The sequence below is a fragment of the Citricoccus parietis genome, from assembly GCF_042433045.1.
Classification (GTDB): Bacteria; Actinomycetota; Actinomycetes; order Actinomycetales; family Micrococcaceae; genus Citricoccus; species Citricoccus parietis.
On the sequence record NZ_JBHLWH010000043.1, the window covers coordinates 1 to 57,671 of the forward strand.

Genomic DNA, 57,671 nt, shown 5'->3' on the forward strand with positions numbered 1-57,671 from the left:
CGAACTCAGCGCCTGAAACCCCCAACGAAGGATCAGGCCGTTACACCACTACTCGGGACTTGACCTCGCCACTGCCGAAACTGCCGGACCCCACACACCGTTTATCGGACAGTCTCGACAATCAGTCAAAGCAAATAATGCTTCTTGAGACAGTTCGGACGAAGTGAATGCCGGCACGCTCGAACATCACAGGAGAATGCTCGGGCGGGGCCGTCGCAAAATTACGGTTTCCGCAATCTGCTGAGTCGTGTCGGAAAAGGATCCGTCTTGGGCACCCCTGGACCTCTCTACGTGTGGAAATAACCCGCTACTCTTCGGGCATGTCCCGATTTGCCAAAGGCGTCATGATCTTCTGGGTGATCTACGCGCTGCTCGCGGTGATCGGCGGGGTGACGGAAGTAATCGATGGCCTTCTTGCCGTCCTATTTCATACCTCGGCTGCCTGCGGAATCTTCGTGCAGATTTCCCTTGCACGCGCGAAGACACGGACGCACGATCGCGGGAAGGGTGACTGACTTCCGCGATCGACGAGAACGGTCTCTCGCACGTTCCCGTCAGCCATCCCCGACCGGACGCGTCTTGTTGAATGGGGGAATGAATATTCGCCCCTGCACTGACGCGGACCTGAGCGTGCTGTGCGCGCTATGGAGGACGCCCGGCGGCGTCCACGAGAGGCACTACGACCGCCAGCGGGCCGGCCAGACCACCTACCTGGTCGCGTGGCAGGATCAGGAGCCACTGGGCTCCGGAGTCCTGCAGTGGGGTGGGTGCATCGGGTCCAACGCCCGGACCGCGTACCCACAGGCGGTGGAACTCAATCACCTGCAGGTCCGTGACCTGTACCGCGGACAAGGAGTGGGCAGCGCACTGATCGCCGTCGCCGAGGCCCTCGCATCGCGGGCCGGCCGGCACCAGATGGCGGTCGGCGTCGCCGAGGACAACCCGGAGGCGGAGCGCCTGTACCGCCGCCTGGGCTACCGCCCCACCGGGGTCGTCGATGTCAGCGAGTACGACTGGATCACCGCCGAGGGAGCGGCCCGTCATGAGACCGAGCGCGACCAGCTGCTGGTCAAGGACCTCAGCCCCACTAGTGAGCAGGGCCGGTGATGCTCGTCATCGAACCCGTTGTCGACCTGCTGACGGGTCACTCGGTGGTCGAGGCCGACGCTGACATCCAGGAACGTGATGACTGGCTGGTCTATCTCGTGGAGGCAAATCCGCAGGGAACTTCTACTGACCCGCGTCGAGCCCTGGCCCCGGTGCAGAGCCAGTCGCCCGGTAGCTGTGCGGGTCTGCCCCGGTGGCGGCCCCGGTCAGATGCTCGGCGTGGGACAGTGCCTCGGCCAGCAACCGGTGCACGTGTGCGTCGGTGGCCTGGTAGTACGCGAAGGTGCCCTCGCGCCGGCTGGAGACCAGCCCGGCCAGACGCAGCTTGGACAGGTGCTGGCTGACCACTGTTGAGGCCGCTCCCACCAGTTCGGCCAGCGCGTTCACACTGCACTCGCCCTGGAACAACGCCCACAGGATCTTCACCCGGGTCGGGTCCGAGAGCATTCGGAAGGTCTCGGCAGCCAGCCGGGCATGCTGGTCATCGGGAGAGGCGTGAACGGGGGTCTCATGCACGACATCAGCCTACCCATCACATTGCTACCTGCGCAGTTGCGCAGATACGCTTCCAGTGTGAAATCGACCCAGCGCTCCACCGCATCCAACACCCCCGAGACCGGACACCACCACTCCGGCCAGACGAACCCTGCCTCGGGGCGCGAGCACCACCATGACCATCACCACGACCATGGGCCCGAGCAGGGCCATGGTCATCAGCATGGTCATGAGCACTCTCATGGGTCCGGGTGGTGGAGGCGGGCCAAGCACGCCCTGGTCCCGCACAGTCACGACCCCACCGAGGCGATTCAGACCGCCGAGCAGGCCAGTGCCATCGGCATCCGCGCCGCCTGGATCAGCCTGGCCGGCATGGGCGCCACCGCCGTGTTGCAGATCGTCATCGTCTGGCTCTCCGGGTCGGTGGCCCTGCTGGCCGACACCCTGCACAACCTGGGTCACCTGGCCACCACGATCCCGCTGATCATCGCCTTCCGCCTGGGCCGCCGGGCCCCGACCCGGCGCTACAGTTACGGGTTCCGCCGGGCCGAGGACCTGGTCGGCCTGCTCATCGGGGCGGTCATCGCCCTCTCGGCCGGGCTGATCATCTGGGAATCGATCCGGGCATTGACCACCCAACGGGACATGACCCACCTGGGCTGGGTGCTGGCCGCCGCCATGGTCGGGGCCGCCGGCAACGAGATCGTGGCCCGGTATCGGATCCGCGCCGGACGGCGCATCGGCTCGGCGGCACTGATCGCCGAGGGCCAGCACGCCCGCACCGACGCGTTGACTTCCCTGGCCGTCGTCCTCGGCGTGCTCGGCGCCTGGTTGGGGCTGCACTGGGTGGACCCGGCCATCGGCCTGGTCATCGCCGCGGTGGTCATCGCTGTGCTCATCGGCTCTATGCGCACGGTGGTGCGTCGGCTCATGGACGGCGTCGACGCCGGCACACTCGACAGACTCGAGAGCACGGCCGCCGCCGTTCCCGGCGTGCTCTCCGTGGGCCAAGCCCGGGCTCGGTGGAGCGGGCACCGCCTCGAGGCGGACCTAGCCATCACCGTCGACAGGGCCCTGACCATCACCACCGGTCATGACATAGCCCAGGCTGTTGAGAACGCCCTGCGCCAACACGTACCCCACCTGCACCAGGCCACCGTGTCCCTCACCCCGACATTCGACGCCTCGGAGTGACCCCTTTGGCCAGCCGACACAGAAAACGTTCCCCTCCTGCGGAACGTTCGACAGCGTCTCGGTTGAGGAACCCCTACCGGACACACCCTCTGCTCACCTGGATAATCAGCAACGAGCCTTGCGGAGCGTGCCGTAGGACCCGCCCGGTGAAATGACCGGTCAGCGGGGCGCTATCTGGCACACGCGAGATCGACCCGACTGCATCGACTCACCTGTCCAGATCGTCAGGACTGGGCGCGGCGGACCACCAGGCGACCGAGCAGGCCCACGGCGAACACCGCGAGCATGATGACCACGGACATCGCCGGCAGGGTGAACGCCAAGATCAGGCAGAGCACGGCGCCGGTGAGATTCAACCAGCGGGGTGAACGCACCACGCGCTCGGTCAGGGTGAAGGCCGCCACGTTGGAGACGGCGTAGTACACCAGCACGCCGAAGGAGGAGAAGCCCACCACGGTCAGCACATCCGCCGTCAGCAGCAGGACGATCACCACCGCGGCGGCCGCCAGCTGTGCCACCCACGGGACCGAGGTGCGGGTGGACACCCGGGCCAGGGGCCGCGGCAGGTCGCCCTCGCGGGCCATGGCCAGCCCCGTGCGGGAGATCCCGGCCACGAGGTTGAGGAGGGAACCGAGGCTGGCGAGGGCCGCTCCGCCCACCGCGAGCCAGAGCCAGTCCGGGCCGAAGAGGAGACCCACGGCGTCCCGGACCGGTGCCTCTGAGGTCGCCAGCCCGTCCGAACCCAGGACGCGCGTCAGGCTCCAGGCCAACAGGACGTAGAGCACCAGCGTGAACGCCAGGGCACCCAGCACCGCGCGGCGGATCGTCCTCCGGGGATCGCGGACCTCCTCACCCATCGTCGCGATCCGGGCGTAGCCGGCGAAGGCGAAGAACAGCAGTCCCGAGGCCTGCAGCACTCCCAGGACCGAAGGCTCCACCGGTGCAGCCGAACCGACCGGGGGAGCGGGGGAGCCGGCGTCGGGCCCGTAGGCCAGACCCGCCACGATGACCAGGGCGAGGATCAGCACCACCGGGACCAGGATGGCCACGGTGGCCTGCACCGTCCGGGTGATGCCGAGCAGGTTCAGGCCGGTCAGGAGCACGACGGCGGCGATCGCCGCCCAGCGTGCCGCCCCATCGGTGCCCGGCACCACATAGAGGCCGACGGTGTAGGCCATGGCGGCGATGGACGCGGACTTCCCGGTGACGAAGCCCCAGCCGGCCAGGAAGCCGGCCCACTCTCCGAGCTGCCGCCGGCCGAAGGTGTAGGCGCCGCCGGACGTCGGGTGCACGGCCGCCAATTGAGCCGTGGAGATGGCATTGAGCCAGGCCGTCACCCCGGCCACCAGGAGTGCGGCCATCAGCAGGCCGCCGGCCTGCGCCGCGGCCAGGCCGAGGGCGGAGAAGACCCCGGCCCCAACCATGGAGCCGACACCGATGACCACGGCCCCGGGCAGCCCCAGGCGTCGTTGCAGACCTGCGTGATCGCCCATGCGCTCCACCTACTAGAATCAACCGGGAAATGTCACGGCAATGCCGGACGTGTATGTCACTACCACGCCAAGAAAACCTCCCGGTGAACCGGGACCGGAAGGACCATCAGTGCTGCGCACCCACCAGCTGGGCGAACTCAACGCCTCGCTCATCGGACAGACCGTCACCGTGACCGGATGGGTGGCACGCCGCCGTGACCACGGTGGGGTGGCCTTCGTGGACCTGCGCGATGCCTCCGGCTTCGCCCAGGTGGTGGTGCGGGACGAGAAGGACTTCGATCCGCTGCGCAACGAGTTCGTCCTGCAGGTCACCGGCACGGTGGAACGCCGCCCCGAGGGTAACGAGAACCCGGCTCTGCCCTCCGGCGAGATCGAGCTCATCGCGGACACCGTGACCGTGCTTAACGCCGCCGCTCCGCTGCCGTTCCAGATCGACGAGCACGTGGAGGTCGGTGAGGAGGCCCGGCTGCGCCACCGCTACCTGGACCTGCGCCGCCCGGAGCCGGCCCGCATCATGCGCCTGCGCTCCGAGGTCAACCGCACCGCCCGCAACCTGCTGCACGAGGAGGGGTTCATCGAGGTCGAGACCCCGACCCTGACCCGCTCCACCCCCGAGGGCGCCCGCGACTTCGTGGTCCCGGCCCGACTCTCGCCCGGCTCCTGGTACGCCCTGCCCCAGTCCCCGCAGCTGTTCAAGCAGCTGTTGCAGGTCGGCGGCATCGAGAAGTACTTCCAGATCGCCCGCTGCTACCGGGACGAGGACTTCCGCGCCGACCGCCAGCCGGAGTTCACGCAGCTGGACATCGAGGCCTCCTTCGTGGAGCAGGACGATGTGATCGCCCTCGGCGAGAAAATTGTGAAATCGGTCTGGTCACTGGTCGGAGTGGATGTGCCGACCCCGATCCGCCGCATGACCTACCGCGAGGTGATGGAGAAGTACGGCTCGGACAAGCCGGACTTGCGCTTCGGCCTCGAGCTGACGGACCTCACCGAGTACTTCGCGGACACCCCGTTCCGCGTGTTCAAAGCACCCTACGTGGGTGCCGTGGTCATGCCCGGCGGCGCCTCCCAGCCGCGCCGCACCCTGGACGCCTGGCAGGAATGGGCCAAGCAGCGCGGGGCTCGCGGCCTGGCCTACGTGCTCATCCAGGAGGACGGATCGCTGACCGGCCCGGTCTCCAAGAACATCTCCGAGGAGGAGAAGGCCGGCCTGGCCGCCGCCACCGGCGCCAACCCGGGGGACTGCATCTTCTTCGCCGCCGGTGAGACCACCCCCTCCCGTGCCATCCTCGGTGCCGCGCGCGTGGAGATCGGCCACCGCGTCGGCCTGATCAAGGACGCCGGCCCGGACGTGCCCGCCGCCGAGGCCGACTGGGCGTTCGTGTGGGTTGTGGACGCCCCCATGTTCGAGCCCGCCTCGGAGGCCGTGGCCTCCGGCGACGTCGCCGTGGGCTCCGGTGCCTGGACCGCGGTGCACCACGCCTTCACCTCGCCGAAGCCCGAGTTCATGGACACCTTTGACACGGATCCGGCCAGCGCCCTGTCCTACGCCTACGACATCGTGGTCAACGGCAACGAGGTGGGCGGCGGCTCCATCCGTATCCACCAGGGCGAGGTCCAGGAGCGGGTGTTCAAGCTCATGGGCCTGGACGAGGAGTCCGCGCAGTCCAAGTTCGGTTTCCTCCTGGAGGGCTTCAAGTACGGCGCCCCGCCGCACGGTGGCATCGCCTTCGGCTGGGACCGCATCGTTGCCCTGCTGGCCGGCACCGAGTCCATCCGGGATGTCATCGCCTTCCCGAAGACCGGCAATGGCTATGACCCCCTGACCGCCGCGCCGGCTCCCATCACGGACCAGCAGCGCAAGGAAGCCGGCGTGGACGCCACACCGGAGCCGAAGGAGGGCGCCCCGGGTCAGGAGGCGAAGGCCGCCCAGGACGCACCTGACACCACGGGGGCCTGACATGGCGCCCGAGGGCGGGCAGGATCAGCGCCGGGACAGTATCCCGCCGACGGCGGTGCGGCTGTTGCCGGTCCTGATCGTCACGTTCGCGCTGAACGTGCTGATCGACCAGTCCACGGAATGGCCGATGCTGCTGCGCTGGGGCATCGCCCTGGCCGGCGGCATCGCGGCACAGTTCGTCGTGGTGCGCCTCTGGGCTTCGCGCCAGCGGTGACCTCTACCCGGTGACGGCCACTGGGTGACCGCGGCGGATCAACCCCGCCGCGGACCCGCCAGGTTCTCCGTGTCCACCCACACCGTGAAGGGGCCCGAGTTGACCAGGGCGACGTCCATCATGGCTCCGAAGACCCCGCGCTCCACGGGCACGCTCAGCGCCTCCAGCGCGGTGATGAACTGCTCATACAGCGGCTCGGCCTGATCGCCCTTCGCGGACTGCGTCCACGAGGGCCGGCGTCCCTTCCGGACGTCCCCGTACAGGGTGAACTGGCTGACCACGAGGGCGGCGGCACCGGCCTCGACGAGGGATTCCTCGCCCTCGAGGATGCGCAGGTGCGCCACCTTCTCAGCCAGCTGCAGGGCCTCCGCCTCGGTGTCCTGGACGGAGACCCCCAGCAGCACCACGAGCCCGGGGGAGTCCAGGCGACCGGTCACCCGGCCCTCAACGGTCACGGACGCGGACGTTGCCCTCTGCAGCACAGCTCTCATGGCTCCATTCTCCCCGTATGCTCCCCGCCCCGGGCGCCCAGCCCGTCCGGGGCGGCGGCTAGGCTGGGCCGGTGAGTGATTTGTTCAGTGTGCTCGGCGGCGGGGACCATGACGGTGACGTGGAAGCGAATACCACGCACGACGACGGCGCCTCCTCGGGCGGTCGGGACCGCCCCAGTGCCCCTCTGGCCGTGCGCATGCGCCCGCGCACCGTCGACGAGGTCGTCGGCCAGCAGCACCTGCTCCACGTCGGTTCGCCGCTGCGCAAGCTGGCGGAGGGCGCGGCCGGCGGCCGGGGCGGCCGCGGTGCCGGGCCGTCGTCGCTCATCCTCTACGGACCGCCCGGCACCGGCAAGACCACCCTGGCGACCGTGATCGCCCGCGGTCCGGGCCGCAAGTTCGTGGAGCTGTCCGCCATCAACGCCGGCGTCAAGGACGTGCGGGCGGTCATGGACCAGGCGCTGAACGACCGGGACCTCTACGGCCGGACCACGGTGCTGTTCCTGGACGAGATCCACCGGTTCAACAAGGCCCAGCAGGACGCCCTGCTGCCCGGGGTGGAGAACCGGTGGGTGGTCCTGGTGGCCGCGACCACCGAGAACCCGTCCTTCTCCGTGGTGGCACCGCTGCTGTCCCGCTCCATCATGCTCACGCTCAAGCCGCTCACGGACGCGGACATCGGCGGCGTGCTGGACCGAGCGGTCGCTGACGAGCGGGGACTCAACGGCACGGTCGTGCTGGAGGACGAGGCCCGTGAGTACCTGGTGCGCATGGCCCAGGGCGATGCCCGCCGGGGGCTGACCACCCTGGAGGCCAGCGCCGGCGTGGCCCTGGACCGGTGGGAGGCCGCCGGCCTCGACGAAGCAGGCGAGCCCGACGAGTCCGAGCACCGGCCCGAACTGCCCTCGATCACCCTCCAGGACGCGGCCCAGGCCATGGACCGGGCGGTGCTGCGCTATGACAAAGCCGGTGACCAGCACTATGACGTCATCAGCGCGTTCATCAAATCGATCCGCGGTTCGGACGTGGACGCATCCCTGCACTACCTGGCACGGATGCTGGAGGCGGGGGAGGACCCGAGGTTCATCTCCCGGCGCCTGATCATCTCAGCCTCCGAGGACATCGGGATGGCTGATCCGACCGCGCTGCAGACCGCCGTCGCGGCGGCCCAGGCCGTGCAGCTCATCGGCATGCCGGAGGGGCGGCTGGTCCTGGCCGAAGCCACGGTGCACCTCGCCACCGCCCCCAAGTCCAACGCCTCCTACGCCGCCATCAACGAGGCCGTGGCGGACGTCCGCGCCGGCCTGTCCGGGGAGGTGCCGCCCCACCTGCGGGACGCCCACTACCCGGGAGCGGCCGGCCTGGGCCACGGCAAGGGGTACATCTACTCCCATGACGCCCCGCATTCGGTGGCCCGGCAGCAGTACCTGCCGGATTCGCTCCGCGGGAAGGACTACTACCGTCCCAAACAGAACGGCGTCGAGCGGAATCTGGGGGACCGGGTGCAGCACCTGCGGTCGATCATTCGGGGCACCCCGCCACGGGCCCCCGAACAGTCCGAATCCAGCGAGTAGGCCCCTAAGCTGGAGGTGTCCGTACCCGCTATGACCGCGGTTCGGCTTCGGGACCACCTTCGGGGGCCCACCGGCCGCGGAGATCGGAGCATCTGCCATGTCCTCTCCCGCGAACAATCCGGCCAGCCGGCTCGTGCCGAACACCGCCCAGGTCGACTACCGGATCCTCAAGTCGGTGGCCGCCTACGAACAGGCCCAGGAACTGGTGGACCGCCTCTCCGATGGCGGCTTCCCCGTGGAGAAGACCAGGATCGTCGGCACGGGCCTCCGGTCGGTCGAGCAGGTCACCGGCCGGATGACCACCGGCAAGGCCGCTGGGCAGGGAGCCCTCGGCGGCCTGTGGTTCGGCCTGATGATCGGCATCCTGTTCCTAATCCTCGCGCCCGGCAACTTCTTCCTGATCCTGCTTCTGGCGCTGGGCTTCGGTGCCGTGTGGGGCGCGATCTTCGGAGCGATCGGCCACGCGGCCACCCGGGGCCGCCGGGACTTCTCGTCCGTCCAGGTCATGGAGGCCGAGTCCTACGATGTGCTCGTGGAGGCCTCCCACATCAACCAGGCCGCCCAGGTGGCCAACGGACAGCCCATGCCGGAACAGGACCCAGAGGTCTAGTCCCGAGCAGTTGCCTCCGGACCGCGGGGCCAACGGACGCGGCGGCCGGGGGAGCGGTGCAGAACTGGTAGACTCTTCTGCTGTCTGGCAAGCGCCGCCAGTTCTCCCTGCCCCTTTCCGGCCTGCGCCGGTGGTGTGGGGAGGCCCCGTCCGGGTCCTGCGGCGCTGTAGCAATGACGGGCAGCGGCATGCCCCTCAGCTCTCCCGAAGGACGCACGGGAGGCCAGGTTCCGGTCCACCCTTGTCACACCGCGGGAGCCCCCGCCTCGTGTCAGGACCGGAGACAAACCAGAATCGTGCCGCCTGACAAGAAAGGTCCCTCGTGGCTTCCAATCTCCGTACCCGCCGCACCGTGCGCCACTCGCGCGCACTCGGCATTGCCCTGACTCCCAAGGCCGAGAAGTACATGGAGCGCCGTCCGTACGGTCCCGGCCAGCATGGCCGTGCCCGTCGCAAGGCCGACTCCGACTACTCGGTGCGCCTGAAGGAAAAGCAGCGTCTGCGCGCCCAGTACAACATCCGCGAGGCGCAGATGCGCCGCTACTTCGAAGAGGCCAAGCGCACCTCGGGCCTGACCGGTGAGAACCTGGTCGAGCTGCTCGAGATGCGCCTGGACGCCCTCGTGCTGCGCTCCGGCTTCGCCCGCACCATCCAGCAGGCCCGCCAGATGGTCGTGCACCGCCACATCATGGTGGACGGCGCCCGCGTGGACCGTCCGTCCTTCCGCGTGAAGGAGGGCCAGTTGATCCACGTGCACGAGCGTTCGGAGAAGATGGTCCCCTTCCAGATCTCCGCCACCGGCGCCCACCAGGACGTCCTGCCGGCCGTCCCGGGCTACCTGGACGTCGAGATCGACAAGCTGCAGGCCAAGCTGTCCCGCCGCCCGAAGCGCTCCGAGGTCCCCGTGACCTGCGAAGAGCAGCTCGTCGTCGAGTACTACGCACGCTGATCCCTTCCGGATCTGCTGCGGCGGAAACTGCCTGAGAACCCGGCGTCCCCTCGAGGGGACGCCGGGTTTCGGCTTTAAGGACGAACAGCGGGACTGGCCCCGACCCCGGGGCACCAGGGCCGGCGTCGGGCGCTGAAGTTCCACGCCGGGGCCGCGGCCCCGGTAGGGTGGACCAGGCACTGAAGCGAAAGGAAATCCCGTGATCAAGCGCGTAATGCTGGTGGGAGTGGGGGCAGCCGTCGGCTGGCTCGGACACACCGTCTTCAGCAAGGGACGTGACGCCGCAGCCCTGCGGGCCGAGGAGACGATCCGCCACACGCTGAACCCGGAGAGCATCGGGCGCAATGCCGGGCAGGCCGCGGCCACCGCCCTGGCCGCCAGCGCCCGTTCCTTCGCCTATCAGCTGCGCGAGGAGGTCCCGGCCTGGAAGACGATGTCATCCTCCCTGGCCGACCCCGCGCCGCAGCAGGAGCGGTCCCGGACCACGGCCGCTGCAGCCGCCCAGGATGTCCCGGACGCCGCGCACACCACCATCACGGGTACCGCCACGGAAGGCCCCGCGGACAGGTCCACACCCCGACCCACCGACCCCCGAAAGCAGTCGTAGAGCAGTCATGAAGTCCCAGGACATCGCCAGCCGCTGGCTGGATTTCTTCGCCAAGAAGGACCACTCCGTCGTTCCCTCGGCATCGTTGGTCTCCCCGGACCCGTCGTTGCTGTTCACGATCGCCGGCATGGTCCCCTTCATCCCGTACTTCCTGGGCCAGGAGACCCCGCCCTACCAGCGCGCCACCACCGTGCAGAAGTGCATCCGCACCGCGGACATCGAAGAGGTCGGCAAGACGGTCCGCCACGGCACCTTCTTCCAGATGTGCGGTAACTTCTCCTTCGGCGACTACTTCAAGGAGAAGGCCATCCCCTACGCCTGGGAGCTGCTGACGACGCCCCAGGACCAGGGCGGCTTCGGGCTGGACCCCGAGCGGCTGTGGGTCACGGTGTACGAGGAGGACGACGAGGCCGAGCGCATCTGGCGCGAGAAGGTCGGCTTCCCGGCCGAACGCATCCAGCGCCTGGGCAAGGAGGACAACTACTGGCACACCGGCCAGCCCGGCCCCGGTGGCCCGGACTCGGAGATCTTCTATGACCGGGGACCGGAGTACGGCCGCGAGGGCGGTCCGTCCGCGGATGAGAACCGCTACATGGAGATCTGGAACCTGGTCTTCATGCAGTACCAGCTCTCCGAGGTCAACTCGCAGACCGACTTCACCGTGACCGGCGAGCTGGACCACAAGAACATCGACACCGGACTGGGCCTCGAACGTCTCGCCATGATCCTGCAGGGCGTCGAGAACATGTACGAGACGGACCAGGTCCGCCCGGTCCTGGACCGCGCCGCCGCACTGGCCGGCAAGGAGTACTCCTCCACCGAGGACGCCACGGATCCGCGCTACACGGACGACGTGCGCCTGCGGATGATCGCCGACCACATCCGCTCCGCGTTGATGCTCATCACCGACGGCGTGGTGCCCGGCAACGAGGGCGGCGGCTACGTGCTGCGCCGCCTGATCCGCCGCGCCGTGCGGGCCATGCGCCTGATGGGCGTGACCGATCCGGTGCTGCCCGAGCTGCTGCCGGTCTCCCGCGACGCCATGAAGGGCACCTACCCGGAGGTCGAGCGGGACTTCGACCGCATCGCCCGGATCGCCTACAACGAGGAGAAGGCCTTCCTGCGGACCATCGCCGCCGGCACGGCCCGGATGGACTCGGCCGTCACGGCCGCGAAGTCCGCTGCGCACGCCAGCGCAGGCGAAGGTGCCACGGCAGGAATCTCCGGTGCCGACGCGTTCGAACTGCATGACACCTACGGGTTCCCCATCGACCTCACCCTCGAGATGGCCGAGGAGGCCGGGGTGGCCGTGGACCAGGCCGGTTTCCGCGAGCTCATGACCGAGCAGCGCAACCGTGCCCGCCAGGACGCCAAGTCCAAGAAGTCCGGTCACGTGGACTCCTCGGCCTACCGCCAGCTGCAGGCCGAGGGGGACACCGTCTTCACCGGCTACACCGAGCACACCACCGAGGCCCGCATCCGCGGCCTGCTGAGCGGCGGCCAGCAGGTCAGCTCGGCCACCGCCGGGCAGGAACTCGAACTGGTGCTGGACGCCACGCCCTTCTACGCCGAGTCCGGAGGCCAGGCCGCTGACACGGGTCTCATCACCGGTGACGGCTTCGTCCTCGAGGTGCTCGACGTCCAGTCCCCGATCCGCGGCCTGAGCGTGCACCAGGTGAAGGTCGTCGAGGGCGAGGTGCCCGCCGGGGCCACCGCCGTCGGTGCCATCGACCTGCAGCGGCGCCTGGACGCCCAGAAGGCCCACACCGGCACGCACCTGGTGCACGCCGCACTCCACCAGATCCTCGGCCCGGAGGCCACGCAGTCCGGCTCCTTCAACAAGGAGGGCTACCTGCGGTTCGACTTCCGCTGGGGCGAGGCCATGAGTGAGATGGCCCGGTCCGAGGTCGAAGAGGTCTCCAACCTGGCCATCCGGGACAACCACCCCGTGCTGACGCGGGAGATGGGCCTGGACGAGGCGCGCGAACTCGGGGCGATGAGCCTGTTCGGCGAGAAGTACGGAGACCGCGTGCGTGTGGTCGAGGTCAACGGCGCCTGGTCCCGCGAACTGTGCGGTGGCACCCACGTGGGCGCCACGGCGGAGATCGGTTCCCTGGCCCTGCTCGGCGAGCAGTCCGTGGGGTCGGGCAACCGCCGCGTCGAGGCCCTCGTGGGGCTGGACGCCTTCCGTCACCTGGCCACCGAGCGCACGCTCGTCAACGAGCTCACCGGCCTCCTCAAGGTACCGGCGGATCAGGTCAAGGACCGGGTTGCCGGCACTCTGGCCCGGCTCAAGGAGGTCGAGAAGGAACTCGCCGTCCTGCGCTCGGCCCAGCTGCAGGCCGAGGCCGGCCGGCTCGTCGAGAACGCCGTGGCGGTATCCGGTCCCGGCGCCACCGTCACGGTCCTGGCGCACGACGCCGGCCCGGTCGGCTCGGGCGACGAGCTGCGGACCCTCGTGTTGGACTTGCGTTCCCGGTTGGAGAACCAGTCCGGCAACGCCGCGGGCACCCCCGTGGTGGTGGCCATGGCGGGCACCGCCAAGGGACGTCCGCTCGTGGTGGTCGGCACCAACCAGGCCGCTCGCGAGTCCGGTCTGAAAGCCGGCGCCCTGGTCAAGACCGCCTGCGGAGTGCTCGGCGGAGGCGGCGGTGGCAAGGACGACGTGGCCCAGGGCGGCGGCCAGGACGCGGCCCGGATCGATGACGCCCTGGTGGCCGTGCGGACGGCGATCGAGTCGACGGTCGGGGCCGCAGGCGCGTGAGCGGTGCACTGCAGCGCGGGGTCCGGCTCGGAGTCGACGTCGGCAAGGCCCGCGTCGGCCTCGCCGCCTCGGACCCGGACGGCATCCTGGCCACCCCGGTGAAGACGCTCCGGCGGGACCTCAAGAAGGGTTTCGACCGGCGGCTGATCGTCCGGGAGGCCCTGGAACGGGCGGCCGTGGTGGTCTACGTCGGGTATCCGGTGAACATGCAGGGCCGGTCCACGGAATCCACCGAGGACGCCCACCGCTATGCCCAGGACCTGGCAGCGGAGCTGCTCGCCGCCGGAAGCCCGGCACGGGTGCACCTCGTGGACGAACGCCTCAGCACCGTCACGGCCCACCGGCAACTGCATGAGGCCGGCCGGGGGAGCCGGACGCACCGCGAGGTCGTGGACCAGGTGGCAGCCGTGCAGATACTCGAGCAGGCCCTGAATATGCAACAATCACTCCAGCGGGACGCCGGGCGCCCCGTGCTAGTTCCTGCGCCAGAAGGACCAGAGGGAGAGGACGGGACACGTGGCCGACCTGACTCCTGACGATCCGACTCCTGACGATCCCCGGAACCCGCAGTCCCCGCTGACCCGGCGCGAACTACGCCGCCGCGAAGAGGCACGCCGGTCAGAGCACGAGGCCGGCCTGGACGAGGACCGCCGCGAGTATCCGCAGGCCGAGTCCGCCGGGGGTCCTGCTGAGCGCCTCACCACGGACGGCACGCCCGTCATCGTCCGCCCGGCCGGACGCAAGGGGTACCAGACCGTCACCATCAACCGGGACCGCTCCCTGGACGCCGAACACCAGGTGAAGAAAGTGGCGCGCCGGAAGCGGCGCCGCCGCCGCAACATCGCCCTGACCTCGGCCTTCGCCGTGTTCGTGCTGCTGGTGGCGGGCCTGTCCTTCGCGCTGAAGGCCATCCTGCCGGATCCAGTGGCCGAGGACTACCCGGGCCCCGGCGGTGCGGAGGTGGTGTTCTCCGTCAATGAGGGTGAGGGCGCCATCGCCATCGGAAACCGCCTCGTGGACGAGGACATCGTGGCCAGCAGTGCCGCCTTCATCGAGGCCGTCAACCAGTCGCGGTCGGAAAACTCCATCCAGCCGGGGGAGTATCCGCTGAGGAAGCAGATGAAGGCCGCGGACGCCGCGGCCATCCTCCAGCGCGACGGTGAGGGCCAGGTCCACTACGTCGCGGTGAACCGTGGCATGCGCCTGGGTGAGGCCTTGAGTGCCGTCAGTGAGTCCACGGGCATCTCCGTCCAGGACCTGGAGGCGGCTGCGGCGGACCCCACTGACTTCGGGCTTCCCGCCGAGGCTCCCAGCCTGGAGGGTTACCTGGCTCCGGGGGAGTACCGCTTCCCGGTGGACGCCGAGCCGGCCGAGATCTTCGCCATGATGATCGAGCCGACCATGGCCGAGCTCGAGGAGCAGGGGATCACGGACGAGTCCGAGCAGTTCCGTACCGTCACGATCGCCTCCATCCTGGAGGCCGAGGCGTTGACGGACGACTACCCGATCGTCGCCGGCATCATCGAGAACCGCCTGAATCCGTCCAACGAGGAAACCGGCGGCTACCTGCAGATCGATGCCACGGTGATCTACGGGCTCGGCCAGCGCCAGCTGCAGTTCTCGGAGGAGGACAAGCAGGACGCCTCGAACGAGTACAACACCTATGCCCACCGCGGCCTGCCGCCCGGACCCATCGGCGCCCCGTCCACCCAGGCACTCGATGCGGCGGCGCACCCGGAAGACAACGACTACTACTACTGGGTGACCACCAACATCGAGACCGGCGAGACGAAGTTCGCAGAGGACTATGCCCAACACCGCATCTACCAGCAGGAGTACCGCGACTACTGCGCCGACAACGCGGAGATCTGTGGTTAGGCCGTCCGCCGGAGTCCTCGGCCATCCCATCTCGCACTCGAAGTCACCGGCTCTGCACCGGGCCGCCTACCGCGCCCTGGGCCTGGACGTCGCCTACGACGCCCACGACGTGACACCGGAGGTGCTGCCCGCCTTCATGTCCGGCCTGGACCGGAGTCCGGAGACGGGCTTCGACTGGCTCGGGTTCTCGGTCACCATGCCGCTGAAGTCCGCGATGATGCCGCTGGTGGACCGTTACTCGCCGCGGGCCGAGCGGCTCGGGTTCCTCAACACCGTCGTCTGGGACGGAGACGGGATCTCCACGGCCTACAACACGGACGTGGAGGGCATCGTCGAGTCGCTCGTGTTCGCGGGCTACCAGCGTGAGGTGACCGGCGGGCGGATGGGCATCCTCGGCGGGGGCGGGACCGCCGCGGCGGCCATCGCCGCCGCGGAGAAGCTGGGGCTGGCCGGCGTCGACCTTTTCGTCCGTACTCCGGCCAAGGCCGCCGAGCACGCCGACCTCGCGCGCGGCTTCGGCCTGGCCCCCCGCGTCCGCCTCCTGGAGGACTTCCCGACGGCGGCCGGCGGCTTCCGCGCCGTGGTCGCCACGCTGCCCCCGCGCGCCGCGGACCCGACCGCCGGGTCCCTGGCAGGCGCGTTGTCCGGAGCGCAGAATGGGGAAACAGTGGGGAGTTCAGAACCCGCACCGTTGCCCCCCCTGCTGGACGCCGCCTACGACCCGTGGCCGTCCGCGCTGGCGATGGCCTGGCAGCAACAGGGAGGCCAGGTGGTCAGCGGCCTGGAGATGCTGCTGTATCAGGCCGTCGAGCAGGTCCGCCTGTTCACGGAGCGCGTCCGCCCGGCCGGGACGGAACCCGACTGGCCCGCCGTCATCGCCGCGATGGCCGCCGCCATCGACCTTCCGGAGCGCTGAACCCGGTCATACGGTCCGGAACCCCGTGTGGACCATGAGAGAATCGAATCCATGGTGCGCTGGTTGACAGCGGGCGAATCACATGGGCCCGCACTCGTTGGAATCATTGAAGGGATGCCCGCGGGCATCCCCCTGACCACCTCTATGGTGCAGGACGCCCTGGCGCGCCGGCGTCTGGGCTACGGCCGTGGTGCCCGCATGAAGTTCGAGCAGGACCAGGTCACCCTCGTCGGTGGGGTCCGCCACGGTTCCACCCTGGGCTCCCCGGTCGCCATCGAGATCGCCAACACCGAATGGCCGAAGTGGGAGAAGGTCATGTCGGCCGATCCCGTGGACGCGGATGAACTCGACGGCTTGGCCCGCAACGCCGCCCTCACCCGTCCCCGTCCCGGTCACGCCGACCTGGCCGGCATGCAGAAGTACGGCTTCGATGAGGCCCGCCCCCTGCTGGAGCGCGCCTCCGCCCGCGAGACCGCGGCGCGCGTGGCCCTGGGCGCCGTGGCCTCCTCCTTCCTGGCGGAACTGGGCATCCGCACCGTCTCCCACACCACAGCTGTCGGCACGGTGTCCGTGCCGGAGGGCGCTGAGCTGCCCGCACCGGATGACGTGACCGCGCTGGACGCGGATCCGCTGCGGTGCTTCGAGAAGTCCACCTCAGACGCCATGGTCGCCGAGGTCGATGCCGCCCACAAGGAGGGCGAGACCCTCGGCGGTGTCGTCGAGGTCCTGGCCTACGGCGTGCCGGTCGGGCTGGGTAGCCATGTCCACTGGGACCGCCGCCTGGACTCGCTGCTCTCCGGTGCCCTCATGGGCATCCAGGCCATCAAGGGCGTCGAGGTCGGCGACGGCTTCACCACGGCCGCCCGCCGCGGCACCGCCGCCCACGACGAGATCGTCCGCGGCCCCGACGGGTATCCGATCCGCACGTCCAACCGGGCCGGCGGCATCGAGGGCGGCATGAGCACCGGGGGAGTGGTCCGCGTGCGTGCGGGCATGAAGCCGATTGCCACCGTCCCCAAGGCCCTGCGCACCGTGGACACGGCCACCGGCCAGGACACGAAGGCCCACCACCAGCGCTCGGACGTGTGCGCTGTGCCGGCGGCCGGCGTCGTGGCCGAGGCCATGGTCAGCCTCGTCCTCGCCCAGGCCGTCCTGCAGAAGTTCGGGGGAGACTCCGTGGCGGAGACGAAGCGGAACCTGGACTCCTTCGTGGCCTCGCTCGAACCGCTGCCGGCCTCGGATGAGGACGCGGCGGCCGAGCTGGCCGAGGCGCCCATGGGTGACCCGCTGCAGTGAGTTCTGCAACCGGCGGCGGCCCTGGTTGGTCACCGGACCGGCGGATCGTGCTCGTGGGGCCCATGGGGTCCGGCAAGTCGACCGTCGGACTCGTCCTGGGCCGCAGGCTCGGCCTGCAGCGCCTGGACGCCGATGACCTCTTCGTGACCCAGCACGGTGTCATCTCGGACTACTTCTCCCGCAACGGTGAACCGGCCTTCCGCCAGGCCGAGGAGGAGGTCATCGGCGAGGTCCTCTCCCGCGCCGAACCCTGCGTGCTGTCCCTGGGCGGGGGGGCGGTGCTCAGCGCCCAGACCCGCGACCGGCTGCGGCACGGATCCCATGTCGTCTACCTCACGGTGGCGGAGGACGCGGCTCTGGCACGGCTCAACGGCGGCCTCGGCCGGCCCGTCCTCGCAGGGGATCCCGGCCGCACCTGGCGCCGCATCCTCGCCGAACGCCACGCCTTGTACCGTGAGGTATCACAGTGGACGGTGGACACCACCGGCCGCTCGACCGAAGACCTGGCCACCCACATCATCCGCCTCGTCCGTCAGGCCGAGACCACCACCCCGACCACAGGAGCTGTCCATCCATGACTGAGCCGAACACCCCGTCCACCGAACCCGTCCCGGACGATGCCACCGTCATCCCCGTGGCCGGCGGATCGGGGTCAGCGGGCACCGGCGGCTACGACGTCGTGGTGGGCAAGGGCCTGCTGGGACGCCTGCCGGACATGCTCGGGCCCACAGTCCGCCGCGTCCTGGTCATCCACCCCCGGGCGTTGCGCGCCACCGGTGACGTGGTCAAGGCCGACCTGGAGACAGCCGGCTTCCAGGCCCTCACCGCGGAGATCCCGGATGCCGAGGAGGGCAAGCACATCCAGGTGGCCGCGTTCTGCTGGCAGGTCCTGGGCCAGAACGACTTCACCCGCTCGGACGCCGTGGTGTCCGTGGGCGGCGGCTCCGTCTCCGATGTCGCCGGATTCGTGGCTGCCACCTGGCTCCGCGGGGTCCGCGTGGTGCACTTCCCCACCACCCTCCTGGGCATGGTGGACGCCGCCGTGGGCGGCAAGGCCGGCATCAACACCGCCGAGGGCAAGAACCTGGTGGGTGCGTTCCACCCGCCTGCCGGAGTGCTCGCGGACCTGGACACGCTGCTGACCCTGCCCCCGAACGAACTGGTGTCCGGACTCGCGGAGGTCGTCAAGTGCGGCTTCATCGCGGACCCGGAGATCCTCACCATCATCGAGTCCTCCCCGGAACAGGCCCAGAACCCGCACTCGGCCCAGCTGCGCGAACTGATCGAGCGCTCGATCGCCGTCAAGGCGCAGGTGGTGTCCAGTGACCTGCGGGAGGCCGGCGCACGCGAGATGCTGAACTACGGCCACACCCTGGCGCACGCCATCGAACTGGCCGAGCGCTACCAGTGGCGTCACGGCGCCGCCGTGTCCGTCGGCCTGGTGTTCGCGGCCGAACTGGCGCGTTCCGTCGGGCGCCTCGACGATGCCACCGCCGATCGTCACCGCACGATCCTCGAGTCGCTCGGACTGCCGACGTCGTACTCCTCCGGCCGCTGGGAGACGCTGCTGGACGGCATCCGCCGGGACAAGAAGAACCGCGGCGACCAACTGCGGTTCGTACTCCTGGACGGCCTGGGCAAGCCGACCACCTATGACGTCCCGGACGCCTCGCTGCTGTTCGCGACCTACCAGGAGATAGCCGAGTGACCGCTGGGTGATCGCTGGATGAATCTTGCTTTGACCCGGGGCACCGGCCCCATCACCTAGAATGGTCGACTGGACTTCCAGCGAGACCCGCCGACGCCATCGACTGGCCCCTTACCGACAGACGGAGATTGACAGTGGCAACCAGCAACGACATCAAGAACGGCACCGTGCTGAAAATGGACGGCCACCTGTGGAACGTCATCGAGTTCCAGCACGTGAAGCCGGGCAAGGGCGGGGCGTTCGTCCGCACCAAGATCCGGAACATCACCACCGGCAAGCTGGTGGACAAGACCTTCAACGCCGGTGCCAAGATCGAGACCGCCACCGTGGACCGCTCGGACTACGAGTACCTGTACCAGGACGGCGAGGACTACATCTTCATGGACACGGACACCTACGACCAGATCCCGGTGAACCCGGCTGTCGTGGGCAACGCCGCCAACTTCATGCTGGAGAACCAGAAGGTCACCATCGCCATGAACGAGGGCACCCCGTTGTACCTCGACATGCCGCCGTCGGTGGTCCTGGAGATCACCTACACCGAGCCGGGCCTGCAGGGCGACCGGTCCTCCGCCGGCACCAAGCCCGCGACCCTCGAGACCGGCTACGAGATCCAGGTCCCGCTGTTCGTGGACCAGGGCACCAAGGTCAAGGTGGACACCCGCTCGGGTGACTACCTCGGCCGCGTGAACGACTGACGGGACCACTGACGAACTGTGAGCGCACGAGGCAAAGCCCGGAGGCGCGCGCTGGAGGTCCTCTTCGAGGCCGAACAGCGCGGGACCACTCCGGATGAGGGCATCACCTCCCGCAGGGCGTCCACGGCACAGGTGATCAACCCGTACACCGTGGAGATCGTCCAGGGCGTGGTGGCCGAACAGGAGCGGATCGACGAGATCCTGTCCTCCTACGCCCAGGGCTGGACCCTGGACCGCATGCCGGCAGTGGACCGCGCCATCCTGCGGATCGGTGCATGGGAACTGCTGTTCAACGACGACGTGCCGGACCGTGTGGCGGTGGCCGAGGCGGTCACGATGGCCAAGGAACTGTCCACGGACGATTCCCCGGACTACGTCAACGGCCTGCTCGGCCGGATCCAGCAACTCAAGCCGACGCTGCTGGACTGACCGGGCCGCTGGGCCTGATCGCGCCGAAGAGCTCCTGCCGCTGCCGGACCGTGTCCTGTAGCAGCCGGAGCTCTTCGGCGCTGTTGGCCTGCACATCGTGGCCCCGTTCGATCCGGTGCCGCAGGGCGGCCAGGCGCAAGGCGGTCCGCTCGAAGGCACGGTGCTGGCTCCGGACCCCGAGTCCGGCGGCCCACCGGCGGCCCTGCCGCCGTCCCGGGGCTGTGCCGAAGAGGGCGATCTCATCCGGCCACAGCCACCCCGCCGCTCCGTACCGACCCAGCATGCGCTGGGTCAGCCGTCGCTCGGCCCGCAACAACAGCACGACGGCGGCGACCGCCGCGATGAACAGCGGGACCTGCAGCAGCAGGTAGAACGTGAAGAAGTCGTCGAAGATCAAGGCGAGTCCGCCGTTCCACAGGAAGTGCCCGACCATGGCCGGGACCAGCCCCAGCAGGAACCAACCGATCCAGCCGACCCGGCCGAGCCGGCCGCTGGTGAACCGCCGATGCGCGGCCACCCCCAGGAAGAACCCGATCCACACGGTGAACAGCACGTGGGCGAAGGGCGAGAACAGTCCCCGCAGCACGAAGGTGAACGCCAGCTCGGTGCCCCATCCGGCCTCGGTGTAGGCCGTGCCGAAATACAGGATGTTCTCCGTGAACGCGAAACCGGCCGCCACCATGCCGGCGTAGACCACCCCGTCCACGGGACCGTCGAAGTGCCGGCGGGCCGCCAGGAAGATCACCACGAGGCCGGCGCCCTTCATGGTCTCCTCGATCACCGGGGCCTGCACCACCGCCCCGAAGGTGGCTGAGTCCAGCGAGGACAGCCCGCTGAAGGTCTCCATGAACACCTCGCCCAACGAGAGGGTGCCGAACACGGAGACCCCCGCGCCCCACAGGAAGGCGAAGACCAGCCAGCCGCGGGGCTCGGGATCCCACCGGTCGACCCACAGGAGGGCGGCCACCACGATACCGAGGGGGACCAGCGCCAGCAGCCCGACCACGAAGAGCGTCTCGGTGCCCAGGACGCCGACCAGGAACAGGACCACCAGGGCGCCGACGGCCGCGGCTGTCACGAGCAGGGCGATGCCCCAGGCGTTGGAGCGGCGGTTGCGCCGCGCGATCTGGTGCGCCGGGGGATAGGCCGCCGGAGACTGCCCGGTGGTCCCAGGATGGTCCCCAGGGTCGCCCGCAGGGGGCACCGGTCCGTGCCCGTGCGACCCGGACGGTGGGTGTGGTGCGGGAAGGTTCACCGGCTGCGTCATGGAACCATCCTGACACTAGGTCACCCCGCCGCGGTGATAGTGTTGACGCCGGACCAAACACACCCCACCCAGGGTTGCGTTTCCTTTAAGTTCCGTCCTGTGAGGCGGGGAAGGAGGCATGTGTGCAGGCTGAGAGCCGCGCTGTGCGCACCGTCCGGAATGTCCTTTCCGCGGCGGATATCGACCGGGCGCTGACCCGGATCGCCCACGAGATCCTCGAATCGAACCGTGGCCCGGACGGCCTGGTCATCCTGGGCATCCCCCGCCGCGGTGTCCCCCTGGCGGAGCGTCTGGCCCGCAAGCTCGCCCGGATCGAACCGGGCTTCGACGCCGCCACCTCGACCGGTGAACTGGACGTCACCCTCTACCGGGACGACCTGCGGCGCTCCACCTCCCGCACCCCCGCGCCGACCCGCCTGCCGGACGCCGGAATCGACGGAGCCACCGTGGTGCTCGTGGACGATGTGCTCTATTCCGGGCGGACCATCCGTGCCGCCCTGGACGCCCTCAACGACTTCGGCCGCCCGGCCGCCGTCCGCCTCGCCGTGCTCGTGGACCGTGGCCACCGTGAGCTGCCGATCCGGGCCGACTTCGTGGGCAAGAACCTGCCCACCTCCACCGCCGAGCGCGTCCAGGTCCGCCTCGTGGAGATCGACGGGCCGGATGGCACCGCCGAGGTCGCCGAGGACGCCGTCTCGATCACCGACCACGCGGAGGCCAGCGCCCGGGGTGAGGCCCGTTGAAGCACCTGCTGTCCACCCAGGACCTCTCCCACACCGACGCGCTGCGCATCCTCGACACCGCCGAGGAGATGGCCACGGTCTCCGGCCGCGAGGTCAAGAAGCTTCCCGCCCTGCGCGGCCGCACCGTCGTCAACCTCTTCCTCGAGGACTCCACCCGGACCCGGATCTCCTTCGAGGCCGCGGCCAAGCGCCTGAGCGCGGACGTCATCAACTTCTCCGGCAAGGGCACCTCCGTCTCCAAGGGCGAGTCCCTGAAGGACACCGTCCAGACCCTCGAAGCGATCGGTGCCGACGCGATCGTGATGCGCCACTGGGCCTCCGGAGCGGCAGCCCAGCTCGCCGACTCCGGTTGGATCCGGTCCTCCGTGGTCAACGCCGGGGACGGCACGCACGAGCACCCCACGCAGGCGTTGCTGGACGCCTTCACCCTGCGCCGCCATCTGGCGCTGCGCCACGGCACCGCGCCGCACGGCACGGACCTGGCCGGGATGAAGGTCGTCATCGTCGGGGACATCCTGCACTCCCGGGTGGCCCGCTCCAACCTGTGGCTGCTGACCACCCTCGGGGCGGAGGTCACCCTGGCCGCGCCGCCGACCCTGGTCCCGGTGGGCGTGGGGGCTTGGCCCTGCACCGTGACGTATTCGCTCGACGAGGCACTGGCAGGCGCGCCGGATGCCGTGATGATGCTGCGCGTCCAGTCCGAGCGCATGCATGACGCGTTCTTCCCCTCCGCCGCCGAGTACACCCGGTCCTGGGGACTGACGGATGAGCGGCTCGGGATGCTGGAGGCCAACGGCGTGGAGGACGCGGTCATCATGCACCCCGGCCCCATGAACCGTGGCCTGGAGATCTCCGCGGCCGCCGCGGACTCGGCGCGGAACACGGCCCTGGAACAGGTCGCCAACGGCGTCTCGGTCCGGATGGCGGTGCTGTACCTGCTCCTGTCGGCTTCTGACAGCCCTGAAACGTCCACCCGGACCGCACCGTCCGCACCGTCCGACCGGAAGGCCACCGCATGAGCGCCACGTATGACCACCGCAACCGGTACCTCATCTCCGGCGGCACCCTGCCGGACGGCACCACCGCGGATGTCCTCATCGAGGACGGCCTGCTGGCCGCCGTCGGGAAGGACGCCCGGACGCGCGGCGGCGCGACGCCCTCGGCTCAGGCGGCCGAGGTGATCGACGCCACCGGCCGCATCGTCCTCCCGGGGCTCGTGGACCTGCACACCCATCTGCGCCAGCCCGGCCGTGAGGACTCGGAGACCGTGGAGACGGGCACCCGTGCCGCGGCCCTCGGCGGCTTCACCTCGGTGCATGCCATGGCGAACTCCACACCGGTCGCAGACTCGGCGGGCGTCGTCGAGCAGGTCTGGCAGCTGGGCCGTGAGGCCGGCTGGTGCGACGTCCACCCCGTCGGCGCCGTCACCGTGGGCCTGGGCGGCGAACGCCTTGCGGAGCTCGGTGCCATGGCGCAGTCACGGGCGGAGGTCCGGGTGTTCTCCGATGACGGCATGTGCGTCTGGGACCCGGTGCTGATGCGCCGGGCGCTGGAGTACGTCAAGGCCTTCGATGGCGTGATCGCCCAGCACGCCCAGGAGCCGAAGCTCACCGACGGCGCTCAGATGAACGAGGGCGCCCTGTCCTCGGTCCTGGGCCTGGCCGGCTGGCCCGCCGTGGCGGAGGAGGCCATCATCGCCCGGGACGTGCTGCTGGCCCAGCACGTGGGCTCCCGGCTGCACGTCTGTCACGTCTCCACCGCCGGTTCCGTGGAGATCATCCGCTGGGCCAAGGAGCGCGGGGTCGAGGTCACCGCCGAGGCGACCCCGCACCACCTGCTGCTGACCGAGGAGCTCGTCCGCAGCTACAACCCGGTCTACAAGGTCAACCCGCCGCTGCGCCGCGAGCAGGATGTCATGGCGTTGCGCGAGGGACTGGCGGACGGCACGATCGACACGATCGGCACCGACCACGCACCGCACACCGCGGAGACCAAGGAATGCGAGTGGACGGTCGCGGCCATGGGCATGACCGGCCTGGAGACCGCGCTGCCGGTGCTCCAGCAGGCACTCGTGGACACCGGGCTGATGGACTGGGCGGGCATCTCCCGGATCCTCAGCTCGACGCCGGCCCGCATCGCCCGCCTGGCGGACCAGGGCCGGATCTCCCCGGAGGGTGTCTTCGAGATCGGTGCCCCCGCCAACCTCACCGTCTACGACCCCACGGTCACCCGGACCGTGGACCCGGAGTCACACGCCACCAAGTCCCGCAACAGCCCCTTCCGGGGGATGGAGCTGCCCGGCCAGGTCACCGACGTCTTCAATCACGGTCACCCGGTCGTCCGGGACCGCGCCCCGGCCACGCCCCGGACGCAGCACCAGCAGAACCAGCACCAGCAGCAGACAGGAAGCACCCAGCAGTGAACGATGATTTCAGCGCCGAGTACACCCTTATCGGAATCCTCACCGTCATCGGACTGGCCGTGGTTCTTCTGCTCATGTGGTGGGGATGGCGCAACCGCAAGCGACGCCAGCAGGACATCGCGGCCCCGGCGCCCGTGCCGGCCAAGGTCCTGGAGTCCGAGCCCCTCGCCGGAGCCGAAGGCATGTACGTCACCACGGTGCGCGGCCGGGACTACCTGGACCGGATCGCCGTCCATGACCTGGGCCTTCGTACCAACGCCCGCCTGGAGGTGCACCGCGCCGGCGTGGCACTGCTGCGGGAGGGCGGGTCCAACCTGTTCATCCCGCAGTCCGACCTCCGCGAGGTCCGCCTCGACTCCGGCATGAGTGGCAAGTTCGTGGAGAAGGGCGGCCTGCTGGTGATCTCATGGACACTGGGCGATCGCGAGGTCTCCACCGGGTTCCGGACCCGCGCCGCCGACGACCGTGATCCGCTGCTGACCGCCATCCAGGCCCTGATCGAGGGAGAGCCCCCGGCCACCCCGACGACCAGCGCAGTGGCCGCGCCGGATGCCTAGACGACCGATGCAGCAGACGCCGCACACCAGACCGAACGACTACCCCACACACCCGCAGACACACCCGCAGATGGAGAACAACTCGTGAGCCTCTTGAACCGCGAGCCGGCCGTACTGGTCCTGGCCGATGGAACCGTCCATCACGGCCAGGCCTACGGCCAGACCGGCACCACCCTGGGCGAGGCCGTCTTCACCACCGGCATGACCGGCTACCAGGAGACGCTGACCGATCCGTCCTACGCCCGCCAGATCATCGTGCAGACGTTCCCGCACATCGGCAACACCGGCGTCAACACCGAGGACGCCGAGTCCCGGGCCATTTTCGCCGCCGGCTACGTGGTCCGCGAGGCCGCCCGCGTCCCGTCGAACTGGCGCTCCCAGCGGAGCCTGGACGACGAGCTGGACGCCCAGGGCGTCGTCGGGATCCAGGGCGTGGACACCCGTGCGGTGACCCGGCACCTGCGCTCCGCCGGTTCCATGAAGGCCGGGATCTTCTCCGGCGGGGCCGCCCGGCGTCCGCTCGCCGACCTCGTCGCAGAGGTCCAGGCCCAGCCGTCCATGGCCGGTGCCCGCCTGGCGGATGAGGTGAGCACGGAGTCCGCCTACGTCGTCGAGCCCGCCGAGCACGGCTGGGAGGGCGAGCCGCTGCACACCGTGGTGGCCCTCGACCTCGGCCTGAAGGCCGCCACGCCACGGCACCTGGCCGCCCGCGGGATCCGGCTCCACGTCCTGCCCGCCACCTCCTCCTTCGAGGACATCACCGCCCTGGACCCGGACGGCGTGTTCCTCTCCAACGGCCCCGGCGACCCCGCCACCGCCGACGACCAGGTGGCCCTGCTCCGGCAGGTCCTCGACGCCGGGCTGCCGTTCTTCGGCATCTGCTTCGGCAACCAGGTCTTCGGCCGGGCCCTGGGCTTCGGCACCTACAAGCTGCCCTTCGGCCACCGCGGCCCGAACCAGCCCGTCATGGACAAGACCACCGGGCGCGTGGAGATCACCTCCCAGAACCACGGCTTCGCCGTGGACGCCCCGCTGGGCGAGCCCGTCATGGCACCCGAGGCCGCCTACGGCCGCGTCGAGGTCTCGCACTGGTCCCTGAACGACCAGGTGGTCGAGGGCCTGCGCCTGCTGGACCGCCCCGCCTTCTCCGTCCAGTTCCACCCCGAATCGGCCGCCGGCCCGCACGATTCGGCTCCCTTGTTCGACCGGTTCATCGCGATGATGACCGAGCAGTCCTCTACCTCCGAAGGAGCCTGAGCCCCGATGCCCAAGCGCACCGATCTGAAGTCCGTCCTGGTCATCGGCTCCGGCCCGATCGTCATCGGCCAGGCCGCCGAGTTCGACTACTCCGGCACCCAGGCGATCCGGGTCCTCAAGAACGAGGGCCTGCGCGTGGTGCTGGTCAACTCGAACCCGGCCACCATCATGACCGACCCCGAGCTGGCCGATGCCACCTACGTGGAGCCGATCACCCCCGAGGTCGTCGAGAAGATCATCGCCGTAGAACGCCCGGACGCCGTCCTGCCGACCCTCGGCGGCCAGACCGCCCTGAACACCGCGATCGCCCTGGACAAGAACGGGGTGCTCGAGAAGTACGGCGTCGAGTTGATCGGCGCCAACATCGAGGCCATCGAGCTCGGTGAGAACCGTGAGCTGTTCAAGGGCGTCGTGGAGCGCTGCGGCGCCGAATCCGCGAAGTCCGAGATCGTCCACTCCATGGACGAGGCCTTCGCCGCCGCGGAGAAGCTGGGCTACCCCATGGTGGTGCGCCCCTCCTTCACGATGGGCGGCCTGGGCTCCGGCCTGGCCTACAACGAGGAGGACCTGCGGCGGATCGCCGGCGCCGGCATCCAGTACAGCCCCACCTCCGAGGTCCTGCTCGAGGAGTCCATCCTCGGCTGGAAGGAGTACGAGCTGGAGATGATGCGGGACCGCAACGACAACGTCGTGGTGGTCTGCTCCATCGAGAACTTCGACCCGGTCGGCGTCCACACCGGCGATTCCATCACCGTGGCGCCTGCCATGACCCTGACCGACCGCGAGTACCAGGCGATGCGGGACATCTCGATCGCCGTGATCCGCGAGGTCGGTGTGGACACCGGCGGCTGCAACATCCAGTTCGCCGTGGACCCGGCCACCGGGCGCATCATCGTGATCGAGATGAACCCCCGCGTCTCCCGGTCCTCCGCCCTGGCCTCCAAGGCGACCGGGTTCGCCATCGCCAAGATCGCCACCAAGCTCGCGCTCGGCTACACCCTGGACGAGATCCCGAACGACATCACGCGGAAGACCCCGGCCTCCTTCGAGCCGGTGCTGGACTACGTGGTCGTCAAGGTGCCGCGCTTCGCCTTCGAGAAGTTCCCGGCGGCAGACCCCACCCTGACCACCACTATGAAATCCGTGGGCGAGGCCATGGCGATCGGCCGCAACTTCTCCGAGGCCCTGCAGAAGGCCCTGCGGTCCCTGGAGCAGAAGGGCGCCGAACTCTCCTTCGACATCCCGGACGCGGACGAGGTCGCCACCCTGATCGAGCAGTCCAGAATCCCGACGACGGACCGCCTCGCCCAGGTCCAGCGTGCCCTGCTGGGCGGCGCGAGCCTCGAACAGCTCTTCGAGGCCACCCAGATCGACCCCTGGTTCCTCGACCAGCTGGTGCTGATCAACGAGGTCGCCACGGACGTGGCCGCAGCCCCTGAGCTGGACGCCACCGTCCTGCAGCACGCCAAGCGCCACGGCTTCTCGGACACCCAGATCGGCCAGCTGCGTCACCTGGACCCGGCCGTGGTGCGCGGCGTCCGGCACGCCTTGGGCATCCGCCCCGTGTACAAGACCGTGGACACCTGTGCCGCCGAGTTCGAGGCCTACACCCCGTACCGGTACTCCAGTTATGACCTGGAGGACGAGGTCACGGACCATGCCAAGCCGTCCGTGATCATCCTCGGCTCCGGCCCGAACCGGATCGGCCAGGGCATCGAGTTCGACTACTCCTGCGTGCACGCCACCATGGCCCTGCGCGAGGCCGGTCACGAGACCGTGATGGTCAACTGCAACCCCGAGACCGTCTCCACGGACTATGACATCTCCGACCGTCTGTACTTCGAGCCGCTCACCCTGGAGGACGTGCTCGAGGTCATCGCGGCCGAGGAACGCAGCGGCGGCGTCCTGGGCGTGTTCGTCCAGCTCGGCGGCCAGACCCCGCTGAAGCTGGCCCAGGAGTTGGCGGACGCCGGCGTGCCGATCCTCGGCACCTCGCCGGCAGCGATCGATCTCGCCGAGCACCGTGGCGAGTTCGCCCGCGTCCTCGACGAGGCCGGGCTGGTGTCCCCGAAGAACGGCACCGCCGTCTCCTTCGCCGATGCCAAACGCGTGGCCGACGAGATCGGCTATCCCGTCCTGGTCCGTCCGTCCTACGTGCTCGGCGGCCGCGGCATGGAGATCGTGTATGACGAGGCATCCCTGCTGCGGTACATCACCAACGCCACGGAGATCACCGCGGACCACCCCGTGCTGGTGGACCGGTTCCTCGAGGACGCGATCGAGATCGACGTGGACGCCCTCTTCGACGGCACCGACCTGTACATCGGCGGCATCATGGAGCACATCGAGGAGGCCGGCATCCACTCCGGCGACTCCGCCTGCGTGCTCCCGCCGATCAACCTCGGCCCGGACACCCTGGCCCGCGTGCGCGAGGCCACCCGCGGCATCGCGGCCGGCGTGGGCGTGCGCGGACTGATCAACATCCAGTTCGCCCTGGCCTCGGACATCCTCTATGTCATCGAGGCCAACCCGCGCGCCTCGCGGACCGTGCCGTTCGTCTCCAAGGCCACCGGGGTCCAGCTGGCCAAGGCCGCCGCGCTGATCGGCACCGGCCGGTCCATCGCGGACCTCAAGGCCGAGGGCAGGCTACCCTCCGGTCATGACGGCTCGTCCCTGCCCCTCGACGCCCCCGTGGCCGTCAAGGAGGCCGTGCTGCCGTTCGCTCGCTTCCGCACCAGCGAGGGGCGCGTCGTCGATTCCCTGCTGGGGCCCGAGATGCGCTCCACCGGCGAGGTCATGGGGATCGACAAGTACTTCGACACCGCCTTCGCCAAGAGCCAGGCGGCAGCGAACAACCCGCTGCCGACGTCCGGACGGGTCTTCGTGTCCGTGGCGAACCGGGACAAGCGCGGACTCGTGATGCCCGTCAAGCGGCTGGTGGACCTCGGCTTCACCATCGTTTCGACCGGCGGCACCGCGGAGGTCCTGCGCCGCAACGGCATCCACGCGGACGTGGTGGACAAGATCGCCGACGCCGGCGCCGGCACGGACCCGGCGAACACCGGTGCCGGGACCATCCTGGAGCAGATCGAGGCCGGTGAGATCGCCCTGGTGGTCAACACGCCCTCCGGTGGTGACGCCCGCGGTGACGGCTATGAGATCCGCGCGGCGGCGACCTCGATGGGGATCCCCACGATCACCACGCTCGCCCTCTTCGGCGCCGCCATCCAGGCCATGGAGGCCCTGCGCGAGTACACCTGGGACGTCACCTCCCTGCAGGAGCACGACGCGCGGTTGGCCGCGGCCGTGGCACGCTCCGGTTCCGGCGCATGACGGCACCGGCGGCCGGATCCGGCGACGTCGGCCGGGCACCATGGGGTACCCGGCTGGCGGCCGCGATGGACGCGGCAGGTCCGCTGTGCCTGGGCATCGACCCGCACCCGCAGCTGCTCCACGACTGGGACCTTCCGGACACGCCCGTGGGCCTGGAGCGATTCTCGATGACGGCCCTGGAGGCCGCGGCGGGGGAGGGCGGGTCCTCCGCCGTCGCCGCCATCAAGCCGCAGATCGCACTGTATGAGCGTCATGGTTCGGCTGGCTTCGCCGTCCTGGAGCGGCTGCTGCGGGAGGCCCGCGCCGAAGAGGTGCTGACCATCGCCGACGCCAAGCGCGGGGACATCGGGTCCACGATGACCGGCTACGCCGAGGCGTGGCTCTCGGACGATTCACCGCTGGCCGCCGACGCCGTCACCCTCAGTCCCTATCTCGGCTATGACTCGTTGGCTCCGGCCCTCGAGTTGGCCGAGGCCACCGGGCGGGGCGTGTTCGTCCTGGCCCTGACCTCGAATCCCGAGGGCGCCTCGGTCCAGCACGCCGGCGGCCTGGAGGGATCCGTGGCCCGGTCCATCACCGCCTCGGCAGCCCGGGACAATGCGCGGGCGCTGGCCTCCAGTCACGTCACCGGCACCAGCGGCACGACCGGCGCCAACGAGGACTCCAGGGCCGGGACCGGGGGCGGCACCGCGGCCCGCCCCGCCATGGGGCCGGTCGGTCTCGTGGTCGGTGCCACCGTGGCCGGCGAGGCCGAGCGGCTGGGTCTGGACCTGGCCGGCGTCCGCGGCGCGCTGTTGGCTCCGGGATTCGGCGCCCAGGGTGCCTCGGGGGCCGGGATGCGTACCGGCTTCGGTTCGGCCTGGCCCTCCGTGCTGGCCACCTCCAGCCGCGCCATCCTGCGCCGGGGACCCTCCGTCGGCGGACTGCGCGAGGGCCTCCGGGAGGCGTTGGAGGATCTGGGCCGGTAGCGGTGCGCCTCCGGTGCGCGGTCTGGACGGCAGTGCCGTGACCTGACCGTGATCTACTGAGGCGTGCCGACGCCCCTGAGAGTGACCTGCATCACCGTTCGATAAACTTCAGCCCCTCGATGCTGGGCTGCAGACCTGACCGGGGTACATCGGGTACCTTACGTCCAAGTCACGGCGATATTGCCGTGACGGTTGAAACCTAGTCCCCGAGGTGGAACGTCATGGCCCTGAAGGAATTGTCTGCCGCAGAACGGGAAGCGGCGCGGAGCAAGGCCCTGCAGGCACGCACGGCGCGTGCGGACCTGAAGGAGTCCTTCCGGTCGGGCAAGTCCAGTCTCGAATCGGTCTTCGCAGCGGCGGACGAGGACGCCGCCATCGGGCGGATGCGCACGGTGGACCTGCTGCAGACCCTGCAGGGAGTGGGTGAGGTGCGGGCGGCGAAGATCATGGAGTCGTGTGGGATTTCCCCCAATCGGCGCCTCCGCGGCCTCGGCCGCCGGCAACGGGAGGCGTTGATCGCCTATATTGGCCGGTAGCCCTTTTCGGGGCCGCGCCAGTCCCACAGGAGGTTCATTGACCACCCCCGACGTCCCCGCCGCCCGGCCGGTCAGCCTCCGACCCGAACACCTGTCCGCTGCGGATGGAGAACGCCCGCGCGTCACGGTGCTTGCGGGACCGACCGCCGTCGGCAAGGGCACGGTCTCCCAGTTCATCCGGGAGCACTATCCCCAGGTGTGGCTCTCCGTCTCAGCCACGACGCGGAAGCCCCGGCCCACTGAACGGGAGGGGCAGCACTACTTCTTCGTGGAGCCTGAGCACTTCGATGAGCTGGTCTACCAGGACCAGATGCTGGAGTGGGCTGTGGTCCATGGCGTGAACCGCTATGGGACGCGCCGGGACACGGTCCAGCGGGCCCTCGACGACGGCCAGCACGTCCTGCTGGAGATCGACCTGCAGGGGGCGCGGCAGGTCAGGCAGGCGATGCCGGAGGCGACGTTCGTCTTCCTCTCGCCACCGAATTGGGACGAATTGGTGCATCGACTGGTCGGCCGCGGCACGGAATCTCCGGAGGAACAGCGCCGACGGCTGGAAACGGCTAGAATGGAACTCGCTGCCGAGCCGGAGTTCGATGCCGTGGTGGTCAATGACACCGTGGAACGCGCCGCACAGGAGTTGGTCCGCATCATGGGATTGGACCCTGACGACCACCTCTAGGCCGCTCGGCCGGACCGCAGCGCGAGGACCGTGAGCGGTCGTCGGCAGCGGCGCAGACAACGCATCAGCAACAGAATCACCAACCGTGGAGAACTAGTGACCGAACAGTACGAAGGCATCGTCAACCCGCCCATCGACACCCTGCTGGAGAAGGTTGACTCGAAGTACGCCCTGGTGCTTTTCGCCGCCAAGCGTGCCCGCCAGATCAACGCGTACTACTCGCAGCTCCATGAGGGCCTGTTCGAGTACGTCGGTCCGCTGGTGGACACCAAGCTCAACGAGAAGCCGCTGTCCATCTCCATGCGGGAGATCGAGGAGGACCTCCTGGAGGCCACCCCGATGACCGAGGAGCAGATCGCCGCCGAAGCCGAGGGCGACTTCGGCACCTTCGAGTTGCAGAGCTCGGCCGAGGCCGCCTTCTCCGACGACGCGTTCTCCGCAGAGGGCGTGGGCGCAGAGGCTGCGGTGGAGATCACCGAGATCGCTGACACCGAGACCACCGACGAGGACGAACAGCAGGCCTGACCTCGTTTTCGACTCCGGGAACGAGCCGACTAGGTTTGACCCATGAGGATCGTTCTCGGAGTCCCCGGCGGCATCGCCGCCTACAAGTCCGCACTGCTGTTGCGGCTCATGACCGAAGCCGGTCACCAGGTGGACGTGGTCCCCACGCCTGCCGCCCTGAATTTCGTGGGGCAGGCCACCTGGGAGGCGCTCTCGGGACGCCCCGTGCGGACGGACACCTTCGAGGCCGTCGAGACGGTCAACCACGTCAGGCTGGGCCGTGAGGCCGAGCTCGTGGTGGTGGCTCCCGCCACCGCCGATTCCCTCGCCCGCGCCGCCGCCGGCCTGGCCCCGGACCTGCTCGGCAACGTCCTGCTGACCGCCACCTGCCCGGTGCTGATGGTCCCGGCCATGCACACCGAGATGTGGACCCACCCGGCCACCGTCGCCAATGTCGACCTGCTTCGCTCCCGCGGCATCACCGTGCTCGATCCCGATTCCGGGCGGCTCACCGGCCAGGACACCGGCCCCGGGCGGTTCCCGGAGCCGGACCGCATCTGGGCCCAGGCGCAGGCCCTGATGGTTGACGGCCTGCGGACCAGCCGTCCCGCCGCCCAGCAGAACGGGGCGCTGTCCGGACGCGCCGTCGTCGTGACCGCCGGGGGCACCCGGGAGGCACTGGATCCGGTGCGCTATCTCGGCAATCGGTCCTCCGGCAAGCAGGGCGTGGCCGTGGCCGAGGCCGCCCTGGCCGCCGGTGCCCGCGTCACGTTCATCGGCGGCGCCATGAGCGTGGAGCCGCCCGCCGGTGCGGAGGTGGTCCGGGTGGAGTCCACCCAGGAGCTGCACGATGCGGTCATGGCCCACGCACCGGATGCCGATGCGCTGGTGATGGCAGCCGCCGTCGCCGATTTCCGCCCCGCGGAGTACATGGACTCCAAGATCAAGAAATCCGAGGACGGCTCCAACCCGGTCATCCGCCTCGAGCGCACCCCGGACATCCTCGCGGAGGCGGTGCAGGCCCGTGCCGCCGGGCAGCCGATGCCGGGCACCATCATCGGATTCGGTGCAGAGACCGGTGACGCCACCGCCTCCGTGCTGGAGTTCGGGGCCGCCAAGCTCACCCGCAAGGGTTGTGAGATGCTCGTGGTGAACCAGGTCGGCCGGGACAAGGTCTTCGGTCAGGACACCACCGAGGTCACCATGCTCTTCGCCGACGGGCGGGAGCCGGTGGCTGCCGCGGGGGACAAATCAGAAGTGGGCGTGGCGATTGTGACCGAGCTGGCGGGCCTGCTGGATAGGATGGATCAGTGACTGACGCAGCGAAGGCAGAAGATTCCGGTACCACCGGCTACGAGTCCTACCAGGGCATCGGGGGAGGCGAGCTCCGGCTGTTCACCTCCGAGTCGGTGACGAGCGGCCATCCGGACAAGATCTGTGACCAGATCTCGGACTCGATCCTGGACGCGATCCTCGCCCAGGACCCGAACGCCAAGGTGGCCGTCGAGACCCTGACCACCACGGGCCTCGTGCAGGTCGCCGGCGAGGTCAACACCTCTGCCTACGTGGAGATCCCGCGGATCGTCCGGGAGACGATCCTGGCGATCGGCTACGACTCCTCGTCCAACGGCTTCGACGGTGCCAACTGCGGCGTCAACATCTCGATCGGCCAGCAGTCCTCCGACATCTCGGATGGCGTGCTGACGTCGCTGGAGAACCGGGAGGGCTCCGTGGACAGCGTCGACCTGCAGGGCGCCGGGGACCAGGGCATCATGTTCGGGTACGCCTCGAACGAGACCCCGGTGTACATGCCGGCCCCGATCTACCTGGCGCACCGGCTCTCCGAGCGGCTCACTGCCGTGCGGCACCTGGAGCAGACGCCCATGCCGTACCTGCTGCCGGACGGCAAGACGCAGGTCACCGTCGGCTACGGGGAGGACGGTCTGCCGAAGACCGTGGAGACCGTGGTGGTCTCCACCCAGCACCTGGACGAGGTCACCCTCGACGAGTTGCGCCAGGACGTGGTGGAGCACGTCATCCGGCCCGTGCTGGCCCAGTCTGGGCTGGAGACCTCCGGCGCGACGTTCATCGTCAACCCCGGCGGAAAGTTCGTCATCGGGGGGCCGGTGGGCGACGCCGGCCTCACCGGGCGCAAGATCATCGTCGACACCTATGGGGGCATGGCCCGCCACGGCGGCGGTGCCTTCTCCGGCAAGGATCCGTCCAAGGTGGACCGCTCCGCTGCCTACGCCATGCGCTGGGTCGCCAAGAACGTGGTCGCCGCCGGCCTCGCCGACCGGGCTGAGTTCCAGGTCGCCTACGCGATCGGCAAGGCCCGGCCGGTCGGACTGTACGTGGACACGTTCGGGACCGAGAAGGTGGACCGGGCCACGATCATCGAGGCCGTCAACGAGGTGTTCGACCTGCGCCCGCTGGCCATCATCCGGGACCTCAACCTGCTCCGCCCGATCTACCGCAAGACGGCCGCCAACGGTCACTTCGGCCGCGAGGATCCCGACTTCACGTGGGAGCGGCTCGACCGCGTCGACGCCGTGCGCGCTGCCGTCGGTTGGTGACCGGCGAACCCCTCTTCGACCTGCCCGTACCCCCACCGGTCACGGGACTGCCGGAGGTGGCCGGCGGCTGGCCCGACGATCCCGTGGCTCGCGTGCTGCTGGACTCGGGTGTGCCGCACCTGGACCGGGAATTCGACTACCTGGTGCCCCGCTCCCTCGATGACGTGGCCCGTCCGGGCGTGCGCGTCCGCGTGCGCTTCGGCCATCAGGACGTCCTTGGCTGGCTGACCGCCCGCGGTTCCGAACCCTCCACCGGGGCGAAGCTGCTGCCGTTGCGCTCGGTGGTCTCCCCGGAGCCGGTGCTGACCCCGGAGATCCTGGACCTCGCCCGCGCCGTGGCGGCGCGCTACGCGGGGAACGTGGCCGACGTGCTGCGGGTGGCCGTGCCGCCGCGCGTGGCGAAGGTCGAGAAGGCCCTGAATGCCGAGGCGGAGGCGCCGGAGGCCACGGGTTCCCCGGCCCCCGCCCCCGCTTCGGTCAGTGCATCTGACGGCGCGCCCGACAATGCGCCGGACCCGGACACGAAGGGGAGGCCGGCTATCGGTGCGCTCTCCGGTGTAACTGCGGCCGAGGGCTTCGACTGGTCCCCGCTGATGGGGGCCGAGGCCTTCTTCCAGCAGATCCGGGCCGGGGACGGCCCCCGCGCAGCCCTCACGGTGCCGAGCGCCCACGGCGCGTGGGATACCGCCTCCCTCCTGGCAGATGCCGCCGCCCGGACCGCGGAGGCCGGCCGGGCCGCCGTCGTGGTGGTGCCCGATCAGCGCGACCTCGAACGGCTGTGCCGTGCCCTGGACCGGCGGGTGGGCCCGGAGGGTTATGCCCGCCTGACCGCCGACGACGGCCCCACCCCCCGGTACCGTGCGTTCCTGCAGCTGCGGCGCGGCATGCGCCGGATCGCGGTGGGTACCCGCTCAGCCATTTGGGCACCCGTGGAGCACCCCGGCCTGGTCGCGGTATGGAACGACGACGACTCCCTGCACGCCGAACAGCGGTCCCCGTATCAGCATGTGCGGGACGTCGCCCTGGTGCGGTCCGAGCGGGCCGGCGCCGGGCTCCTGCTGGCCTCGACCTCGCGCACCCCCGAGGTGCAGCGGATGGTGGAGTCCGGGTGGCTCGGGGAACTGGGGGTGGGCCGCGAGACGATCCACGCGGTCACCCCGCGCGTGGTGTCCACGGCGGACTCCTGGGAGACCGAACGTGATCCGCTGTTGGCCCGCGCCCGGCTGCCACAGGCGGCGTGGAAGGCCGCGCGAGAGGGACTGGAGGGCAAGCACGGCGCACCCGGGCCGGTCCTGGTTCAGGTCGGCCGGAGCGGCTTCATCCCCGCCCTGATCTGCCGGGATTGCGGGACCCCGGCCCGCTGCCGCCATTGCACCGGCCCGCTGGGGTTCCCGGACCGCACCGCCTCGGCCCGCAACGAGGCCGCCTGCCGGTGGTGCGGACGGCGCGAGCGGCACTTCGAGTGCCCGGAATGCGACTCCTCGCGGCTGCGGGCCGGTTCCCGCGGCGTGGACCGGACCGCCGAGGAACTCGGACGCGCGTTCCCGAACACCCCGGTGCTCTCCTCCTCCGGGGACCACATCCTCGCCACCGTAGACGACACTCCGGCCCTCGTGGTCGCCACGATCGGCGCTGAGCCCGTGGTGCCGGGCGGCTACGCCACGGCACTGCTGCTGGACGGAGACTCGCAGCTACAGCGCGAGGGGCTGCGCACCCCGGGACAGGTCCTGTCCCGCTGGTTCGCGGCGGCGGCCCTGGTGCGGTCACGCCAGGACGGGGGAGTGGTGGTGGTCACGGCCTCCCAGGAGGACATGGTGGGGGCTCTCGTCCGCATGGATCCCGCCGGGTATGCCTCGCGCCAGCTAGCCGAGCGTCGGGAGCTGCACCTGCCGCCCGCCGTCCGCATGGCCGAGGTCTCGGGGCCGGCGAACGCGGTGACGGCGTTCATGGACCTCGTGGAACTGCCGGGTGCCTCCAAGGACCTGCCGTGGATCGGACCGGTGCCGGTGGAGGACTGGACTGGCGGTGAGGGACGGGGCGGTGCTGGCGGCGGCTCCGGTCCCGCCGGCCATGCTGAACCGCTGCGTCACCGGGCACTGCTGTTCTTCCCCTACGGCGCGGCACGGAGCGTCGTCGAGGCACTCCGGGCAGCCCGCTCCGCCTCGAGCGCGCGGCGCCTGACCGAACCCGTCCGACTGCGGATCGATCCCTTCGACCTGCCGTAGGAAAGTGCGAGCCCGGACTCCTGCACAGGATGCCATGGGACGGTTCTCGTCCACATGTCCTGCGCGCAGGGCTTGGTGCGTCCGGGGATCTCTCTAGAGTAGTACGCATGTTCGAATCAATGGCAGGGACGGCCGCGTCGTCCGGGGTGCCCGGGTCGTCCGATACCGCCTGGATGAGGTCAGCGCCGGTGGACGCTGCGGGTTGCTCCGCCCTGGTGGATGTCCTGGCCCGCATGCCGGTGGCCGATGCCGAGGCTGAGGCAGTGGATCGCTTGCGGGCGCTCGAGGAATTGAAGGCGGCCTGTGCCGCGGCCCAGGCTCGGGAGACAGTCCGATTCCATCAGTTGCGGTGTGAGGCGGAAGCAGTGGCCGGCGTGCCGGCCCGGGAGCGGGGACGAGGCGTGGCCAGTGAAGTCGTCCTGGCCAGGAGTGGATCGCCTCAGTCCGGGTCCAGGGATGTGGGGCTGGCACGGGCACTGGTGGAGGAGATGCCACACACCATGGCTGCGCTGACCCGGGGTGGGATCTCGGAGTGGAAGGTCACGGTGGTGTGCAAGGAGACCGCGTGGTTGCCCGTCGAGGCCCGGCGGGAGGTGGATGCGGCTCTGGCAGGACGTCTTGAGAGTCTGGGTGTGACGCAGCTCGGCGGTGAGGCCCGGCGGCTGGCCCAGCATCTGGACCCGGCCTCTGCAGTGGCCCAGACAGATCGGTGTGAGCGAGAGCGCCGGGTCTCGGTGCGACCGGCCCCGGGAGGAATGTCGTATCTCACCGCGTTGCTGCCGATGCGCCAAGGTGTGGCCTGCCTGGCGGCACTGAAGAAGGCGGCGTCGACCGCGGTCGGGGTCGGAGCGGCTGCCGAACGCACCCAGGACCAGGTGATGGCCGACCTGTTGGTCGAACGGGTCACGGGACAGGCGGAGGCGGACGCGGTGCCGGTCGAGGTTCATCTGGTCATGACAGACATGGCTCTGTTCGGCTCCGTGCCAGGTGGCCGGAGCGCAGCGGACTCGACGGACTCTCCTTCTGCGGCTCATGGTGGCGTGGACGATCACACGGGGGTGGACACCGACGCCGACACCCCAACCCGGGCCGACCATCACGATCGCAACGGCGTGGTCATGGATGGCACCCAGACGCCGGCCTGGTTGGTCGGTCAGGGTCCGATGCCGGCCGGGACGGCCCGGGCGTGGTTGACGGGTTCAAAGGCCCCGGTGTTCCTGCGTCGGTTGTATACCGCACCGGAGACGGACCAACTGGTGTCGATGGATTCACGGAGGCGCGAGTTTCCCGGGTTGCTGCGCCGGATGGTGTTCCTGCGCGAGGACACCTGCCGGACGCCCTGGTGTGATGCGGCGGTGAAGCACATCGACCACGCAGTCCCGTACCGGGACGGCGGCCCGACGAGTTTCGCGAACGGGTCGGGATTGTGCGAGCGCTGCAACTACACCAAGGAATACCCTGACTGGTGCCATGAGGCCTCCACGGAGGGTCTGGTCGTGACGACGCCGACCGGACACCGCTATCGACAATCGACGCCACCACTGATGCCGGCGCCTGTTGCTCAGTTCGGGAGTCAGCCGGACCGGCCGAGCTCCGCCCGGAACGCCGAGATCAGCGCGGCCGCTTCAGGCGCGCGCTCGTAGTGGATGAGGTGACCCACGCCGTCGAGGATCTCCAGCTGGGCTCGGGGGGAGGCCCTGCCGATGCGGCGGGCGAGCTTCTTCTGTCCGCGGACGGAGCCCAGTTCGTCGTCAGCGCCGGCCACGAGCAGCACCGGGAGCCGCAACTGCTCGGCCACGTCCAGGACCGAACCCGTGGTGGAGGCCCGGTACGCCTCGACGAGCACCTGACGGTGGTCATAGGCGGAGAAGTAGTTCTGGTGCTGGTCGTGGAGGTAGGCCAGGGTGTGGCGGTCCGTGGTCTTGGCCATGACGGTCCCGGTGATCCAGACGACGAGCGGCGAGGACAGCAGGGCGCTCCCGAGCCGTTCGGGCAGGGCCGCCGAGGCCTCGTAGTAGCCCTCCGCGATGCGGGACATCAGGACCTTGGAGGTGGAGTCGTCCGCCGTCAGGGCGGGTTCACAGATGGGGTTGAGCAGCACCAGGCCGTCCCAGCGGTCCGGGTCGGCGGCCGCCAGCTGGGCGGCGATCACGGAACCGAAGGAGTGTCCTAGCAGCGTCGGGCGGGGCAGGCCGGCGGGCGGGGAGGCCGCGCGCCGGCCGGCGGAGGTTCTCGGTACCAGCTCGAGTGCCTCCACGGCGCTGCCGAGGACCGTCACATAGTGGGCGACGGTGTGCGGGGCGTCCGGGAAAGCCGGCGAATGGCCGAAGCCGGGCAGCTCGGGCAGGAAGATCTCCATGTCGGGCAGGCAGTCCGCCAGCAGGGCCAGTCCGTGGTGGTCCCCCCGGAACCCGTGGAGGGTCACGATCGGCGTCCGGTCCCCGCCGGGCGCGTCGCCGGCCGGAGACTCCACCGCGTAGTGCCACACCGCCAATGGCGTGGGCCGGCCGGACACCGGGTCCATGACCTCGACCATGATCCGTTCCGGGGTCCGCGCGGAGAACCCCGTGATGACCGAGGTGTCCCGGGGGGCCGGTGGGACCACCACGCGATCGCGGAGGCGGATGGGCAGGGGGCGTGCGGTGACCGGCGGTGGGGGAGTGCTCACCCCCTCAGGTTAACCAGCTTTTCGCCGGTGTCCTCTGCGCTGCTCCGCCGTTGCGCCCGGATCGGACGAGCGGGGGTGGATAGGCTTCCGACATGCAGCCAGCCAGCAGCGACGTCTCCACGGCCATGGCCTCGCGCCGTGCCGTCATCAGCATCGACCAGGGCACCACCTCGACGAGGGTGGTGGTCATGGCCGAGGACGGCTCCGTCCTGGCCAGCGCCCAGCGAGAACACCGCCAGTACTTTCCTCACCCCGGATGGGTGGAGCACGACCCGGTCGAGATCTGGGAGAACACCCGCGAACTCACTGGCCTCGCCCTCACCCGCGCCCGCCTGCGCACCTCGGATGTGGCCGCCGTCGGGATCACGAACCAGCGCGAGACGACGGTCCTGTGGGACGCGGTCACGGGGCGTCCGGTCCACCGGGCGCTCGTCTGGCAGGACACCCGGGCGGACGCGCTCATGGACCGGCTCAAGGCGGACGGGCACGAGGACGCCGTGCGCGCCCGGACCGGGCTGCCCCTGGCCTCCTACTTCTCGGCCGGCAAGATCAGCTGGATCCTGGAGAACGTGCCCGAGGCCGGGGAACTGGCACGGAGTGGCCGCCTGCGGGCCGGCACCATGGACAGCTGGCTGCTGTGGAACCTCACGGGCGGTCCTGACGGCGGCGTCCACGCCACAGACGTCACCAACGCCTCACGGACCCTGCTGATGGATCTGGAGACCCTGGACTGGGACGACGACCTCACCGGACTGTTCGGGATCGATCCTGAGCTCGCGGCGGGCATGCTGCCGCGGATCCACCCCTCCGTGGGGGAGTTCGGGACCATCATCGGCGCCGAACCCCTCAGCGGCCTCTCGGTGTGCGGCATCCTCGGCGACCAGCAGGCCGCGACCTTCGGCCAGTCGGCCTTCAACCGGGGAGACGTGAAGAACACCTACGGCACCGGCTGCTTCCTCCTCCAGAACATCGGCACGACGCCGGAGATCTCGGACCACGGCCTCGTCACCACGGTCGCGTACCAGCTGGAGGACGGGCCCGCCTACTACGCCTTGGAAGGCTCGGTGGCGGTCGCCGGCTCGCTGGTCCAGTGGCTGCGGGACAACCTCGGGATCATCCGGAGCTCGGCTGAGGTGGAGACCCTCGTCGCCTCGGTCAAGGACAACGGCGGGGTGTTCTTCGTGCCGGCCTTCTCCGGGCTGTACGCGCCGTACTGGCGGCCGGACGCCCGCGGGCTCATCGCCGGGCTCACCGGATTCGCGACGGCCGGGCACTTGGCCCGGGCGGCCCTGGAGGCCACCGCCTATCAGTCCCGGGACGTCCTCGAGGCCGTGGTGGCGGACGCCGGCCACCGGCCCGAGGAGCTGCGGGTGGACGGCGGCATGACCGTCAATGACCACCTCATGCAGTTCCAGGCGGATATCCTCGGCCTGCCCGTGGTGCGTCCGGAACTCGTGGAGACCACCGCGGTCGGGGCCGCGCATGCGGCCGGCCTGGCCTCCGGACTCTGGCGGGACCTCGACGAGGTGGCCGGGCTGTGGCGGGAGGACCGGCGGTGGGAGCCGGCCCTGTCCTCCGCGGAACGGGATCGCCTCCTGGGCCAGTGGGACAAGGCCGTCCAACGGTCCCTCGGATGGGCCGACCAGGGCTGATCGACGCCGGTCAGGCAGCGGCCCCGGATTCAGAAGGGAACGGCCCGCCGGAGTAGGATGGCTGGGCGCGTCGACCGCCCGGGGGACCGGGCCGGCGTCGTTCTCCGACCACCACACTTAAGGACAGGACTTCCGTGAGCCAGCCAGCGCAAGGTACTCCCCAGCAGGACGAGACCGAGGAGTACTCGTTCGCGGCGCTCGAGGAGCGCTGGGGCGGTTACTGGGAGCAGCACCGCACCTTCGCGCCGCTGGATGACGACTCCCGGGAGCGCCGCTACGTGCTGGACATGTTCCCGTACCCCTCGGGAGACCTGCACATGGGCCATGCCGAGGCGTTCGCCATGGGTGACGTGGTGGCCCGGTACTGGATGCAGCAGGGCTATGACGTCCTGCACCCCATCGGCTGGGACTCCTTCGGGCTGCCGGCCGAGAACGCCGCAATCAAGCGCAACGCGCACCCGGCGGAGTGGACCTACAAGAACATCGACACGCAGAAGTCCTCCTTCCAGCGGTATGGGATCTCGGCGGACTGGTCGCGCGAACTGCACACCTCGGACCCCGAGTACTACCGGTGGACCCAGTGGCTGTTCCAACAGTTCCACGCCAAGGGCCTGGCCTATCGCAAGGACTCGCCGGTCAACTGGTGCCCCAAGGACCAGACGGTGCTGGCCAACGAGCAGGTCGTCAACGGTGCCTGCGAACGCTGCGGCACCCCGGTCACGAAGAAATCCCTGAACCAGTGGTACTTCCGTATCACCGAGTACGCGGACCGTCTGCTGGAGGACATGCGGCAGCTCGAGGGCCACTGGCCCGAACGTGTGCTCGCCATGCAGCGGAACTGGATCGGCCGCTCCGAAGGGGCCCATGTGGACTTCCGGGTGGAGCCCACCGCCGCCACCGCGGGGCAGGACGGCCAGCCGGGCCGGGACATCACCGTCTTCACCACCCGTCCGGACACCCTGTTCGGCGCCACCTTCATGGTGGTCGCCGCGGACGCGGACCTGGCCCTGGAGCTCGTGGACGCCGAGCACCGCGAGGCGCTCGAGACGTACCGCGAGGAGCTCAAGAACGTCTCGGAGATCGAACGCCAGGCCACCGACCGCTCCAAGACCGGCGTCTTCCTGGGCCGTCACGCCGTCAACCCGCTCACCGGGGAGAGGTTGCCGATGTGGGCCTCGGACTATGTGCTGGCCGACTACGGCACCGGCGCCATCATGGCCGTCCCGGCGCACGATCAGCGTGACCTCGACTTCGCCCGCACCATGGGCCTGGACGTCCGCCGCGTCCTGGACACCGGTGAGGAGGATCCGGCGGTGACCGGGACGGCCACCACCGGGGACGGCACGCTGGTCAACTCCGGCGAGCTGGACGGACTGGCCAAGGCCGAGGCCATCTCGCGGGCGATCGAGATCCTGGACGAGCGCGGCACCGGCCGGGGCACCGTCAACTACCGGCTGCGTGACTGGCTGCTGTCCCGCCAGCGCTTCTGGGGCGCGCCCATCCCGATCGTGCACTGCCCCCACTGTGGCGAGGTGCCGGTCCCCGAGGACCAGCTGCCGATCCTGCTGCCGCAGGACGTCGCCGGCGAGCAACTCGCCCCGAAGGGCAAGTCTCCGCTGGCCGGCATCGAGTCCTGGGTCAACACCACCTGCCCCCGCTGCGGCGGGGCCGCCCGGCGGGATACCGACACCATGGACACCTTCGTGGACTCGTCCTGGTACTACATGCGCTTCGCCTCCCCCAACGACGACGACCAGGTGTTCGACCGTGCCGCCGTGGACCGGTGGCTGCCCGTCGAGCAGTACGTGGGCGGCGTGGAGCACGCCATCCTCCACCTGCTGTACTCGCGCTTCTTCACCAAGGCGCTGTATGACATGGACCTGATCTCCTTCACTGAGCCCTTCAAGGCGCTGCTCAACCAGGGCCAGGTGCTCAACGGCGGCAAGGCGATGTCCAAGTCCCTCGGCAACGGCGTGGACCTGGGCGAGCAGCTGGACACCTTCGGCGTGGATGCCGTCCGCCTGACCATGATCTTCGCCTCCCCGCCGGAGGACGATGTGGACTGGGCGGACGTCTCACCCGGTGGCTCGGCCAAGTTCCTGGCCCGCGCGTGGCGACTGGCCCAGGACGTGGAGTCCTCCGGTGCGGCTGCGGGCACGGATCCCGACGGCGGCGAGAGGTCCCTGCGCCAACTCACCCACCGCACGGTGGCAGACGCGGCCCGGCTGCTGGACGACCACAAGTTCAACGTGGTCGTGGCCCGCACCATGGAGCTCGTCAACGGCGTCCGCAAGGCGATCGACGGGACGGCCGGAGCACCCGGCCTGGGGGCCGGCGACCCGGCCGTCCGCGAGGCCGTGGAGGCCGTCGCCATCCTGCTGAGCCTGTTCGCGCCGTACACCGCCGAGGACATGTGGGCCAAACTCGGCCACGAACCATCGGTGGCGCGTGCGGGCTGGCCCGCCGTGGACGAGGCGCTGCTGGTGCAGGACACCGCCACCGCCGTCGTCCAGGTCAAGGGCAAGGTCCGCGACCGCCTCGAGGTCCCGGTGGACATCTCTGCCGCCGACCTCGAGCAGCTGGCGTTGGCCTCCGAGGCCGTGCAACGATCCCTGGACGGTGCCGAGATCCGCAAGGTGATCGTTCGCGAGCCGAAGCTCGTCAATATCGTCGTCTGAAGACAGCCGGCGGACCACGGGCCGGGCCTGGATGACCTGGGAGGTCCCGTCGGGACTGAGCGGGACGCAGTGGGACTGAGCGGGACCTAGCGGAAGGAGCGGGCATGGCCGATCTGGCCGAGTGGCAGGGCGCCATGCTCACGCACATCCGGCAGGTGCGCAGCACGCGGTCGGGCTGGGTCCGTTTCGGTCTGCCGCCCTCCCGCAAGGGCCGTACCGCGATCGTCACCGACTCCTCGGCCTCCATCCCCGCTGAACTGCTGACGCACCCTTTGGCCAGGGGACTGCGTCAGGTGCCCATGCCCGTCATGGTGGGCGAGCAGATCCACGCCGAGGGCACGGCAGAGCTGATGCGTGAGCTGCCCTTGGCGCTGGCAGCGGGCACCGCCGTCAGGACCTCCCGGCCCTCGCCCGGCTCCTTCAGCGCGGTGTATCAGGAACTGGCGGAGTCAGGCTTCGAGCAGGTCATCTCCGTCCACATCTCGGGGCAGCTGTCCGGCACCGTGGAGGCCGCCCGGCTCGCCGGGCGGGACGCGCTGATCCCCGTGACGGTGGTGGACTCCCACCTCAGCGGGTTCGCGCTCGGGACTGTGGTGCTGGACGCGGTGATCTCGGCAGGCTTCGGCATGGCGCCGGAGCAGCTGCTGGAGGACGTGGACGAGGCCACCCAGGAGGCGGGGGTCTTCTTCACCGTGCCCAATCTGGACCAACTGCGGCGCGGCGGGCGCATCGGTACCCTGGCCGGACTGCTGGGGACGCTGCTCCACGTCAAGCCGGTGCTGACCCTGGACAACGGGATCGTCTCCCTTGTGGACCGTCCGAGGACCTCCGCCCGAGCCACCGAGCGGCTCGTGGAGCTGACGCAGGAGTTCGTGTCCGGGTCGGAGGGCCGGGGCGAGCGGATCGCCGTCCACGGGTTCGGCAACGAACCCGCCGCCCACGAGCTCGCCGGACGTCTGCAGAGCCTCTCTGCCATGCCGGTTCCGGTCATCCGTCTCCCGGCCGTGCTGGCCGCCCACCTGGGCCTGGGTGCCCTGGGCGTCACGCTGAACCCGGTGGCTCCTGCACAGCGACCCCACCAGCCGCGAGCCGTCCCCAGCAGCTGACCCGGCCCCTGCCGCTCCCGCCCGCCGGCGGCCAGGGTGGAACCCATGGGACGCCACAACCACGCGCTCAGTGATCCGGACGAGGACGACTGGGAGGAACCACCGCCGCCGGCGCCCCTGTGGCGAACCCGCGTCGTCCGTTCGGCGGTGCTGCTCCTGGCCGTTGTCGCGGGAACGTGGTGGGCGGTCGGCTGGCTGACATCACCGGCCGGTCCGGGTGGTCCGGGTGCTCCCGTGGCCGCCTCCGTGGAGGACGCCCCGCCCGGCTCGGCTGACCCCGCTCCTCCCGGTCCGGCGGCAGGTGCTGCCAGTCCGGGCGCAACTGCCCCACCGTCGCCGGGGACCGAGGATCGCGCATCGTCGTCCGGGTCCGACGCCGGACCGGCCGGAACCGAGGAAACCGTCACCGTCCATGTGGCCGGGGAGGTCCAGGACCCCGGCCTCGTGACCCTGCCGGCTGGCGCCCGCGTCGACGATGCCCTGCAGGCCGCCGGGGGTCCCACGGGGGAGGCCGCGCTGGACCTGCTGAATCTGGCCGCCCCCGCCGTGGACGGCAGCCAGATCCTCGTGCCCGGTCCGGACGGTCTGGCCGGGGGAGCGGCCGGGGCGGACGGGGCGGACGTTCCTCTCTCCGAAGAGGGGGCGGACGGTGGTTCAGGCGTCGGTCCGGAGGCGGCGGGAGCCGTCAACCTGAACACGGCGGACGTCACGGCCCTGGAGCAGCTGCCCGGCATCGGCCCGGCCCTGGCTGGACGCATCGTCGAGCACCGGGACCAGGTGGGGCCGTTCGGCTCCCTGGAGGATCTGGACGCCGTGTCAGGGATCGGACCGGCCATGATGGAGCGCCTCGACGGCCTGGTCACCTGGTGACGGTCCAGGCCCGGGGCAGCGTTCCGGCGGCCGTCGACCTCCGGTTGGTCCCCGCCGTGGTGCTGACCCTCGCGGTCTGTCTGGCGATACCGCTGATTCCCTACGACGCCGCCTTCGTGGTGCCGTGGGTGCTGGCGTTCTTGGCGCTCGTGGCCACCGGCCTGATGATGTGGGCATCCTCTGGCCAGGGCCAGGCTCAGTTTCCGGGTCAGGCTCATAGGCCGCGGGAGTGCCCGGCCCGGCCCCTGGCCCGCCCCCTGGCCCGTCGCCGCGGCCGAACCACCGCCATCACGGCCCTGGCCGCCATCGCCCTGTGGATCGCGGCCGTCGCCGCCGTCCAGGCCGTAGGCGATCGTGCACCGGTCCGGGACTCGGGATGGGAGGATGCGGTGGCCGCCGAACGACCGTTGCGGCTGTCGGGCGAAGCCGCCGGGCCGGCGGTCCTGCGTACCGGGACGTTCGGCGACAGCTGGCACCTCACGGTGACCGTGCAGGCGTTCGGGCACCCATCCCGTGAGATTCCGGGCGGTGCGGAGGTGGTGGTGTCCGGCGGAAGTCACTGGGAGGGGTTGCAGTCTGGCGCGGCGGTCTGTTTCACCGCGTCGCCGGAGGTCGAGGGGGCCACGGTGTTCGCCCGGGCCTCCACCGCGCCGCAGACCGGATCCTGCTCCGGTGACACCGGGGAGCCAGGCCTGGACGGAGCGCCCACGGGACGGGATGTCGTCCGCGCGGCCGTGCATCAGGCCGCTGCCGGGACTGTCGGCACGGCGCCACAGCTGCTGCCCGGGCTGATCCTGGGCGACCGGTCCGCGCAGGACCCGGCGCTGGACGAGTCCATGAAGACGTCTGGACTCAGTCACTTGAGTGCCGTCAGCGGGGCGAATTGCACGCTGATCGCCGGCGCCGTCACCATGGCGTTGAGGTCGGTGCGGGTCCGCCGATCGGTCGTGCTCGGTGCGGTCCTCGGGGTGCTGGTCGTCTTCGTGATCGTCGTGGGCCCCGAGCCTTCGGTGATCCGGGCCGCCGTGATGGGCGCCCTCGGGGCGTGGGCCGTGTTCTTCGGCAGGGGCCGCCAGGCGCTGCCCCTGTTGTGCCTGGCGGCCTGCGTGCTGCTGTGCTGGCAACCGGGACTCGCCCGGGAACCGGCCTTCCAGCTCTCCCTGGCGGCCACGGCCGGCATCGTGTTGGCGGCCCGGCCCGTGGAGCAGTGGCTCACCGCCGTCCTGCGCCGCGCGCTGCCGGGTCCCGTGGCCGGGATCCTGGGCGCCGCCCTCGCCGTGACCGTCACCGCACAGGTCGCCTGCCAGCCCATCCTCGTCGGGATGACCGGCGAGTTCAGTGCCTACTCGGTGCCGGCTAACCTGCTGGCGGCGCCCCTCGTCCCGTTCGTCACCGTGCCCGGCACCTTCGCCGCTGTCCTGGCGGTGCCGTGGCCCGGACTCGCCGCCGCGGTCTTCTGGGTGGTGGGCTGGCCGGCCGCCGGGATCGGCTGGATCGCCTCCGAAGTCTCCGGCTGGCCGGGCGCCCTCCATGCGTGGCCGGAGGGGCCCCTGGGCGCAGGCCTGGTGGTGATGCACGTGGCCGCCGCCCTCGCCCTCCTGTGGCTGCTGATGCGGTGGGAGCGCAGTCGTCCGGCCCGGGTCCGGCGCCTCGGCATGCACGGCAGGCCACGCCCGACTCCGGCCGGCCAGCTCCGCTGGTCCCTCGCCGCGGCGGGGACCACGGTCTGCGCGGCCGCCGGCAGTCAGCTCGGCCTGGTCATCGCGCCGCCCTCCGGATCCCTGCCGGCCGACTGGTCTCTGGCCGCCTGTGATGTCGGCCAGGGGGACATGCTCGTGCTGCGGACGGGGGAGCGGACCGCCATGGTGGTGGACACGGGGCCGGACCCGGCCGCGGCGACCGCCTGCCTGGACCGGATCGGGGTGGACCGGGTGGACCTGTTGGTGCTGTCCCATCTGCACCAGGACCATGCCGGGGCCGCGGCGGACATCGTCGGTTGCTGCAGCCCCATCGAGGTCTTGTACTCGACCCTGGAGTCGACGCCCGGCCCGGGAGTCCCCGCCGGCGCCCGGCAACCGGTCCCCGGGGAGACGGGCCGGGTCGGCGACCGGCCGGCGTCGGGATACTGGGTGGACTGGACCGTGCTGGAAGCGGACCCGGAGGCGGGCAACGAGAACGATGCCTCGCTGCAGATGACCGCCACCGCGCACACCCCCGAGGGTGACTACACCGTGCTGTTGACGGGGGACATGGAGGAGGAAGCCAGCCGGGCGCTGCTGGGCCAGGACGTGCTGCCGGAGTCCGTGGACGTGCTCAAGGTGGCCCACCATGGCGCCCGCAACGGGGGCCTGGACGTGGTGCGGGCCGTGGACCCGGCGCTGTCCGTGGTGCAGGTCGGCCGGGACAACGGCTACGGCCACCCGCACCCCTCGGTCATCGGGGAGCTGGAGCGGCACGGGCCGGTGATCCGCACCGACCTCCACGGGACCACGGTGGTGTCCCTGCGGGACGGGGAGCTGGTGCCCACCCTCACCGGTGCCAGAGCACCCGAGGCCTCCGGCACCCGGCCGGCGGGCGAGGCCGGATAGGATGGCAACCATGCCCGCACCGAGTCGAAGCCGACGATCCACGAGTTCCGGGGCAGACTGGCGCACCGTGAGCCCGGCCCCGATGATGCTGCTCAAGGGCCCCGAGGACTTCATCGCCGCCCGGGTGGTCGACCGGGTCCGCACAGCACTCCGGGAACAGGACCCGGGTCTCGAGGTCCACCGCCTGGACGCGGCCGACTATGAGGGCGGCCAGCTCTCAGTCCTCGCCAGCCCCTCCCTGTTCGGTGAAGCCAAGATCCTGCAGGTGGAGGGACTCCAGGACATGAACGAGGCGTTCCTGACGGACTGCCTCGACTACGTCAAGAGTCCGGCGGAGGACGTCACGCTGATCCTGCGGCACACCGGAGGCAACCGGGGCAAGAAGCTGCTGGATGCCGCCACCGCCGCCGGAGTTCTCGTGGACTGCCAACCGATCAAGTCGGACGCCGAGAAGTCCGATTTCGTCCAGGGCGAGTTCCGGTCCCGGCGCCGCTCGATCGATGCAGAAGCGGTCCGTTCCCTGCTCGATGCCGCCGGTGGCTCGCTCACCGATCTGGCGGCCGCGTGCCAGCAACTGGCCGAGGACACGGAGGGCACCGTCACGAGTCAGGTAGTGGACCGCTACTACGGCGGCCGGGTGGAGGCCACGGCCTTCCGGGTGGCCGATGCCGCCATCGAGGGGCGGGCCGGGCAGGCCACCGCCCTGTTGCGCCATGCCTTGGCCACGGGGGTGTCCGCGCCGGCCATCACCGGCGCCCTCGCCATGAAGACGCGCCAGATCGCCCGGATCGTGGATGCTCGCGTGGGCCAGGGCCAGATCGCCGGTGTGCTGGGCATGGCCCCCTGGCAGGCCAAGCGCGTGGCCGAGACCGTCCGGTTCTGGAACCCCGCCACCATTGCGGCCGCGATCGAGTGGGTGGCCCAGGCGGACGCTGAGGCCAAGGGCCTGTCCAAGGACGCCGACTATGCGGTCGAGCGGGCCGTCACCCGGATTGCCCTGACCGCTCGACGGTAGTCCTTAACCACGAAGCCCCCGTCCATCAGGACGGGGGCTTCGGTGCCTCGGCACCGTCAGGGGCCGGGCCAGATCTGAGAGGCTCAGGCCTCGATCTTGCTCACGCGCTTGGCGATACCGGACTTGCGGTTGGCAGCCTGGTTCTTGTGGATGACACCCTTGCTGGCAGCCTTGTCCAGCTTCTTGCTGGCCAGGGCGACGGCGGAAGTGGTGGCGGCCTGGTCGCCCGCGGCGACGGCCTTGTCCACGGCGCGGATGGCGGTGCGCAGTTCGGACTTCACCGCGTTGTTACGCAGGCGGGCCTTCTCGTTGGTGAGAATGCGCTTCTTCTGGGACTTGATGTTTGCCAAGGAAAGGTCTTTCTGTTGTCTTCTGACGTGGTCGGTGAGGGGTAATCCCGAATCCGGCGACTGAGCGGCGTGGGGATACCTGTTGAGCCGTTCCGGGAGTGCCCGTCGACCTGCGCGGACACACAGCTGGTTAGTCTATCACGACCACCCGTTGCGGTCCCGGAGCCCCCGGGACACGGTCTCGAACACCCGCTGGTCCAGCACGCCGCCCTCACGGCGGACATCGCGAGGATTGACCTGCAGGATCCGGTCCAGCTTGACCTCGGAGTTCCGGCCCTGCGGATCCCACGGGCCCGCACCGATATCAATGTAGTCGGCATCCCGGGACGCGGCGTTGTTGCGGTCCCTGCTCGTCAGCTGCGCGGCGAGCAGGTGGCCACCGTTCCGGCCCACCACGAGGACCGGACGGTCCTTGCCCCGCCCGTCCAGCTCCTCAAAGGGCACCCAGGACCAGACGATCTCACCCGGCCCGGCCTCCGGACCGGGAACGGGGGAGTAGGCGACCTGGGCCCGGCCATGGAAATCACCGGGGTAGTCCGAGACGCCGCCCGGACCGCTGGCCTGTCCGCCGCTGCGGTTGCGCGGCGGGGACGGCCGCTGCACCTGCCGGGCGAGGCGGGCCACCCTCCGGCCGATGGACAGGAGTCGGTTGAAGTTCAAAGCCATGGCCACAAGGTAGCAACCGGTGGTCATGCCGGGCCGCCGTCTCCGCGGAAACGTGGAAGAATGGAGGATCAGCCACCCGCTGGTTCCAGGGGCTGGCCCGCCCTTGTCGTCAGAGTTGAAGGAAGATGCCCGTGTCGCCCATGGCGAGCAACGCCCCGGCGCCCGCCGCCACCGATCCCGCGGTCATCAGGAATTTCTGCATCATCGCGCACATCGACCACGGCAAGTCGACCCTGGCGGACCGCATGCTGCAGTCCACCGGCGTGGTCCAGCCGCGGGACATGAAGGCCCAGTACCTGGACCGGATGGACATCGAGCGCGAGCGTGGCATCACCATCAAGTCGCAGGCCGTGCGCATGCCCTGGAGCCTCAACGGCACGGACTTCGCGCTCAACATGATCGACACGCCGGGGCACGTGGACTTCACGTACGAGGTGTCCCGGTCCCTCGCGGCCTGTGAGGGCGCCATCCTGCTGGTGGACGCGGCCCAGGGCATCGAGGCACAGACCTTGGCCAACCTCTACCTGGCCATGGAGAACGACCTGGCCATCATCCCCGTGCTGAACAAGATCGACCTGCCCTCCGCTGACCCGGACCGGTATGCCGCGGAGATCGCGGGACTCATCGGTTGCGAGCCGGAGGACATCCTTCGGGTCTCCGGCAAGACCGGCGTCGGGGTCGAGGAACTGCTCGATCGCGTGGTGGAGGTGATCCCCGCTCCCACGGGCAAGCCGGACGCCCCGGCTCGCGCCATGATCTTCGACTCCGTGTATGACACCTACCGGGGCGTGGTCACCTATGTCCGCGTGGTGGACGGCAAGCTGTCCCCGCGTGAGAAGATCAGGATGATGTCCACGGGGGCCACCCACGAACTCCTCGAGATCGGCGTGTCCTCCCCGGAGCCCAAGCCCTCCAAGGGGCTCTCCGTCGGCGAGGTGGGCTACCTCATCACCGGTGTCAAGGACGTCCGCCAGTCCAAGGTCGGTGACACGGTGACGGGCGCCGGCAATCCCGCGCAGGACCAGATCGGTGGCTATGAGGATCCCAAGCCGATGGTCTTCTCCGGGCTGTACCCGATCGACGGCTCCGACTACCCGGTGCTGCGTGATGCCCTGGACAAGCTCAAGCTCAACGACGCCGCCCTGGTGTACGAGCCCGAGACGTCCGTGGCCCTCGGCTTCGGGTTCCGCGTGGGCTTCCTCGGCCTGCTGCACCTGGAGATCATCCGTGAGCGCCTGGAGCGCGAGTTCAACCTGGACCTGATCTCCACCGCCCCGAACGTGGTCTACGAGGTCACCAAGGAGGACAAGACGGTCGTCACGGTGACGAACCCGTCCGAGTTCCCGGAGGGCAAGATCAACGAGGTCGCCGAGCCCATGGCATCGGCGACGATCATCGTCCCCAGCGAGTTCATCGGCTCCGTCATGGAGCTCTGCCAGGGCAAGCGCGGCCAGATGAAGGGCATGGACTACCTCTCCGAGGAGCGCGTGGAGATCCGCTACTGGATCCCGCTGGCGGAGATCGTCTTCGACTTCTTCGACCTGCTCAAGTCCCGCACCAAGGGCTATGCCTCGCTGGACTGGAAGGCCGACGGCGAGCAGACCTCCGACCTGGTCAAGGTGGACATCCTGCTCCAGGGCGAGACCGTGGACGCGTTCAGCTCCATCACCCACAAGGACAACGCCTACGCCTATGGCGTGATGATGACCGGCAAGCTCAAGGAACTGATCCCGCGCCAGCAGTACGAGGTGCCGATCCAGGCCGCCATCGGCTCACGCATCATCGCCCGCGAGAACATCCGCGCCATCCGCAAGGACGTGCTCTCCAAGTGCTACGGCGGTGACATCTCTCGTAAGCGCAAGCTGCTGGAGAAGCAGAAGGAGGGCAAGAAGCGCATGAAGATGGTCGGCCGCGTGGAGGTCCCGCAGGAGGCCTTCATCGCCGCGCTGTCCTCGGACGGCGCGGGCTCCGAGACCGGCGCCAAGAAGTAGGGCGGGGACGAACACACCTTGCCTTCGATCCTTCCCCTCGGCGACCCCGCGCCCGACGACGGCCGGTTCCCCGCAGCGGTAGGGAACCGGGTGCGTGAGGCGGCCGAGACCGGCCAGCCGCGCACCTTCAGCCTCTACGTGCACGTCCCGTTCTGCTCCGTGCGGTGCGGCTACTGCGACTTCAACACCTATACCGCCGAGGACCTGGGCCCCGGCGCGTCCCGGACGTCCTACGCGGACACCGTGGCCGGTGAGCTGGACTTCGCGGCGCAGGCGCTGGCAGGTTCGGAGATCCCCCCGCGCACGCTGGAGACCGTCTTCTTCGGCGGCGGCACACCCACCCTGCTGCCCGCCGCAGACCTGGTCCGCATCCTCGGCAGGGCCCGGGACATCTTCGGGATCACGCCCGGAGCCGAGATCACCTCGGAGGCCAACCCCGACTCGGTCTCCCTTGAGTCTCTGCGGGAGATGGCCGCCGGTGGATTCACCCGGGTCTCCTTCGGCATGCAGTCCGCCGTCCCGCACGTGCTGGCCACGCTGGACCGCACGCACCGGCAGGAGAACGTCCCGGCCGCCGTCGGCTGGGCCCGCGAGGCCGGCCTGGAGGTGTCCCTGGACCTGATCTACGGCACGCCGGGGGAGTCTCTGGAGGACTGGCGCACCACCGTCGAGGCGGCACTGGCCCTGGCGCCGGATCACATCTCGGCCTATTCGCTCATCGTGGAGGACGGAACCAAGTTCGGGGCCTCCGTCAAACGGGGGACCGTGCCGGATGTGGACCCGGACGACCAGGCCGACAAGTACCTGCTGGCCGAGCGGCTCTTCGCGGAGGCGGGCTACCGCTGGTATGAGATCTCGAACTGGGCCCACGACCCGGATGACCGCGGCATCCACCGGGCCCGGCACAATGTGGCCTACTGGCGTGACCAGGACTGGTGGGGTGCCGGCCCCGGCGCCCACTCACACCTGGCTGGCGTCCGGTTCTGGAACGCCAAGCATCCGGCGGCCTACGCGCAGCGGCTGGCCACCGGGATCTCGCCGTCCGTCGGCCGGGAGGAACCCGACGCCGAGGCGCGGTTCCTGGAGCGCGTCATGCTGGGCGTCCGGCTCTCGGACGGGTTGCCGACGGCCGCCCTGGAGGAAGCGCCCGACGGCGGTGCCCAGGCGCGCCAGGAGATCGCCGCGATGATCGGCGAGGGACTGCTGGACGGACGGGCGGCGCTGGCCGGCCGGGTGGTGCCCACCCTGCAGGGGCGGCTGCTGGACGACGCGATCGTCCGGCGGCTGGCCGGGTTCTGAAGCGGAGAAGTCATCCAATCTGGTACGTCAGTCCCCAGCCGCGGCCCAGCATCTCAGCTGTGAAATCCTGGGCCCGGCCTAAAAATTGGAGAATGTAGGACCTCTCCTGCTCGTGGTCACAGCGAGGATCGCGATACTTCGCCACGAGGCGGTCCGCGTCGGGTGTACCGATCTTGGCCAGGTCCCGCGCAACCTCATCGACGTCTTGGGGTGACAACGCCTTGACGTAGGGCAGCCACGTGCACCCACCGTCCATCAAAGTGACGTTCCCTTCAAAGAGACGATGAGACACCCTGGGTTCACCGTCCTCCCCGAGGGTCAGGCCCTGCAAGGGACCCCAGCACTTGTCGAGGTAGAGCATCTCAGGCCGTTCATCGTCGGTTGTCATCCATGCGTCCCCGAAGGGATCGTCGCCGGCGAAAGGTCGCGGGTCCTTGAGTGCGAACGGGACGAACTTGGGGGCCAAAGGGTAGGCGTAGTAGCGGATTCCCATGCCTCCATGGTGATCGACCAGGAGGTGCCGTGGAGCGGGTCTCGCCGTATTGTGGATAACTACTGAATCAGGCGCAGGTTCAGCGGGTAGCGGTAGGGGCGGCCCTTGTTGCACTGGATGCCTGCCGCCACGCCGGAGACCGTCATGAACAGCCACAAGAGCATGGCGACGATCCCGAAGATGCCGCCGACGATCGGGATGAGGGCCAGCAGGTTCGCCACGATGGCCAGCACCGTGGGCGGCAGCGTGAAGTTCAGCGCCTCCTTGGCCTCCTGGGCCGTGAACGGTCCGCGGTGGCGGAAGACCAGGTAGATCACCAGGGAGGGAATGCACCCGAGAAAGCCGCCGAAGTGCCCGAGGGTGGCCCACTGACGGTCCTCGGCCGGCGTCAGCGGCTCGGCCTGGTCCGGTGAACCCTGCAGTTGCTGTTCGCGCCGGGGGGCGGCGCCGGGGCGCGGGCGGTACGGACTGCCTGGCTGCTGCTGGGACACCGAACTGCCTTTCGTCCTGAGTCGATTCGAAGTACTTGCCGACATTCTACGTTCCAGTTTGACCCTACTCCGCTTGCCGCGCGCTCTTAACTCGTCCGTCTCCGAAGGTATTCGTGTCCAGACATATTGGGAGGGATTTATCATGGAGATCGTCGGGGGTCTGATCAGTGCGACCAATGACAAGGTTGGAAACCTACTGACTATGGTCTACTCATTCAGGTGTGGACTCATGTGGTGGCTTGCTGTCGTGAGCAGCGCGGAGGGGCACGATTCGATACTCGAGACGTCACGGCGATTCTTGAGCTATCTGGATATCCCCGGCACAGACTGGACACACGGTGTGCAAACGTGGTTTGCAGTTCGCCCGGTACTTATCATCCCGCTTGGACTCGTTCTGATATGCGGCGGTTGCATTGCCGTATTCTCCGACCGAATGCACCTGTTAACGCGGACTGCGCCAGTCTGTTGCTGGGTACAGTCCTAGTCCATGAAGGAACTGCTGGCGCGTGGTCTGCCATAGCGATGGCAATGGCCATAGTCCTCGTTTCAGTACTTGGATGTCTATCCGTTCTCGCCGCGAAACGCTCGTTTCCAAGATCTTGGGACACTGGTCCAGCCCTTGAGACGTGCCTTAGGCCTGCGATGTCTTTGGGATCCGGCATTCTGTTCGTGCCGTTGATTAGCTGGGGTCGGGCATTCGGAGGGTCTGCCCATTCGCAGCAATCAGGAGCGAATCCGTTAGATCCGATCTATGTTCAGAATGTGGGACCGTTACGTCGATGAATCTACGGTCAGGAAATCGATGACCTCCTCCACCCGGCCCAGCAGGGTCGGCTCCAGGTCGGCATAGGTCCGAACCTGGGACAACAGCCTCTTCCAGCCCAGGCCGATGTCCTCCTTGGTCCGGTGCGGCCAGCCGAGGCCGGCGAGGATGCCCGTCTTCCAGTCCTGGCCCTTCGGCACCACGGGCCAGGCGCCGATGCCCAGGACGGCGGGCTTGATGACCTGCCAGACGTCCACGTAGGGATGGCCGACGATCAGCACGTTACCGCGCGCCCCGGGCACCTTCATGGCCTCGGCGGCGATCCTCTCCTCCTTGGACCCGGTCACCAGGTGGTCCACGAGGATGCCGAGCCGGCGCTGCGGACCGGGCGAGAAATCTCTGATCGCGCCCGCCAGGTCGTCCACTCCGTGGAGCGGCTCGACGACGATCCCCTCCAGTCGCAGGTCCTCACCCCAGACCTTCTCCACGAGCTCGGCGTCATGCAGCCCTTCGACCCAGATGCGGGAGGCCCGCGCCGTGCGGGCCCGGGCATGGTCCACGCGCACGGAGCCCGACGCCGTCCGGGCCGGCTTCGCGGGGGAGGCGCCGTAGGTGCCTCCCGGTGCGGGGGCCACCACCTCGACGGGCTCGCCGTCCACGAGGAAGCCATAGCCCAGGGGGAAGGACTTCGTGCGTCCCCGGCGGTCCTCCAGGACGACGAGGTGCACGCCACCGGACTTCTCGACCCGCAGGACGGCACCGGTGAATCCGGTCTCCGTGTCCTCCAGGACGGTGCCCTGGTGCGCGGGGACCTTCTCGACGATGCGGGCGGTCGGGCGGAAGCCGCCGTCGAGGGTGCCCGGGCCCCAGTTGTTCCATTCCACGGGCATCGACGCTAGCAAGGGGAGCCGGCGTAACCGTGCAGCGGCTCGCGCGGCACGCGGTCGGTACCGGGCTGGCGCACCCGGTCGGCGCGGGGCCGGCGATGTGCGGGCCGCGAGTCGGCACCCTCAGAGGTGAGGGGAAGCGGTGGTACGTCGATTGGACACAAGGTCTAGACTTGGCACTTCAAAGCGTCGAGTGCTAAGCCGGATGACAGGCAGGAGGAACCGATGAGCGAACAGCCGCGCCGCATGCAGGTGCTGCAGGCCATCGTGGAGGACTACGTGTCCTCCCGCGAGCCCGTCGGATCCAAGGCCCTGGTGGACCGCCACCAGTTGGGCGTGTCCTCGGCCACTGTCCGGAATGACATGGCCGCCTTGGAGGAGGAGGGGCTCATTGTGGCCCCGCACACCTCCTCCGGACGCATCCCCACGGACAAGGGCTACCGGATCTTCGTGGACCAGATCTCCGAGGTCAAGCCGCTGTCCGCCGCGGAGAAGCGCGCGGTGCAGACGCTGCTGGATGCCAATGGCGACTTCAACGAGATGATGGCCCGGACCGTGCGGCTGCTCGCACAGCTCACCAACCAGGTGGCCGTGCTGCAATACCCCCATGTGGACTCCTCCACCATCCGGCACATCGAGTTCGTCTTCCTGGCGCCCCGCCGGGCCCTCGTCGTGGTGATCCTGTCCACCGGACAGGTCGACCA

51 protein-coding genes (1 of these 51 running past the window's edge) are annotated in these 57,671 nt (G+C 69.7%); 41 read left to right on the forward strand and 10 right to left on the reverse strand.

Going from position 1 to position 57,671, the window contains the following annotated elements; translation table 11 throughout:
* The first annotated feature begins 320 nt into the window (after positions 1-320).
* Both ACFFIO_RS15045 and ACFFIO_RS15050 read left to right on the forward strand, forming a co-directional pair.
* Entirely contained in the window at positions 321-515 is a 195-nt protein-coding gene (locus ACFFIO_RS15045) for a hypothetical protein (protein ID WP_378043061.1), read from the forward strand.
* 79 nt (positions 516-594) lie between these two features.
* Positions 595-1,107 carry a GNAT family N-acetyltransferase gene (locus tag ACFFIO_RS15050; RefSeq protein WP_378043063.1) on the forward strand — a complete coding sequence of 171 codons (513 nt, stop codon included), beginning with the start codon at positions 595-597 and terminating at the stop codon, positions 1,105-1,107.
* Positions 1,108-1,230: 123 nt separating this feature from the next.
* On the opposite strand, the gene ACFFIO_RS15055 is transcribed toward ACFFIO_RS15050, so the two are convergent.
* Entirely contained in the window at positions 1,231-1,623 is a 393-nt protein-coding gene (locus tag ACFFIO_RS15055; RefSeq protein ID WP_378043065.1) for an ArsR/SmtB family transcription factor, read from the reverse strand.
* Positions 1,624-1,680: 57 nt separating this feature from the next.
* On the opposite strand from ACFFIO_RS15055, the gene ACFFIO_RS15060 reads away from it, so the two are divergent.
* Complete coding sequence (locus ACFFIO_RS15060) at positions 1,681-2,796, forward strand: cation diffusion facilitator family transporter (RefSeq protein WP_378043067.1); 1,116 nt, start codon at positions 1,681-1,683, stop codon at positions 2,794-2,796.
* A 224-nt stretch (positions 2,797-3,020) separates the two neighbouring features.
* Here ACFFIO_RS15060 and ACFFIO_RS15065 read toward each other — a convergent pair whose 3' ends face one another.
* Positions 3,021-4,289, reverse strand: a complete 1,269-nt coding sequence (locus ACFFIO_RS15065; protein WP_378043069.1) for an APC family permease — start codon at positions 4,287-4,289, stop codon at positions 3,021-3,023.
* A 109-nt stretch (positions 4,290-4,398) separates the two neighbouring features.
* Between ACFFIO_RS15065 and aspS the strand changes: the two genes are divergently transcribed.
* Both aspS and ACFFIO_RS15075 read left to right on the forward strand, forming a co-directional pair.
* The gene (gene aspS / locus ACFFIO_RS15070; protein WP_378043071.1) at positions 4,399-6,249 is read left to right on the forward strand and encodes an aspartate--tRNA ligase; all 1,851 of its coding nucleotides are present in this window, start codon (positions 4,399-4,401) and stop codon (positions 6,247-6,249) included.
* Between the two features lies 1 nt (position 6,250).
* Positions 6,251-6,463 (forward strand): hypothetical protein, encoded by a 213-nt coding sequence (locus tag ACFFIO_RS15075; protein WP_378043073.1) that lies wholly within the window; start codon positions 6,251-6,253, stop codon positions 6,461-6,463.
* Positions 6,464-6,501: 38 nt separating this feature from the next.
* Here the strand turns inward: ACFFIO_RS15075 and dtd are convergent, their stop codons facing one another.
* Positions 6,502-6,954 carry a D-aminoacyl-tRNA deacylase gene (gene dtd / locus ACFFIO_RS15080; RefSeq protein WP_378043074.1) on the reverse strand — a complete coding sequence of 151 codons (453 nt, stop codon included), beginning with the start codon at positions 6,952-6,954 and terminating at the stop codon, positions 6,502-6,504.
* A gap of 71 nt (positions 6,955-7,025) precedes the next feature.
* Here dtd and ACFFIO_RS15085 point away from each other — a divergent pair, with 71 nt between their 5' ends.
* From ACFFIO_RS15085 to nusB, 13 genes are all read left to right on the forward strand, one after another.
* On the forward strand, positions 7,026-8,528 hold the full coding sequence (locus tag ACFFIO_RS15085) for a replication-associated recombination protein A (protein ID WP_378043076.1): 1,503 nt from the start codon (positions 7,026-7,028) through the stop codon (positions 8,526-8,528).
* A gap of 97 nt (positions 8,529-8,625) precedes the next feature.
* Positions 8,626-9,138, forward strand: coding sequence for a general stress protein (locus ACFFIO_RS15090; protein ID WP_378043078.1), 513 nt, complete (start codon positions 8,626-8,628; stop codon positions 9,136-9,138).
* A 322-nt stretch (positions 9,139-9,460) separates the two neighbouring features.
* Positions 9,461-10,087: a 30S ribosomal protein S4 gene (gene rpsD / locus ACFFIO_RS15095; protein WP_378043079.1), complete on the forward strand. Its 627-nt coding sequence runs from the start codon at positions 9,461-9,463 to the stop codon at positions 10,085-10,087.
* Positions 10,088-10,286: 199 nt separating this feature from the next.
* Positions 10,287-10,694, forward strand: coding sequence for a hypothetical protein (locus ACFFIO_RS15100; protein ID WP_378043081.1), 408 nt, complete (start codon positions 10,287-10,289; stop codon positions 10,692-10,694).
* 7 nt (positions 10,695-10,701) lie between these two features.
* Positions 10,702-13,458, forward strand: coding sequence for an alanine--tRNA ligase (gene alaS / locus ACFFIO_RS15105; protein WP_378043082.1), 2,757 nt, complete (start codon positions 10,702-10,704; stop codon positions 13,456-13,458).
* On the forward strand, positions 13,455-13,994 hold the full coding sequence (ruvX, locus tag ACFFIO_RS15110) for a Holliday junction resolvase RuvX (protein WP_378043084.1): 540 nt from the start codon (positions 13,455-13,457) through the stop codon (positions 13,992-13,994). The genes alaS and ruvX overlap by 4 nt, the downstream gene beginning before the upstream one ends.
* Entirely contained in the window at positions 13,975-15,336 is a 1,362-nt protein-coding gene (mltG, locus tag ACFFIO_RS15115) for an endolytic transglycosylase MltG (RefSeq protein WP_378043086.1), read from the forward strand. Before ruvX ends, mltG begins: the two co-directional genes overlap by 20 nt.
* On the forward strand, positions 15,329-16,252 hold the full coding sequence (locus ACFFIO_RS15120; protein ID WP_378043088.1) for a shikimate dehydrogenase family protein: 924 nt from the start codon (positions 15,329-15,331) through the stop codon (positions 16,250-16,252). The genes mltG and ACFFIO_RS15120 overlap by 8 nt, the downstream gene beginning before the upstream one ends.
* 51 nt (positions 16,253-16,303) lie before the next feature.
* Positions 16,304-17,548: a chorismate synthase gene (gene aroC, locus ACFFIO_RS15125; protein WP_378043089.1), complete on the forward strand. Its 1,245-nt coding sequence runs from the start codon at positions 16,304-16,306 to the stop codon at positions 17,546-17,548.
* Complete coding sequence (locus ACFFIO_RS15130; RefSeq protein ID WP_378043090.1) at positions 17,545-18,126, forward strand: shikimate kinase; 582 nt, start codon at positions 17,545-17,547, stop codon at positions 18,124-18,126. The genes aroC and ACFFIO_RS15130 overlap by 4 nt, the downstream gene beginning before the upstream one ends.
* Positions 18,123-19,256, forward strand: a complete 1,134-nt coding sequence (gene aroB / locus ACFFIO_RS15135; RefSeq protein WP_378043092.1) for a 3-dehydroquinate synthase — start codon at positions 18,123-18,125, stop codon at positions 19,254-19,256. Before ACFFIO_RS15130 ends, aroB begins: the two co-directional genes overlap by 4 nt.
* Positions 19,257-19,390: 134 nt before the next feature.
* A complete protein-coding gene (gene efp / locus ACFFIO_RS15140) occupies positions 19,391-19,954 on the forward strand; it encodes an elongation factor P (RefSeq protein ID WP_378043094.1) in 564 nt (187 codons plus the stop codon).
* Between the two features lie 18 nt (positions 19,955-19,972).
* The gene (gene nusB, locus ACFFIO_RS15145) at positions 19,973-20,383 is read left to right on the forward strand and encodes a transcription antitermination factor NusB (RefSeq protein ID WP_378043096.1); all 411 of its coding nucleotides are present in this window, start codon (positions 19,973-19,975) and stop codon (positions 20,381-20,383) included.
* Here nusB and ACFFIO_RS15150 read toward each other — a convergent pair.
* Positions 20,361-21,650 (reverse strand): PrsW family intramembrane metalloprotease, encoded by a 1,290-nt coding sequence (locus ACFFIO_RS15150; RefSeq protein ID WP_378043098.1) that lies wholly within the window; start codon positions 21,648-21,650, stop codon positions 20,361-20,363. The two genes, nusB and ACFFIO_RS15150, sit on opposite strands and share 23 nt — an antisense overlap.
* Positions 21,651-21,772: 122 nt before the next feature.
* Here ACFFIO_RS15150 and pyrR point away from each other — a divergent pair, with 122 nt between their 5' ends.
* The 14 genes from pyrR (at position 21,773) to ACFFIO_RS15220 (ending at position 39,093) form a co-directional block, all read left to right on the forward strand.
* Positions 21,773-22,393: a bifunctional pyr operon transcriptional regulator/uracil phosphoribosyltransferase PyrR gene (gene pyrR / locus ACFFIO_RS15155; protein WP_378043100.1), complete on the forward strand. Its 621-nt coding sequence runs from the start codon at positions 21,773-21,775 to the stop codon at positions 22,391-22,393.
* Complete coding sequence (locus ACFFIO_RS15160) at positions 22,390-23,412, forward strand: aspartate carbamoyltransferase catalytic subunit (RefSeq protein ID WP_378043101.1); 1,023 nt, start codon at positions 22,390-22,392, stop codon at positions 23,410-23,412. The genes pyrR and ACFFIO_RS15160 overlap by 4 nt, the downstream gene beginning before the upstream one ends.
* A complete protein-coding gene (locus ACFFIO_RS15165; RefSeq protein WP_378043103.1) occupies positions 23,409-24,815 on the forward strand; it encodes a dihydroorotase in 1,407 nt (468 codons plus the stop codon). Before ACFFIO_RS15160 ends, ACFFIO_RS15165 begins: the two co-directional genes overlap by 4 nt.
* Entirely contained in the window at positions 24,812-25,372 is a 561-nt protein-coding gene (locus ACFFIO_RS15170) for a PH-like domain-containing protein (protein WP_378043104.1), read from the forward strand. The genes ACFFIO_RS15165 and ACFFIO_RS15170 overlap by 4 nt, the downstream gene beginning before the upstream one ends.
* An 84-nt stretch (positions 25,373-25,456) precedes the next feature.
* Positions 25,457-26,629: a glutamine-hydrolyzing carbamoyl-phosphate synthase small subunit gene (carA, locus tag ACFFIO_RS15175; protein ID WP_378043106.1), complete on the forward strand. Its 1,173-nt coding sequence runs from the start codon at positions 25,457-25,459 to the stop codon at positions 26,627-26,629.
* A 6-nt stretch (positions 26,630-26,635) separates the two neighbouring features.
* The gene (gene carB, locus ACFFIO_RS15180; RefSeq protein WP_378043108.1) at positions 26,636-29,962 is read left to right on the forward strand and encodes a carbamoyl-phosphate synthase large subunit; all 3,327 of its coding nucleotides are present in this window, start codon (positions 26,636-26,638) and stop codon (positions 29,960-29,962) included.
* Entirely contained in the window at positions 29,959-30,930 is a 972-nt protein-coding gene (pyrF, locus tag ACFFIO_RS15185) for an orotidine-5'-phosphate decarboxylase (RefSeq protein ID WP_378043109.1), read from the forward strand. Before carB ends, pyrF begins: the two co-directional genes overlap by 4 nt.
* Positions 30,931-31,151: 221 nt before the next feature.
* Positions 31,152-31,466: an integration host factor, actinobacterial type gene (mihF, locus tag ACFFIO_RS15190; RefSeq protein ID WP_115931342.1), complete on the forward strand. Its 315-nt coding sequence runs from the start codon at positions 31,152-31,154 to the stop codon at positions 31,464-31,466.
* Between the two features lie 91 nt (positions 31,467-31,557).
* Positions 31,558-32,145 carry a guanylate kinase gene (gmk, locus tag ACFFIO_RS15195; RefSeq protein ID WP_378043187.1) on the forward strand — a complete coding sequence of 196 codons (588 nt, stop codon included), beginning with the start codon at positions 31,558-31,560 and terminating at the stop codon, positions 32,143-32,145.
* A gap of 96 nt (positions 32,146-32,241) precedes the next feature.
* Complete coding sequence (gene rpoZ / locus ACFFIO_RS15200) at positions 32,242-32,670, forward strand: DNA-directed RNA polymerase subunit omega (RefSeq protein WP_378043111.1); 429 nt, start codon at positions 32,242-32,244, stop codon at positions 32,668-32,670.
* A gap of 42 nt (positions 32,671-32,712) precedes the next feature.
* Positions 32,713-33,963 (forward strand): bifunctional phosphopantothenoylcysteine decarboxylase/phosphopantothenate--cysteine ligase CoaBC, encoded by a 1,251-nt coding sequence (gene coaBC / locus ACFFIO_RS15205; RefSeq protein ID WP_378043113.1) that lies wholly within the window; start codon positions 32,713-32,715, stop codon positions 33,961-33,963.
* A 56-nt stretch (positions 33,964-34,019) separates the two neighbouring features.
* Entirely contained in the window at positions 34,020-35,225 is a 1,206-nt protein-coding gene (metK, locus tag ACFFIO_RS15210; RefSeq protein ID WP_378043189.1) for a methionine adenosyltransferase, read from the forward strand.
* The gene (locus ACFFIO_RS15215) at positions 35,222-37,450 is read left to right on the forward strand and encodes a primosomal protein N' family DNA-binding protein (RefSeq protein WP_378043115.1); all 2,229 of its coding nucleotides are present in this window, start codon (positions 35,222-35,224) and stop codon (positions 37,448-37,450) included. The genes metK and ACFFIO_RS15215 overlap by 4 nt, the downstream gene beginning before the upstream one ends.
* Positions 37,451-37,557: 107 nt before the next feature.
* Positions 37,558-39,093: an HNH endonuclease gene (locus tag ACFFIO_RS15220; RefSeq protein WP_378043117.1), complete on the forward strand. Its 1,536-nt coding sequence runs from the start codon at positions 37,558-37,560 to the stop codon at positions 39,091-39,093.
* Here ACFFIO_RS15220 and ACFFIO_RS15225 read toward each other — a convergent pair.
* On the reverse strand, positions 39,024-40,118 hold the full coding sequence (locus ACFFIO_RS15225) for an alpha/beta fold hydrolase (RefSeq protein ID WP_378043119.1): 1,095 nt from the start codon (positions 40,116-40,118) through the stop codon (positions 39,024-39,026). The genes ACFFIO_RS15220 and ACFFIO_RS15225 overlap by 70 nt on opposite strands.
* Positions 40,119-40,210: 92 nt before the next feature.
* On the opposite strand from ACFFIO_RS15225, the gene glpK reads away from it, so the two are divergent.
* The 6 genes from glpK (at position 40,211) to holA (ending at position 50,027) form a co-directional block, all read left to right on the forward strand.
* A complete protein-coding gene (gene glpK, locus ACFFIO_RS15230; protein ID WP_378043121.1) occupies positions 40,211-41,770 on the forward strand; it encodes a glycerol kinase GlpK in 1,560 nt (519 codons plus the stop codon).
* Positions 41,771-41,904: 134 nt separating this feature from the next.
* Entirely contained in the window at positions 41,905-44,448 is a 2,544-nt protein-coding gene (gene leuS / locus ACFFIO_RS15235; RefSeq protein WP_378043122.1) for a leucine--tRNA ligase, read from the forward strand.
* Between the two features lie 104 nt (positions 44,449-44,552).
* Positions 44,553-45,554, forward strand: coding sequence for a DegV family protein (locus ACFFIO_RS15240; RefSeq protein ID WP_378043123.1), 1,002 nt, complete (start codon positions 44,553-44,555; stop codon positions 45,552-45,554).
* A 45-nt stretch (positions 45,555-45,599) separates the two neighbouring features.
* Positions 45,600-46,424 carry a ComEA family DNA-binding protein gene (locus ACFFIO_RS15245; protein WP_378043124.1) on the forward strand — a complete coding sequence of 275 codons (825 nt, stop codon included), beginning with the start codon at positions 45,600-45,602 and terminating at the stop codon, positions 46,422-46,424.
* On the forward strand, positions 46,421-49,012 hold the full coding sequence (locus ACFFIO_RS15250) for a ComEC/Rec2 family competence protein (protein WP_378043126.1): 2,592 nt from the start codon (positions 46,421-46,423) through the stop codon (positions 49,010-49,012). The genes ACFFIO_RS15245 and ACFFIO_RS15250 overlap by 4 nt, the downstream gene beginning before the upstream one ends.
* A gap of 10 nt (positions 49,013-49,022) precedes the next feature.
* The gene (gene holA / locus ACFFIO_RS15255; RefSeq protein WP_378043127.1) at positions 49,023-50,027 is read left to right on the forward strand and encodes a DNA polymerase III subunit delta; all 1,005 of its coding nucleotides are present in this window, start codon (positions 49,023-49,025) and stop codon (positions 50,025-50,027) included.
* Positions 50,028-50,110: 83 nt separating this feature from the next.
* Here holA and rpsT read toward each other — a convergent pair whose 3' ends face one another.
* The gene (gene rpsT / locus ACFFIO_RS15260; RefSeq protein ID WP_159551140.1) at positions 50,111-50,377 is read right to left on the reverse strand and encodes a 30S ribosomal protein S20; all 267 of its coding nucleotides are present in this window, start codon (positions 50,375-50,377) and stop codon (positions 50,111-50,113) included.
* 138 nt (positions 50,378-50,515) lie between these two features.
* Positions 50,516-51,043, reverse strand: coding sequence for a type II toxin-antitoxin system PemK/MazF family toxin (locus ACFFIO_RS15265; protein ID WP_378043129.1), 528 nt, complete (start codon positions 51,041-51,043; stop codon positions 50,516-50,518).
* A gap of 131 nt (positions 51,044-51,174) precedes the next feature.
* On the opposite strand from ACFFIO_RS15265, the gene lepA reads away from it, so the two are divergent.
* Both lepA and hemW read left to right on the forward strand, forming a co-directional pair.
* On the forward strand, positions 51,175-53,034 hold the full coding sequence (lepA, locus tag ACFFIO_RS15270; protein ID WP_378043131.1) for a translation elongation factor 4: 1,860 nt from the start codon (positions 51,175-51,177) through the stop codon (positions 53,032-53,034).
* 18 nt (positions 53,035-53,052) lie between these two features.
* Positions 53,053-54,333 carry a radical SAM family heme chaperone HemW gene (gene hemW / locus ACFFIO_RS15275; protein WP_378043132.1) on the forward strand — a complete coding sequence of 427 codons (1,281 nt, stop codon included), beginning with the start codon at positions 53,053-53,055 and terminating at the stop codon, positions 54,331-54,333.
* A 10-nt stretch (positions 54,334-54,343) separates the two neighbouring features.
* Here the strand turns inward: hemW and ACFFIO_RS15280 are convergent, their stop codons facing one another.
* From ACFFIO_RS15280 to ACFFIO_RS15290, 3 genes are all read right to left on the reverse strand, one after another.
* Positions 54,344-54,826: a hypothetical protein gene (locus ACFFIO_RS15280; RefSeq protein ID WP_378043134.1), complete on the reverse strand. Its 483-nt coding sequence runs from the start codon at positions 54,824-54,826 to the stop codon at positions 54,344-54,346.
* 59 nt (positions 54,827-54,885) lie between these two features.
* Entirely contained in the window at positions 54,886-55,317 is a 432-nt protein-coding gene (locus ACFFIO_RS15285; protein WP_378043136.1) for a DUF4870 domain-containing protein, read from the reverse strand.
* Positions 55,318-56,088: 771 nt separating this feature from the next.
* Positions 56,089-56,964, reverse strand: a complete 876-nt coding sequence (locus tag ACFFIO_RS15290; protein WP_378043137.1) for a DUF3097 family protein — start codon at positions 56,962-56,964, stop codon at positions 56,089-56,091.
* A 228-nt stretch (positions 56,965-57,192) separates the two neighbouring features.
* Between ACFFIO_RS15290 and hrcA the strand changes: the two genes are divergently transcribed.
* Positions 57,193-57,671, forward strand: partial view of a heat-inducible transcriptional repressor HrcA gene (gene hrcA, locus ACFFIO_RS15295; protein ID WP_378043139.1) — the 5' end (the start) only. The gene runs 535 nt beyond the window's last position; the window shows 479 of its 1,014 coding nt (coding positions 1-479); it begins with the start codon at positions 57,193-57,195; its stop codon lies beyond the right edge, outside the window.

Coding starts and splice junctions, on each gene's coding strand:
- pyrF (WP_378043109.1), top strand. CDS start 29,959: ATGACGGCACCGGCGGCCGGATCCGGCGACGTCGGCCGGGCACCATGG.
- ACFFIO_RS15265 (WP_378043129.1), bottom strand. CDS start 51,043: ATGGCTTTGAACTTCAACCGACTCCTGTCCATCGGCCGGAGGGTGGCC.
- aroB (WP_378043092.1), top strand. CDS start 18,123: ATGACTGAGCCGAACACCCCGTCCACCGAACCCGTCCCGGACGATGCC.
- ACFFIO_RS15065 (WP_378043069.1), bottom strand. CDS start 4,289: ATGGGCGATCACGCAGGTCTGCAACGACGCCTGGGGCTGCCCGGGGCC.
- ACFFIO_RS15090 (WP_378043078.1), top strand. CDS start 8,626: ATGTCCTCTCCCGCGAACAATCCGGCCAGCCGGCTCGTGCCGAACACC.
- mihF (WP_115931342.1), top strand. CDS start 31,152: ATGGCCCTGAAGGAATTGTCTGCCGCAGAACGGGAAGCGGCGCGGAGC.
- ACFFIO_RS15280 (WP_378043134.1), bottom strand. CDS start 54,826: ATGGGAATCCGCTACTACGCCTACCCTTTGGCCCCCAAGTTCGTCCCG.
- holA (WP_378043127.1), top strand. CDS start 49,023: ATGCCCGCACCGAGTCGAAGCCGACGATCCACGAGTTCCGGGGCAGAC.
- carB (WP_378043108.1), top strand. CDS start 26,636: ATGCCCAAGCGCACCGATCTGAAGTCCGTCCTGGTCATCGGCTCCGGC.
- ACFFIO_RS15045 (WP_378043061.1), top strand. CDS start 321: ATGTCCCGATTTGCCAAAGGCGTCATGATCTTCTGGGTGATCTACGCG.
- ACFFIO_RS15220 (WP_378043117.1), top strand. CDS start 37,558: ATGTTCGAATCAATGGCAGGGACGGCCGCGTCGTCCGGGGTGCCCGGG.
- ACFFIO_RS15165 (WP_378043103.1), top strand. CDS start 23,409: ATGAGCGCCACGTATGACCACCGCAACCGGTACCTCATCTCCGGCGGC.
- coaBC (WP_378043113.1), top strand. CDS start 32,713: ATGAGGATCGTTCTCGGAGTCCCCGGCGGCATCGCCGCCTACAAGTCC.
- ACFFIO_RS15050 (WP_378043063.1), top strand. CDS start 595: ATGAATATTCGCCCCTGCACTGACGCGGACCTGAGCGTGCTGTGCGCG.
- ACFFIO_RS15150 (WP_378043098.1), bottom strand. CDS start 21,650: ATGACGCAGCCGGTGAACCTTCCCGCACCACACCCACCGTCCGGGTCG.
- ACFFIO_RS15075 (WP_378043073.1), top strand. CDS start 6,251: ATGGCGCCCGAGGGCGGGCAGGATCAGCGCCGGGACAGTATCCCGCCG.
- aroC (WP_378043089.1), top strand. CDS start 16,304: ATGGTGCGCTGGTTGACAGCGGGCGAATCACATGGGCCCGCACTCGTT.
- ACFFIO_RS15245 (WP_378043124.1), top strand. CDS start 45,600: ATGGGACGCCACAACCACGCGCTCAGTGATCCGGACGAGGACGACTGG.
- glpK (WP_378043121.1), top strand. CDS start 40,211: ATGCAGCCAGCCAGCAGCGACGTCTCCACGGCCATGGCCTCGCGCCGT.
- alaS (WP_378043082.1), top strand. CDS start 10,702: ATGAAGTCCCAGGACATCGCCAGCCGCTGGCTGGATTTCTTCGCCAAG.
- ACFFIO_RS15240 (WP_378043123.1), top strand. CDS start 44,553: ATGGCCGATCTGGCCGAGTGGCAGGGCGCCATGCTCACGCACATCCGG.
- dtd (WP_378043074.1), bottom strand. CDS start 6,954: ATGAGAGCTGTGCTGCAGAGGGCAACGTCCGCGTCCGTGACCGTTGAG.